The sequence below is a fragment of the Brevibacillus porteri genome, from assembly GCF_003013475.1.
GTDB lineage: Bacteria > Bacillota > Bacilli > Brevibacillales > Brevibacillaceae > Brevibacillus > Brevibacillus porteri.
The window spans coordinates 1-56,345 of record NZ_PXZO01000065.1 but is presented as its reverse complement, the minus strand read 5'-3'; the positions used below and the strand labels follow the sequence as shown (position 1 = coordinate 56,345).

General features: G+C 47.0%; 61 protein-coding genes, 3 pseudogenes, 1 riboswitch and 3 other annotated features (1 of these 68 running past the window's edge). Of the genes and pseudogenes, 22 read left to right on the top strand and 42 right to left on the bottom strand.

Annotated elements, in window-relative coordinates:
* The 5 genes from C7R92_RS28860 to C7R92_RS28845 all read left to right on the top strand — a co-directional run.
* Positions 1–1,104: the 3' portion of a glutamate-1-semialdehyde 2,1-aminomutase gene (locus C7R92_RS28860; RefSeq protein WP_106836541.1), read on the top strand. The gene continues 183 nt to the left of window position 1, outside the view; the window shows 1,104 of its 1,287 coding nt (coding positions 184–1,287); its start codon lies off the left edge, out of view; the stop codon is at positions 1,102–1,104.
* Between the two features lie 79 nt (positions 1,105–1,183).
* The gene (locus C7R92_RS32485) at positions 1,184–1,324 is read left to right on the top strand and encodes a hypothetical protein (RefSeq protein ID WP_007729817.1); all 141 of its coding nucleotides are present in this window, start codon (positions 1,184–1,186) and stop codon (positions 1,322–1,324) included.
* Positions 1,325–1,548: 224 nt separating this feature from the next.
* Positions 1,549–2,229, top strand: coding sequence for a zinc metallopeptidase (locus C7R92_RS28855; RefSeq protein WP_047073720.1), 681 nt, complete (start codon positions 1,549–1,551; stop codon positions 2,227–2,229).
* Positions 2,230–2,325: 96 nt separating this feature from the next.
* On the top strand, positions 2,326–3,141 hold the full coding sequence (locus C7R92_RS28850; RefSeq protein WP_106836540.1) for a pyrroline-5-carboxylate reductase family protein: 816 nt from the start codon (positions 2,326–2,328) through the stop codon (positions 3,139–3,141).
* A gap of 23 nt (positions 3,142–3,164) precedes the next feature.
* Complete coding sequence (locus C7R92_RS28845) at positions 3,165–4,016, top strand: NAD(P)-dependent oxidoreductase (RefSeq protein ID WP_106836539.1); 852 nt, start codon at positions 3,165–3,167, stop codon at positions 4,014–4,016.
* Between the two features lie 81 nt (positions 4,017–4,097).
* Here C7R92_RS28845 and C7R92_RS33470 read toward each other — a convergent pair.
* The 11 genes and pseudogenes from C7R92_RS33470 to C7R92_RS28790 all read right to left on the bottom strand — a co-directional run.
* A pseudogene (locus C7R92_RS33470) lies at positions 4,098–4,187 on the bottom strand (helix-turn-helix domain-containing protein); the annotation flags it as partial.
* Positions 4,188–4,644: 457 nt separating this feature from the next.
* Positions 4,645–5,196 (bottom strand): hypothetical protein, encoded by a 552-nt coding sequence (locus C7R92_RS28835; RefSeq protein WP_106836553.1) that lies wholly within the window; start codon positions 5,194–5,196, stop codon positions 4,645–4,647.
* 4 nt (positions 5,197–5,200) lie between these two features.
* Positions 5,201–5,371, bottom strand: a complete 171-nt coding sequence (locus C7R92_RS33015; RefSeq protein WP_244195861.1) for a colicin E3/pyocin S6 family cytotoxin — start codon at positions 5,369–5,371, stop codon at positions 5,201–5,203.
* Positions 5,302–5,607 (bottom strand): hypothetical protein, encoded by a 306-nt coding sequence (locus C7R92_RS33010; protein WP_244195859.1) that lies wholly within the window; start codon positions 5,605–5,607, stop codon positions 5,302–5,304. The genes C7R92_RS33015 and C7R92_RS33010 overlap by 70 nt, the downstream gene beginning before the upstream one ends.
* Positions 5,608–6,117: 510 nt before the next feature.
* On the bottom strand, positions 6,118–6,510 hold the full coding sequence (gene cdiI, locus C7R92_RS28820; protein WP_106836538.1) for a ribonuclease toxin immunity protein CdiI: 393 nt from the start codon (positions 6,508–6,510) through the stop codon (positions 6,118–6,120).
* 21 nt (positions 6,511–6,531) lie between these two features.
* Entirely contained in the window at positions 6,532–9,402 is a 2,871-nt protein-coding gene (locus C7R92_RS28815) for a CdiA family toxin C-terminal domain-containing protein (RefSeq protein WP_106836537.1), read from the bottom strand.
* A gap of 22 nt (positions 9,403–9,424) precedes the next feature.
* Positions 9,425–9,793 (bottom strand): DUF4280 domain-containing protein, encoded by a 369-nt coding sequence (locus C7R92_RS28810; RefSeq protein ID WP_017250156.1) that lies wholly within the window; start codon positions 9,791–9,793, stop codon positions 9,425–9,427.
* Between the two features lie 38 nt (positions 9,794–9,831).
* Positions 9,832–10,455, bottom strand: a complete 624-nt coding sequence (locus C7R92_RS28805) for a hypothetical protein (protein ID WP_106836536.1) — start codon at positions 10,453–10,455, stop codon at positions 9,832–9,834.
* 11 nt (positions 10,456–10,466) lie between these two features.
* The gene (locus C7R92_RS28800; protein WP_106836535.1) at positions 10,467–10,967 is read right to left on the bottom strand and encodes an imm11 family protein; all 501 of its coding nucleotides are present in this window, start codon (positions 10,965–10,967) and stop codon (positions 10,467–10,469) included.
* Between the two features lies 1 nt (position 10,968).
* Complete coding sequence (locus C7R92_RS28795) at positions 10,969–11,586, bottom strand: hypothetical protein (RefSeq protein ID WP_106836534.1); 618 nt, start codon at positions 11,584–11,586, stop codon at positions 10,969–10,971.
* 18 nt (positions 11,587–11,604) lie between these two features.
* Entirely contained in the window at positions 11,605–13,077 is a 1,473-nt protein-coding gene (locus C7R92_RS28790; RefSeq protein ID WP_106836533.1) for a contractile injection system protein, VgrG/Pvc8 family, read from the bottom strand.
* Positions 13,078–13,327: 250 nt separating this feature from the next.
* Between C7R92_RS28790 and C7R92_RS28785 the strand changes: the two are divergent.
* Positions 13,328–13,504 (top strand): annotated as a pseudogene (locus C7R92_RS28785) (YoaP domain-containing protein); the annotation flags it as partial.
* On the opposite strand, the gene C7R92_RS28780 reads toward C7R92_RS28785, so the two are convergent.
* From C7R92_RS28780 to fabL, 7 genes are all read right to left on the bottom strand, one after another.
* Entirely contained in the window at positions 13,476–14,021 is a 546-nt protein-coding gene (locus tag C7R92_RS28780) for a flavodoxin family protein (protein WP_106836531.1), read from the bottom strand. The pseudogene C7R92_RS28785 and the gene C7R92_RS28780 overlap by 29 nt on opposite strands.
* Positions 14,022–14,190: 169 nt before the next feature.
* Positions 14,191–15,420 (bottom strand): MFS transporter, encoded by a 1,230-nt coding sequence (locus C7R92_RS28775; protein ID WP_106836530.1) that lies wholly within the window; start codon positions 15,418–15,420, stop codon positions 14,191–14,193.
* Positions 15,421–15,536: 116 nt separating this feature from the next.
* Positions 15,537–16,757, bottom strand: coding sequence for an MFS transporter (locus C7R92_RS28770; RefSeq protein WP_106836529.1), 1,221 nt, complete (start codon positions 16,755–16,757; stop codon positions 15,537–15,539).
* Positions 16,758–16,781: 24 nt separating this feature from the next.
* Positions 16,782–18,563 carry an ABC transporter ATP-binding protein gene (locus C7R92_RS28765; protein WP_106836528.1) on the bottom strand — a complete coding sequence of 594 codons (1,782 nt, stop codon included), beginning with the start codon at positions 18,561–18,563 and terminating at the stop codon, positions 16,782–16,784.
* 57 nt (positions 18,564–18,620) lie between these two features.
* Entirely contained in the window at positions 18,621–19,157 is a 537-nt protein-coding gene (locus C7R92_RS28760) for a DUF402 domain-containing protein (protein WP_007729805.1), read from the bottom strand.
* 48 nt (positions 19,158–19,205) lie between these two features.
* Entirely contained in the window at positions 19,206–19,619 is a 414-nt protein-coding gene (locus tag C7R92_RS28755; protein ID WP_017250148.1) for a GNAT family N-acetyltransferase, read from the bottom strand.
* Between the two features lie 111 nt (positions 19,620–19,730).
* Positions 19,731–20,489: an enoyl-[acyl-carrier-protein] reductase FabL gene (gene fabL, locus C7R92_RS28750; protein ID WP_017250147.1), complete on the bottom strand. Its 759-nt coding sequence runs from the start codon at positions 20,487–20,489 to the stop codon at positions 19,731–19,733.
* Between the two features lie 196 nt (positions 20,490–20,685).
* Between fabL and C7R92_RS28745 the strand changes: the two genes are divergently transcribed.
* Complete coding sequence (locus C7R92_RS28745; RefSeq protein ID WP_106836527.1) at positions 20,686–20,910, top strand: hypothetical protein; 225 nt, start codon at positions 20,686–20,688, stop codon at positions 20,908–20,910.
* 49 nt (positions 20,911–20,959) lie between these two features.
* Here the strand turns inward: C7R92_RS28745 and C7R92_RS28740 are convergent, their stop codons facing one another.
* A complete protein-coding gene (locus tag C7R92_RS28740) occupies positions 20,960–22,927 on the bottom strand; it encodes a methyl-accepting chemotaxis protein (protein WP_106836526.1) in 1,968 nt (655 codons plus the stop codon).
* A 525-nt stretch (positions 22,928–23,452) separates the two neighbouring features.
* Between C7R92_RS28740 and C7R92_RS32480 the strand changes: the two genes are divergently transcribed.
* From C7R92_RS32480 to C7R92_RS28730, 3 genes are all read left to right on the top strand, one after another.
* Positions 23,453–23,605 (top strand): hypothetical protein, encoded by a 153-nt coding sequence (locus C7R92_RS32480; RefSeq protein WP_017250143.1) that lies wholly within the window; start codon positions 23,453–23,455, stop codon positions 23,603–23,605.
* Between the two features lie 142 nt (positions 23,606–23,747).
* On the top strand, positions 23,748–23,906 hold the full coding sequence (locus C7R92_RS28735) for a hypothetical protein (protein ID WP_007729792.1): 159 nt from the start codon (positions 23,748–23,750) through the stop codon (positions 23,904–23,906).
* Between the two features lie 119 nt (positions 23,907–24,025).
* Positions 24,026–24,802: a Cof-type HAD-IIB family hydrolase gene (locus C7R92_RS28730; RefSeq protein ID WP_106836525.1), complete on the top strand. Its 777-nt coding sequence runs from the start codon at positions 24,026–24,028 to the stop codon at positions 24,800–24,802.
* 37 nt (positions 24,803–24,839) lie between these two features.
* Here the strand turns inward: C7R92_RS28730 and mutY are convergent, their stop codons facing one another.
* Together mutY and C7R92_RS28720 are read right to left on the bottom strand one after the other, a co-directional pair.
* The gene (gene mutY / locus C7R92_RS28725; RefSeq protein ID WP_106836524.1) at positions 24,840–25,946 is read right to left on the bottom strand and encodes an A/G-specific adenine glycosylase; all 1,107 of its coding nucleotides are present in this window, start codon (positions 25,944–25,946) and stop codon (positions 24,840–24,842) included.
* 21 nt (positions 25,947–25,967) lie between these two features.
* The gene (locus C7R92_RS28720; protein WP_106836523.1) at positions 25,968–26,258 is read right to left on the bottom strand and encodes a hypothetical protein; all 291 of its coding nucleotides are present in this window, start codon (positions 26,256–26,258) and stop codon (positions 25,968–25,970) included.
* Between the two features lie 159 nt (positions 26,259–26,417).
* Here C7R92_RS28720 and C7R92_RS28715 point away from each other — a divergent pair, with 159 nt between their 5' ends.
* Both C7R92_RS28715 and C7R92_RS28710 read left to right on the top strand, forming a co-directional pair.
* On the top strand, positions 26,418–27,407 hold the full coding sequence (locus C7R92_RS28715) for a metal-dependent hydrolase (protein WP_017250139.1): 990 nt from the start codon (positions 26,418–26,420) through the stop codon (positions 27,405–27,407).
* Positions 27,408–27,549: 142 nt separating this feature from the next.
* Entirely contained in the window at positions 27,550–28,095 is a 546-nt protein-coding gene (locus tag C7R92_RS28710; protein ID WP_106836522.1) for a pyridoxamine 5'-phosphate oxidase family protein, read from the top strand.
* A 54-nt stretch (positions 28,096–28,149) separates the two neighbouring features.
* Here C7R92_RS28710 and C7R92_RS28705 read toward each other — a convergent pair whose 3' ends face one another.
* The 4 genes from C7R92_RS28705 to C7R92_RS28690 form a co-directional block, all read right to left on the bottom strand.
* A complete protein-coding gene (locus C7R92_RS28705) occupies positions 28,150–28,596 on the bottom strand; it encodes a carboxymuconolactone decarboxylase family protein (RefSeq protein WP_167403240.1) in 447 nt (148 codons plus the stop codon).
* A 72-nt stretch (positions 28,597–28,668) separates the two neighbouring features.
* Positions 28,669–29,556 carry an RNA polymerase sigma factor SigJ gene (sigJ, locus tag C7R92_RS28700; protein WP_106836520.1) on the bottom strand — a complete coding sequence of 296 codons (888 nt, stop codon included), beginning with the start codon at positions 29,554–29,556 and terminating at the stop codon, positions 28,669–28,671.
* Positions 29,556–30,350, bottom strand: a complete 795-nt coding sequence (locus C7R92_RS28695; protein ID WP_106836519.1) for a dioxygenase family protein — start codon at positions 30,348–30,350, stop codon at positions 29,556–29,558. The genes sigJ and C7R92_RS28695 overlap by 1 nt, the downstream gene beginning before the upstream one ends.
* 173 nt (positions 30,351–30,523) lie before the next feature.
* Positions 30,524–31,132 (bottom strand): superoxide dismutase, encoded by a 609-nt coding sequence (locus tag C7R92_RS28690; RefSeq protein ID WP_106836518.1) that lies wholly within the window; start codon positions 31,130–31,132, stop codon positions 30,524–30,526.
* Between the two features lie 191 nt (positions 31,133–31,323).
* Here C7R92_RS28690 and C7R92_RS28685 point away from each other — a divergent pair, with 191 nt between their 5' ends.
* Positions 31,324–32,094: a sulfite exporter TauE/SafE family protein gene (locus tag C7R92_RS28685; RefSeq protein WP_106836517.1), complete on the top strand. Its 771-nt coding sequence runs from the start codon at positions 31,324–31,326 to the stop codon at positions 32,092–32,094.
* A gap of 566 nt (positions 32,095–32,660) precedes the next feature.
* Here the strand turns inward: C7R92_RS28685 and C7R92_RS28680 are convergent.
* Together C7R92_RS28680 and C7R92_RS28675 are read right to left on the bottom strand one after the other, a co-directional pair.
* Positions 32,661–34,205, bottom strand: a complete 1,545-nt coding sequence (locus C7R92_RS28680) for a 2-isopropylmalate synthase (protein WP_106836516.1) — start codon at positions 34,203–34,205, stop codon at positions 32,661–32,663.
* A 61-nt stretch (positions 34,206–34,266) separates the two neighbouring features.
* Positions 34,267–34,501 (bottom strand) — a binding site (T-box leader).
* A gap of 41 nt (positions 34,502–34,542) precedes the next feature.
* Positions 34,543–34,811 (bottom strand) — a binding site (T-box leader).
* A gap of 81 nt (positions 34,812–34,892) precedes the next feature.
* Entirely contained in the window at positions 34,893–36,260 is a 1,368-nt protein-coding gene (locus tag C7R92_RS28675) for an MFS transporter (RefSeq protein WP_106836515.1), read from the bottom strand.
* 149 nt (positions 36,261–36,409) lie between these two features.
* Here C7R92_RS28675 and C7R92_RS28670 point away from each other — a divergent pair, with 149 nt between their 5' ends.
* Positions 36,410–37,291 (top strand): LysR family transcriptional regulator, encoded by an 882-nt coding sequence (locus C7R92_RS28670; protein ID WP_106836514.1) that lies wholly within the window; start codon positions 36,410–36,412, stop codon positions 37,289–37,291.
* Between the two features lie 49 nt (positions 37,292–37,340).
* On the opposite strand, the gene C7R92_RS28665 is transcribed toward C7R92_RS28670, so the two are convergent.
* Both C7R92_RS28665 and C7R92_RS28660 read right to left on the bottom strand, forming a co-directional pair.
* Positions 37,341–37,520 carry a hypothetical protein gene (locus C7R92_RS28665; RefSeq protein ID WP_017250129.1) on the bottom strand — a complete coding sequence of 60 codons (180 nt, stop codon included), beginning with the start codon at positions 37,518–37,520 and terminating at the stop codon, positions 37,341–37,343.
* A gap of 21 nt (positions 37,521–37,541) precedes the next feature.
* Complete coding sequence (locus tag C7R92_RS28660) at positions 37,542–37,772, bottom strand: YneF family protein (RefSeq protein ID WP_007721554.1); 231 nt, start codon at positions 37,770–37,772, stop codon at positions 37,542–37,544.
* Between the two features lie 161 nt (positions 37,773–37,933).
* Between C7R92_RS28660 and C7R92_RS28655 the strand changes: the two genes are divergently transcribed.
* Positions 37,934–38,716, top strand: a complete 783-nt coding sequence (locus C7R92_RS28655) for an N-acetylmuramoyl-L-alanine amidase family protein (protein ID WP_069846689.1) — start codon at positions 37,934–37,936, stop codon at positions 38,714–38,716.
* A gap of 9 nt (positions 38,717–38,725) precedes the next feature.
* On the opposite strand, the gene prpE is transcribed toward C7R92_RS28655, so the two are convergent.
* The 7 genes from prpE to C7R92_RS28620 form a co-directional block, all read right to left on the bottom strand.
* On the bottom strand, positions 38,726–39,550 hold the full coding sequence (gene prpE / locus C7R92_RS28650; protein WP_017250127.1) for a bis(5'-nucleosyl)-tetraphosphatase PrpE: 825 nt from the start codon (positions 39,548–39,550) through the stop codon (positions 38,726–38,728).
* Between the two features lie 174 nt (positions 39,551–39,724).
* Positions 39,725–40,354, bottom strand: coding sequence for a response regulator (locus C7R92_RS28645; RefSeq protein ID WP_007721557.1), 630 nt, complete (start codon positions 40,352–40,354; stop codon positions 39,725–39,727).
* Positions 40,355–40,361: 7 nt separating this feature from the next.
* A complete protein-coding gene (locus tag C7R92_RS28640) occupies positions 40,362–41,510 on the bottom strand; it encodes a HAMP domain-containing sensor histidine kinase (protein ID WP_106836513.1) in 1,149 nt (382 codons plus the stop codon).
* 13 nt (positions 41,511–41,523) lie between these two features.
* A complete protein-coding gene (gene liaF / locus C7R92_RS28635) occupies positions 41,524–42,414 on the bottom strand; it encodes a cell wall-active antibiotics response protein LiaF (protein WP_069846691.1) in 891 nt (296 codons plus the stop codon).
* A gap of 14 nt (positions 42,415–42,428) precedes the next feature.
* Positions 42,429–43,007 (bottom strand): class I SAM-dependent methyltransferase, encoded by a 579-nt coding sequence (locus tag C7R92_RS28630; protein WP_069846693.1) that lies wholly within the window; start codon positions 43,005–43,007, stop codon positions 42,429–42,431.
* A 94-nt stretch (positions 43,008–43,101) separates the two neighbouring features.
* Positions 43,102–43,797 (bottom strand): PspA/IM30 family protein, encoded by a 696-nt coding sequence (locus C7R92_RS28625; RefSeq protein ID WP_017250122.1) that lies wholly within the window; start codon positions 43,795–43,797, stop codon positions 43,102–43,104.
* Between the two features lie 63 nt (positions 43,798–43,860).
* A complete protein-coding gene (locus C7R92_RS28620) occupies positions 43,861–44,265 on the bottom strand; it encodes a LiaF transmembrane domain-containing protein (protein WP_017250121.1) in 405 nt (134 codons plus the stop codon).
* Positions 44,266–44,584: 319 nt separating this feature from the next.
* Positions 44,585–44,724, top strand: a riboswitch (cyclic di-AMP (ydaO/yuaA leader).
* Positions 44,725–44,728: 4 nt separating this feature from the next.
* Here C7R92_RS28620 and C7R92_RS28615 point away from each other — a divergent pair.
* The 3 genes from C7R92_RS28615 (at position 44,729) to C7R92_RS28605 (ending at position 47,571) form a co-directional block, all read left to right on the top strand.
* Entirely contained in the window at positions 44,729–45,250 is a 522-nt protein-coding gene (locus C7R92_RS28615) for a C40 family peptidase (protein WP_106836512.1), read from the top strand.
* A gap of 215 nt (positions 45,251–45,465) precedes the next feature.
* Complete coding sequence (locus C7R92_RS28610) at positions 45,466–46,185, top strand: response regulator transcription factor (protein ID WP_007721564.1); 720 nt, start codon at positions 45,466–45,468, stop codon at positions 46,183–46,185.
* Entirely contained in the window at positions 46,186–47,571 is a 1,386-nt protein-coding gene (locus tag C7R92_RS28605) for a sensor histidine kinase (protein WP_069846697.1), read from the top strand.
* A 190-nt stretch (positions 47,572–47,761) separates the two neighbouring features.
* On the opposite strand, the gene C7R92_RS28600 is transcribed toward C7R92_RS28605, so the two are convergent.
* From C7R92_RS28600 to C7R92_RS28590, 3 genes are all read right to left on the bottom strand, one after another.
* The gene (locus tag C7R92_RS28600) at positions 47,762–49,102 is read right to left on the bottom strand and encodes a cytochrome P450 (protein ID WP_017250116.1); all 1,341 of its coding nucleotides are present in this window, start codon (positions 49,100–49,102) and stop codon (positions 47,762–47,764) included.
* Positions 49,103–49,212: 110 nt separating this feature from the next.
* Complete coding sequence (locus tag C7R92_RS28595; RefSeq protein WP_106836511.1) at positions 49,213–49,776, bottom strand: biotin transporter BioY; 564 nt, start codon at positions 49,774–49,776, stop codon at positions 49,213–49,215.
* 94 nt (positions 49,777–49,870) lie between these two features.
* Entirely contained in the window at positions 49,871–50,443 is a 573-nt protein-coding gene (locus tag C7R92_RS28590; RefSeq protein WP_106836510.1) for a hypothetical protein, read from the bottom strand.
* Between the two features lie 96 nt (positions 50,444–50,539).
* Between C7R92_RS28590 and C7R92_RS28585 the strand changes: the two genes are divergently transcribed.
* Positions 50,540–50,905, top strand: coding sequence for a hypothetical protein (locus C7R92_RS28585; protein WP_244195858.1), 366 nt, complete (start codon positions 50,540–50,542; stop codon positions 50,903–50,905).
* A 117-nt stretch (positions 50,906–51,022) separates the two neighbouring features.
* On the opposite strand, the gene yhfH is transcribed toward C7R92_RS28585, so the two are convergent.
* From yhfH to C7R92_RS28570, 3 genes are all read right to left on the bottom strand, one after another.
* Positions 51,023–51,184, bottom strand: coding sequence for a protein YhfH (gene yhfH / locus C7R92_RS28580; RefSeq protein WP_017250112.1), 162 nt, complete (start codon positions 51,182–51,184; stop codon positions 51,023–51,025).
* A gap of 181 nt (positions 51,185–51,365) precedes the next feature.
* Positions 51,366–52,613, bottom strand: a complete 1,248-nt coding sequence (gene ilvA / locus C7R92_RS28575) for a threonine ammonia-lyase IlvA (RefSeq protein WP_106836508.1) — start codon at positions 52,611–52,613, stop codon at positions 51,366–51,368.
* Between the two features lie 99 nt (positions 52,614–52,712).
* Positions 52,713–52,972 (bottom strand) — a binding site (T-box leader).
* A 152-nt stretch (positions 52,973–53,124) separates the two neighbouring features.
* The gene (locus C7R92_RS28570) at positions 53,125–53,466 is read right to left on the bottom strand and encodes a hypothetical protein (RefSeq protein WP_069846705.1); all 342 of its coding nucleotides are present in this window, start codon (positions 53,464–53,466) and stop codon (positions 53,125–53,127) included.
* A gap of 345 nt (positions 53,467–53,811) precedes the next feature.
* Between C7R92_RS28570 and rlmD the strand changes: the two genes are divergently transcribed.
* From rlmD to C7R92_RS28555, 3 genes and pseudogenes are all read left to right on the top strand, one after another.
* Positions 53,812–55,197: a 23S rRNA (uracil(1939)-C(5))-methyltransferase RlmD gene (gene rlmD, locus C7R92_RS28565; protein WP_106836507.1), complete on the top strand. Its 1,386-nt coding sequence runs from the start codon at positions 53,812–53,814 to the stop codon at positions 55,195–55,197.
* A 168-nt stretch (positions 55,198–55,365) separates the two neighbouring features.
* Positions 55,366–55,598, top strand: a pseudogene (locus C7R92_RS33300) (hypothetical protein); the annotation flags it as partial.
* A gap of 94 nt (positions 55,599–55,692) precedes the next feature.
* Complete coding sequence (locus C7R92_RS28555; protein ID WP_106836506.1) at positions 55,693–56,262, top strand: SF0329 family protein; 570 nt, start codon at positions 55,693–55,695, stop codon at positions 56,260–56,262.
* Positions 56,263–56,345: the final 83 nt, after the last annotated feature.

The window sequence follows — 56,345 nt, the reverse complement described above, 5'->3', positions numbered from 1 at the left end:
TATGGCCCCATCATTACTGGCCATGCACATCCACATGTGACCGAAGCGATTTGCGAAGCAGCTGCCAACGGAACCCTGTACGGTACTCCTACTCCATGGGAAATTACCTTCGCAAACATGATCCGCGAAGCAATCCCTTCGATGGAGCGCATTCGTTTTAACAACTCCGGTACAGAAGCAGTCATGACCTGCATTCGTGTAGCACGTGCCTATACCGGACGTGTCAAAATCATCAAATTCGCAGGCTGCTACCACGGTCACTCTGATTTGGTGCTGGTTGCAGCTGGCTCTGGACCATCAACCTTGGGGATTCCAGACAGTGCGGGTATTCCACAAAGCATCGCCAGCGAAGTCATTACGGTACCTTTTAATAATGTCCAAGCATTTGCAGAAGCTATGAACAAATGGGGCAGCGAAACGGCTTGCGTCCTCGTGGAGCCGATTGTCGGCAACTTCGGTATCGTGGCACCTGAGCCTGGCTTCTTGGAAGAGGTTAACCGCATCACGCATGAAGCAGGCGCACTTGTCGTCTACGATGAAGTGATTACGGCCTTCCGCTTCTGCTACGGCGGAGCACAAAACCTCCTCGGAGTCGAGCCTGATCTGACTGCATTGGGCAAAATTATCGGTGGCGGTCTGCCAATCGGTGCTTATGGCGGTCGTCGGGAAATCATGGAACAAGTCGCCCCACTCGGACCTGCGTATCAAGCAGGAACAATGGCTGGTAATCCTGCTTCCATCCGTGCGGGAATCGCCTGCCTGGAAGTATTGAAGCAGCCGGGCGTGTACGATGAATTCGAACGACTGGGCTCCATGCTTGCGAACGGAATCACCGAGGCAGCCAACAAACACGGCGTAACCATCCAGCTCAATCGTGTAAAAGGGGCATTGGCTGTTTACTTTACGGACGAGCCTGTTCATGATTATGATGCAGCTCAGAAAGCGAATGGAGAAATTTTTGCCCGCTTCTTCCAGCTGATGCTGAATGAAGGTGTATGTCTGGCACCATCTAAATATGAAGCTTGGTTCGTGACCACAGCTCATACAAAAGAAGACATTCAATTCACCATCGCAGCTGTAGACCGCGCCTTTTCTCAGCTGTAAACCATTCCCACGTCCTTTCGCATCCGTCCAAGGAAATAATAAGCCTGTTCGCGATTATGTTTTCGAGGAGGATATTTCGGTGTCCAAAGGTGAAAAATCATATCCGCAGGCTCCTGAAAAGACGTTGGATTCCAAAATGAGCAGTAAAATGCTCGAAGTGACCGGCTTTCAAAACCCGCGAAAAACCGAGCATCACAAAACTCAAAATCACGACAGATAATCAAGAAAACAGACACATTCCCCATCATGATGACGAGGAATGTGTCTTGTTTTTTCGCATGTGGCAACATTGTCAATAATGGTCAGAGATTGTACAATAAAATAGTGAAACTGTCATAGGACTTATTCGTATACATGAATATGGGACAGAATGAAGTAGTAAGGTTACACGTATGGCTTAGCAACATTTCGTTTTCATAGATTACAGCGAGGAGTGAGTGTGGAATGTTTTTCCATCCTATGGATTTCCTGATTCTGATTGCATTCGGACTGTCGCTCTGGGCACAGTTTCGTGTGAAAGGAACTTTTAACAAATTCGCCGAAGTTCCTACCTCCTCCGGTCTTACCGGTGCAGAGGCCGCCCGCCGCATGCTTGATGCGAACGGCTTGACGAACGTTCCTGTTCAACATATCCCAGGTACATTGACTGACCACTACGACCCGACTGATCGTGTCGTACGCCTGTCTGATCCTGTATACTTCGGCAACTCGATTGCCTCTCTGTCCGTTGCTTGTCACGAGGTCGGCCATGCGATTCAACACAAGGTCTCGTACCCGATGCTGGTAGCACGCCATCGCATTTTCCCGGTAGTCAACCTGGTGTCCGGTGTAGCGCCATTGCTGCTGTTGGCTGGTTTCTTCTTTAAAATGGCTGGACTTTTGCTCATCGGGATTATCTTCTTCTCCGGAGCGGTTGCCTTCCAGCTCGTCACACTACCTGTCGAGTTTAACGCAAGTAGCCGTGCGAAAGATCTGATGCTCAAAATGGGCTTCATCCGCAATGAAGAAGAGCGTGGCGCAAGCAAAGTACTGGGCGCAGCCGCTCTGACGTACGTAGCTGCCGCTCTGATCTCTGTTCTGGAGTTGGCGAAATACATCATGATTTTCCGTAGCTCTGACGACTAATCCGTTTAACGAAACGGCAAAGGTACAGCTCCCTCACAGGGGAGGCTGTACCTTTTTTCATAAGGCTACGTTACAATTAGGCGGGGGGTTTTGCACATGCGAATTGGAATCATTGGATTAGGCAGTATGGGACAAATGCTGGTGAAATCGCTCTGTAAAAGCGGTGTGATCCAGCCCGAGCATATCACCGTCTTCAATCGAACAAGAGAAAAGGCTGAACATCTGCAGGCATCACATGGTATTCTCATAGCCGAAAGTGCGCAAGAGGTGTGCAACCAAGCAAATCTGGTCTTCCTCTGCACAAAGCCACTGGATATCCTGCCTGTATTGCGAAAGTTGTCTATCCCTGAAAGTGTACATATCGTTTCTGTGGCAGCAGGTGTTAGCATCGATGATTTGGAAACCGTCCATGCTGGTGCCGTAAGCAAGGTAATTCCTACCGTTACTTCGCAAGAGTTGCATGGTGTATCTCTATTTACATCCAGCCGTCGAACAAGTGCAGAGGATCGCAATGAGCTTCTCACTCTCCTGTCTTCCATTAGTCAATCACAGGAAGTATCCGAGGTCGAGATTGAAACAGCGACGATCCTCACCAGCAGCGCACCTGGACTGATCGCAGGGATTCTTGATTCGTTCGCGCAGGCAGCCGTTCGCAAAACACCAGAGCTAGACCTGGATACGGCGAGAAGCATGCTGGTGGAAACGATGCTGGGAACCGCTCTTTTGCTCAAAAACGAACAGCTTAGCTTCGACCAGCTGATCGAACGTGTGGCTACCAAAGGTGGCATTACCGAGGAAGGCTTGCGTGTTCTTGACAAGACGCTTCCTTCTGGGTTTGACGAGTTGTTTGCGATGACTGAATCCAAGCACGCTGCTTTGAAGATACTTGTCCAACAACAAATAAAAGCATAAACCGCGGATAGGAGAACAAGAAAATGATCATCGGTTGGATTGGTTTGGGAAACATGGGCATACCAATGGCTAGCAATCTGCTGGCTGCTGGCTACGACGTATGTGTCTGGAATCGTACGCCGGGAAAAGCTGCACCATTAGTGGCTCTGGGAGCGAAGGAGACAGCCACTCTGTCAGATTTGGTAGCACAATGCGATGTACTGTTCACGATGGTAAGCGATGATGATGCAGTAAAAGCAATCTATACTGGCACAGACGGTCTCTTGAGCCTGTCCATCCAAGGCAAGCTTGCAGTAGATATGAGCACGATTTCACCGGGTACATCCCGTTATATCGCAGAGCAAGCCCAGGAAGTTGGACTGCGCTTTCTCGATGCACCTGTGTCCGGTAGCGTAGGGCCTGCCAAAGAAGGCAAGCTCGTCATCATGGTAGGCGGAGAGCAGGCTGATTTTAAGGTAGCCAAGCCTATGCTGGACAAGCTGGGCAAAGCCGCGTTTTATTTGGGACCAAACGGAGCGGGTACATCTGCGAAGCTGGCGATCAACCTGCTGCTCGGCATTACAGTACAAGGTGTGTCTGAAACATTACTATTCGCACGATCCCTCGGCATTGGTACGGAGCAAATGCTGGACATCATTTCCGAGAGCGCCGTAGGAACACCACTCATTCGCGGAAAAGCGGCTTCCATCCTCGCTGACAACTATCCGGCTGCCTTTGCCCTAAAGCATATGGCCAAGGACCTTCGACTTGCGAATGAAGCAGGCGTCTCTACCCCATTGGCTGAATCCGTAAATGCGACCTATCGTCATGCATTGGAAGAAGGCTTGGGCGAGCTGGATTTGATGGCGATCCTGCGTCATCTCGAAGGAAAATGAATACTCCCGCCACTTACCTACCGGTTGGGGTGGGGGGTTCTTATGTGTCGTCGTTACCGGACTCTTCTTGCCTGCCAATTCCTTGATATGGCGTTCTACTGACTTAGAACTATACCCGATGTTTCTAACCATCATTTCAATGGTCGGATAGCACTGACTCTTGTCGCTCAGCTTGATCCCAATTAGTTACGGTGAATATTTCTCTGACCGCCCCTTCACATTATCTATCGTTCCATGTACGTACATTGTTGCAATTATTTTTGAAAAAACCGCAAAAAAGCGAAGATAACAAAAAACAGGTCAATCATGGTGGCATCTGACCATAATCGACCTGTAATCCGCAACACATTGATGGTAATAAGGGTATAAAATTTAAGCTTCATGTGCGTACAACCAAAATGAAATTACATGGGTTAAGTATGTAATTGGTTGGATGATGGGTTCATTCCGCACTGGGAGGGGGGCTATAAGATCAATCGCCGCCATCTATCTAGACAAGTGAAAAGACCACAACACGGGCGGGTAGCTCGTATTGTGGTTTGTTGGTTCTATTGAACGATCTTGTTATTGGGGTTGAAACGGGTTTACACAAAATTTTTGACAGATCGAAATGATCGACTACTCAGAGCTAACATAGTTCTAACACATCAGTGAATAAAGCATCGCCTAAAGTTAATCTCCTATTGAAAGGTTTAATACTAGGTAAAGCATCCCACTCATAAACCGTATCATAGAAATCATATAGATGACTAAGCTCAGAATACCCTTTTAAAGTCATGATCCTATTAATTTGATTCATTCCTTGTATCATTTCTAAAGATTCTGCTGTACCAATTATCTCCAAAGGACCATTAATCAAGTTATGCCTTAATGAATAACTAAAATCCAAAATATAAATTGGGACTAACTTTGAAACTTTTATATTTATTTGTTGAGAAAGTTGAAAACCTTCCTTACCTGATATATCCTGCAGATGTATTAAAATATCTGCTGAAGGGCTGATCATATTTCTACATTCAATTTCCTTCAGATTTCCAATATCATTAAGTTCAATTGGTACATCTAGTTTTTCAGCACATTTCTTTTTATACCATTCGTCTAATTCTCTTTTAACCAATAACCGTTCAACTAACTCTCCAACCTCAGGAAATTCTTCAACAAAACGCTGTCCATGTTCCATGATATTAACCATCCCATCTTCTTTTAGGTTCACCATCTTTAGTTTGCTTTCCTGTCACAGGATCAAACTCTCCTAAATGTTCTGTCCTTCGTTTATTCCACTTATCTAACTTGCCATGTTGTGAATCCCACTGCCAATTAAACCCATTATTATCTGACCAAGATTTTCTTTTAATTTTTCTTTAATCTGAGTCATTCCCATCTGTTCCATCCACTTTGTTGGTTCTATAAGTCTGTAACCATTTGTATCGTCTCCAACAATTTTTTGCTTATCAGCTATATTGGAATTATACTCTTCTGTTCTCTGCTGCTTACGTTTGAAATATCCCCCATAAGCATCATTACCCGTCCCCTCATTACCATTATCACTACGACGATGATTCCCACCACCACCGCATCCATTACCAGACAAATCATCGTTCTGAACCTATTCCCCGTGAGTATATCTCCCGCGTAATTCAAGGCATTGGTAGCACGATCCGCGACTCCTTTTGCCATGATATGTCGCTCTGTAAGTGATCCTATGTCTTCCCCGCTCATCCATTCATAAATTTCTTTTGAGCCATCGAACTGTGGTAAACGCAATATGTGCTGTATCAACCACAGCACCTTACAATGCAATTCAATTTTTTTAACGATGGCACACGGCGTGTACAACTATGTCATCTCCCTCTTCTAAGCTCGGGAAATACATATAGTTACTTCCTCTGCATACACAAAAGGCTCATTCCTCCCCTCATTCGAGTTGGAATAAGCCTTTAAAAGTTTATTGAGTTCGGTTGTCAAGTTTTTAGTGTTTAGTTTGTTGGTTGTATTGTACAATCTTGTTGTTTGCTTGTACTCTTATTTACACAACATTCCTAGCACACCTGTTCATCACTCTATGTACCAATCAATATCTCATTTTATATCTGTATTATCATTATTTATACAGATTTAGATTGTCTCTAATTTGTGCCAAATATCTCTTAACCTCGTCATCAAATTGAGAATGTCGAGTCAAAAAGTCGTTACAAGCAATCTCTAAATACATCACATATGAATGATTGTCAATTATTGTTTGATTAGTCTCACCTCCCGGTCCATAAGTAATAAAGAACTCAACCCCCTCTTCAAAATATCCATCTTCTTCGGGATGATACGAATCAGGAAAATTAAAGCCTCTATAATTTGCAGAGAAACCATATCCTTCTGCCATGGATTCTAAAGCTTCCATAAAATCGTGATCAGAAAGCAAAAAGAAATATTCAATCACCGTACTAAAATTCCCTTCTTTATTTGGAAACATTTGCGCATACTCTTCAAAATTTCGCATATTTATTACACTCCTTCAAATTTATAAACTTCTATATTGATTCCAATTTACAACTGGGTAAAAATTATTAATCTCCGTTTCGTCTGGATATACCCATCCCTCAAATTTCAATCCGCGTGCTTCACCTTGTAATATTCTTTGCCCCCCTGGTGTCGTAATAATTCTTCCATTCTCCAATGCTTCACGCATTGCTTCTTCTCCCCATTTAATCATTTCATTGTCTGAAATAATATCTGGATCATATACAGTCTTTTTATAATTTCCTTTTTTCCATACATCTGGAGAATATTGACCTCTTATTTCAGCTCCCATGTTATATCTTATATCGAATACTCCCTCAATGGTTGGATGGTTTTCTCTATCAGCAAACTCTCTAATTGGTCTGCCTGTTCTATCAAAAATACCAAAAAATTCCTTTATGTTGTGACCACCTGAAACACCACCTGAACCAAAGCCTTCTGCTTCTACTAAATGTTTATCATATCCTGGTTTAAATTTAGGTTCAATTTTCGGAGCTTGTGGCGTCCCCTCATTATCTCGCTTATTATTTCTATTATTCCCATGATTATTGTTATGCCCGCCACCACCATTCCCGTCCAACGAAAAGAACATCGGCCTACCTGTATTAGGAACCAGCTTGGAATATCCTTGCATAGCAGCTAGAAAACCATTAACCATCTCTTGCATTTCTTTCAACGCATCTTCAACAGTCTTCGCCTTCGTTTTGAACTTCCCATCCAGCGTTTCCATATCTTTTTTAATAGAGTCAAAAAGTCCGAATAATGGAGTTTCATTTCCGTCGGTTCTATTGCTTCCGTTACTTCCATCTCTGCCGTTACCATCTGGCGTACGATCCCTATTTGGTCCATCTGGCGTCAGTTTGGCTGCTGTAGTCACTGTCTTCATAGCGGCTCCACCCATTCCACCTGACAGTCCACTCACGATTACCTCAGCACCTATGACATTTACTCTTCCCGTATTCCTACCTCGTTGGTAGCTTTCCTCCAGTGTTCTTTTTAGCTTTGCTTCTTTACCTCCATACTTGTCTTCGAACTGGTGTAGCCAATTCATCCCGACTGGAATAACGTAGTCCTGCATGACGCTCTCTTCGACTTTTGCACCAGCCGCTTGTATATCTTGACAGATTTCAACAAACCCCTTCTCGCCCTGAAACACATCTCCTACATAATTTACCGCACTCGTAGCTTTTTGTTCTGTTTCTTTTGCTAAGTTGTTCCCCTCGGTTAACGACTTAACCTCCGTTCCCCTGATGTTGGTGACCGTCTCACCCTCATCACTCGCTAACAATTGTACGCCTGTGTAGGCAACATCGGCAACATCTACGGCAAAGTTCCATAGCGACGACAGGGTCTCTTCAACGACTTCCCCTTGCCCTTTGGATTCTGCCGCATCGTGATCTGCGAGTCGTTTATCTACCGCGCCCTGCCAGCCTAGACTCTTCATATCTTTTTCAAACGGACTCAAGATAGGATCAAACGTCTGGCTCTTCTCCGCATCCAGAAGAATCTGGTCGCTACTCGTGCCGTTCTCTTCTACTAATGCGATCGTATCCGTAGCTGTATCGAGATACATCCCTTCCGAACCCACCATGTAGACAGCGGCACCATTTACATTCAGTTCTCCTGACGCGTGAATGTTTACATTCGTGGTACTGTTCAGACTCACACCCCAGAGGCTACTCAGCGAGATTTCCAACGCACCTTCTTTGGCGGTCATCCTCAGTTCGGTGTCTCCCATGGTGAATTCTTTCCCTTGTGGGTTGCCAAACGATTTGACTCCCGGGTCCACCATTCGCTTATCGTTCTTCTCGACAAAGCTTCCCTGTGGCGCATGACGGACGGAGTTGATAACCATCGCATCGTCCTCATCGGCACCTGGGAAATACAATTTTACTTTAGAGCCGATCTCCGGCATGAGGTATAGGATTTGGTTGCCTTCCGCCCCATAAGGGAACCACTGTGCCTTGCTCTTATCTTGCGTTTTATCGATAGCTAGATGGATTTTGACTTGGTTTCGTCCGATTTGAATGATTTCTCCATCTATAGCGGCACCGATGATGGCTTTGTTATAGATCTTCTTTTGTTTCACACTTTTGCGAGTTGCGCAAACATACGTCCATCTGAATAGACCATCTACCATGCTTGCTATTCGCTTGGTAATAGCGAAGGTCTGCCCCTCTCGCAACACTTCATCCCCAAGCTCTAAAACATCGTCGTGTTCAAACGTGTAGGTTCTATATGGTGCGATGGACTGGTTAACCTCGTATGGCCTGTCTTTCAGCTTGATCTGCTTTCTTCCCTCTGGTAGACCGACCCAGAAGCGCACCTTATTCGCACTCACATCTGGTACGAGGACAGCCCCTACGTGAGAGGCAATTCGTTTTAAAAACACCCAGTCTGTCTCTTCGTATTGCATGATGTATTTGCCCTGTTTGAGATCATCGAAGGCGTTATCGATCATATCTCCACCAGGATACTTCGACACGAGCTCATCTACAATACTTGAGTACAATCGGCTCTCGTCTTGAAATGAACACATCTTCACGCTCATATCCATGGCATAGGTATGCGATACAGCTTCCACCGTCAAATAGTGGACATCACGGACAACCTTGATCTCCACATGATGTAGTCGTCCGATAAATATCGACTTCTTCTGCTTTCCTACCTTCTGACACAGCTCAATTACGTCGTGGCTACCCGCTCTATGTATAATCTCATCTTCTTTTTCTTCGGGAACAATACCTGTAAAGCGTAATTTTGCGTGTTCGCCAGTTTGATGGACAAATTCCAACCGATCAAGTCGGATCGTTCCATAGGACCAGACAATCTGTATATCCTGGTAGGTCATGACTCCATCAGTTTCTTGCATAAACTTCTCTCCTTCAATCACATCAATCCTGCCCATCCTTTTCAATCGTAATAATCCCTTTGACAGTACAAATCAGCTCCGACTTACTGAGTAATGCTGGCTCGTTTTCTACGAGTACATCGTGCTTTCCATCCGTCCACTTGTTAGCTATCATTGGTTTACATACGGTTCCTGTGTCCCTGCAAATACCAAAACATCCAATATTGGCATCGACAACGTTATCGGCAATATTCATGACCGGTTTACCACGCGCGTATACTCCGTGGCATTGCGGCAAATTTAAAAAGCTGGTGTCTGTTCCCTCACTGCATTTTACGGTTGCCCCACGTACAACATAGGAATACTCACCGTGTGCCTTCGGAGCCAGAAGTTGAAGCAAAGGCAAAAGCATCTCCCTACTCCCCTTTCGTTACATAACGTTGCAATAAATCATACCAGTCGCATCGTTCGAATCAAGGCTCTAGCTAATGGCTGCCATACAATCACTTCGTCAGCTGCGAAATGGAAGCTACCGAGCAGCAATCTACCCTCTAGTGCAGTAACAAACAAGATTTGATAATACTTCCCGTTCTTTAGCGGTATGACGAATTCGCTACTCGCCACCTTCATTTCACTGAGCTCAATCACTTCGTTATGTACGACTTGCAAGCCCGCTTGCTTTTTTTTCAACTGAATCGTCATTGTACTCAAAAATTGCTCTACATCGTCCATCTGTATGAGGTGCGTCATATGTGTCAGACCAAACATGACTGTGCCTTTTTCATTTTTGTAAGTCATCTGATCATGCTGGTGAGTTGTATTTCCTTTTGATTCGATCCCTCTAGGAATCAGCCACATAGACGTTGGGAGATGAATCGCCATCTGCTCGTCGAAAAATAGCTTCTCTTCACAAGAAATCGTTTGCCCTTCGTACTCAATGACACCAAGCTGCACTCCTGCCAGCCATTCTTCAGGTGACATTTGTGCCATCTTCTCTTCTACTTCCTTGATTTCACGTCGTTTCTGGATGTCATTCCAGGCATCCAAGATCTTCTCATCCCAGTAGACGGTCATGACTCCCTCCGTTACGCCTGCTCTACTTTTTGTAAAACGAAGCCCGTATAGCTTCTACGCAGTAAGCTTTCTGCTGCATCGAGACTCACCACGATATACGGCTCCAAAATTCCTTCAATGGCAAAAAAATGATGCGGCTTTACCTTTTCGTGGTCTAACACAAGTCTCTTTACGGTTCCATTTAGATGAAACTCGCTATCCTGTGAAAGACAATCCAAGGTAGGTATTTGCATGACCCAGTACACGTTTTGTGAGCCAGATCGCTTGTCTATCAAATGGACACATTTCCACTGAATTCTCGGATTGTATTTCTCGATAATCGACTTCATCTGTTGTGACATCATAGGCAAAGGCTTTTCCAGCCAGTCTGTGTACTCATTGAAGCTATGTTCAGCGACATCTAAAATCGAGACAGGCGGGAGCTGTGTGAAGCTGTCTTCATATCGTAGACCCTGCGGTTTCACCTTTTGAGCGATTCGACTGTCATCCATGAGTTGGTAGTAATCTCTCATGTCATCCCGCCCCCTTGATTTGATCTCGTGTGGAACCATCATCGATATGCACATCTTCGCTAAAGTCTTTAAACTCCCCGACTCTGATGCGCAAACATTTCGCCTTATTTATCTCCGAATACTCTGGGAGTTTTATGGCTTCTTGGATCGCTATCCGGATCAGATCCGTCACCATTTGACTAAAACAATCCAAACGCTTCCATACCATATGCTCCACATCCGCTGTGTGTAGAACACCGATGTACTTTTTACGATGCTCATCTAGAAGACGAATCAACGATGAAATCTCTTGAAAAGCCCAATTGGCGTCGTATCTGGCATAGCATTCGACAGGTTCCCAATACCACTGATCTGTATAAGCCTCGATGAGGTAGGTATAAGTACCTTCCAGAATAGATGTCCTCAGCATGGAGTAATGAATAAATCCAACTGGTGCTAGCTCCCCACGATCCTGCATGACTTTGATCCGACTTGCGATCTGTCGAAACGACTCCACAAACTCATCGACGAGCTGGGCTTGATGTTGATGAAAAAATAGCTGGACTGCCGCCACCCGTTCTGCCAAAGCAGGTAAAAACACCTGGTCGTGCAGATGCTGGAGTGCTTCATCTTTCATCATGACCGTGTGTTCCTCCCATTAGTTCATTTTTATCTCTGTTCCCTTGATCTCGATCTTTTCATTTAATGAAATGGTGTTTCCTTTTCCAATCAGCTCGATCTTATCGGCTTTGACGCGTAGCGTTTGGCCGATCAGATACGCCTCTTTACTAGCACTAATGCTCACATTTTTATCACTCACGATCTCGATTCCGGTATCATCGCTGATTGTGATAGACATACCGCCTGCTGATATCACAATCTTATCTGGCGCCAGCATGATCTCCTTGCCGTATTTCGTGCGGAAGGTCTTCACAGCCGGATCTTTCATCCGATCGGGACCCGCGCCCGCGCTCGGTCTTGAGCTACTTGGAGCGGAGGACTTTTGGGGAGCCGGAGATTTGGCATCTGGGTTATCTCGGAGCACCGAACTGATGGCAATACCGTCCTCTTCCTTTTTGCTCGGGAAGTAGATTCGTATCTGGTCGCCTATTTCCGGCATGACATACCAACCTGTATTGTTCTCGGACGTATAGATCGTCGAATAAGGGAACCAGTAAGCGGTACTCTCATCCTGTTGATCATCCATGTCTAGCTTGGCTCTGATATTATCTTTTTGAATCTGAAGAACGCGCCCTTGGATAGAGGCACCGATGATCGCGTTGTTATACATTTTCTTGCGCGAGAGTCCCTTATGTGGAAAGAGCTTGTAGGTATGCGTCAGTATTCCTTCCTTCATTTCAGTGACGGCTTCTCCGACGACAAGCTTCTTGGACTTGAAGCTCACTTCATCACCGACTTCGAGGATCTGCGGGCTTTCCACTTCATATACTGTAAAATCTTGATCATCAATTCCTGGCACTCGGTTTTCCGCAGCGCTCTGATATTCCCCCACCCTCTTTTGTACCGTATAATGCGCGACCTCTAGCTTGCCTTTATCCTTCCCTTTGGGCAGACCGAAATAAAATTTGGGTAGATCAAAAGCCGTTGCAGGCACCAAGCCTGTATAGAATCGCGAAGCCATCCGCTTGAGAAACTGCCAGTCGGTTTCTTCATATTGCATCACAAACGTATTGATCGCCTTACCGTTCGTGACCGAATCAATAAAATCGGCTTTCCCATATGAGGACAGCACCATTTTGACTAGCGCCGCATAAGTCATCCCTGGATTTTGGAATGAGCGTTTTCTCGGTTTGACATCCAATAAGTAGCTATGTGAAACAGCCTTCACTGTTAGGTAATAAATGCCCCTGACAGAATGGATATTTACATTCGTCACGATGCCTTGAAACCATGGCTTCGGCTGCCCCTTCTCGTCCGTCAAAGCTATTTTGATATGCGTTTGTTCATTTGTTAGATTCACATAACTGTCTTTCAGCTCATCTGGAATAATGCCCGTGATCGTTACCTTCGCGTGTTCGTTCATCTTTTTAACCACTTTTAGTGATTGCAAATGCGTGAATTTGTAAGGTGTCACTTGAATATTTCCATAGGTTAAAACCCGATTACTCACGTAGACTCATCCCTCCGTAGATATATCCAATGTTCTATCTTCTATACCAAAATAGACCATTATTGATAGATAAATTAATGGTAGTAGTTGTTTCGATTACCATAAATAAGCATAAAGTCCTTTTTTTATTTTCAACCTAGTGCTTTTTACCCTGTTTTTTGGAAATATCTAATTGCCCTACCTTCTTGTTGACCATATCCTGTAACTACTAACACCTAGGTAGCTGGGCTACAAGAAGAAGCACAAAACGCCAACTATATGGACAACCTTTGGGGTGTTTTATAATGGAGAATTCATTACGCACGAAATATTGAACTCAAACAAATTTGACAAATTACTAACAGAGCTTTTATTAGATGAAAAAAAAGAAAGACCGGAATTCTCTCCGGTCTTTCAGGCTATTGCTTGGCCTTCAGCCACGCATTAAAAATCTTTGCTTCCTCTACTGCCCGTTGATCTGACCATACATCACCGGGTTTGTTGCCTTCCCCGATCATATAGCCTGCAAATAGCATTCCGACGAAAGAAAAAACATACTGAAACTGCTGGATTAGTGGCAGCCCCTTCAATCTGGGCTGGTCTCCACCAGTCGTAATGACATATGCCTGCTTTTGTCCGAGAGATTCTTTGAAGGAATAACGCTTGTCACGCATGCTCTGCGACCAGCGATCCACATAGTTTTTCATATGCCCTGACATGCCGTACCAATAGATGGGCGTAGAGAAAATCAGAAAATCATGGGCGAGTACCGCTTCTGTCACTTCATCGTAATCATCCGCGACTGCATCGAAGCCTCCCTCGTCATGCCTTTGGTCGTGAATCGGGCGAATGCTTTTTTCTCGCAAACGGATACTGGTGTGCGGCACGCCTTCCAATGCTAGATTTGTCAATTGTTCCGTATTCCCTGCGTCTCTTGAGCTTCCATGCAATACGAGAATGTTCATGTGCTCACCCATCCTTACATCTTTGTTTGCTCTTTTTATTGTATGGGGAAAGAAGGGCTTTCTCAAACCTTAAAGGGCCTAACCGATTCTTTAAACTGTCGGACGACCACCTCCAAACAAAAAAGCTGCCTTCCCGAGAAAAGTCTACGGAAAGACAGCCTATTCTGTTTTAATTTACGGAAACCCCACTCGAATGCTCCGTCTGCTTTTTTTGCAAGCGCAACGCAAAAAGGAAAGCAACGAGTAACAATCCAGCAGATACATAATAAACAGCCCGGACTCCCTGCCATTCAGCGATAGCCCCCATCACCAAGGCAGAAGCGCCAAAGACAAGTAAATCAATCGTCCCCTTCGCTGACATGACATAGGGCAGTGCTGATTCCTCAGTCTCTTGCTGCAAAAGTGTCTGCTTGCTTACATGCACCATTTCCAAAAATGGGCCCAGTGCAAAGGAAAACAACAGTGCCACAAGAGCGTTCGTACTGCTGCCAAAACAAAAGGTAAAGAATCCGACGCCAATCGTACCGCAAATGATCCAGCGAAATAAATGGCGACGCATCCGCTCCGCATACATCAATAGCAGCGTCCCACCTGCAATGGCTCCAAGCATGTAACCGGCATTGATGTAGCCCCACCATTCTTCGCCTTGTCCAAGCACATCGAGGACAAATGGCAGCATAATCGCAGCGATCCACACACCCCCGGACAAGCCGATCACGACATCCATCGCGACCAGCAGTCGCAGTACAGGTACATCGCGAATTGTCTTCCATCCAGTGAGCCAATTTGTTGTCGCCTTAGCTGCCTGTTCTTCACGCAGCTTTTCGCTTGCTGGTGCAATGCCTGTCATCGCGATCGTTGCCACAACATAGGCACCAACCGTTCCCCACAGAACAACACCTGCTCCCAGCCAAGAAACGAGTAATCCCCCTGCTGCCCAGCCAGCAAAATGAACGGTTTGATCCGATGTGGCAAGCAACCCATTCGCTCGCATGAGATCTTCTCGTCCAACCAACTGCGGCACCATGGCATTGCGCGCAGGGTTTGCCCAGCCATCCATGAAGGCGATGGTTGACCCCAATCCGAACAACAGCCAGATCCACTCTCCCTGCTCTCCTACACCGCTGCAGACAGCTAATGAGGCTGCAGCCAAAAGTATCGTCTTCAAGCCTTGCGACAGCACGAGCATGCCCGTCAACGACAATCGCTGAAACACCAACGGAGCCAACAAGCTGCTCACAGACTGCGACGCTACGATGACAACCGGAATAAACGCCGTGTACATGACAGAGCCAGTTGCAGCGTAGATGATCGAAATAAACGCGACAATATAAAATACATCCCCAAGGTTGGCCAATGTCTGACCCGCCCAGAGGCAAATAAAGCGTCGATGCCACATAAAGCACACCCTCCTGTCGGTTCAGGACCAGCCTATACGTCCTGATGGAATATGAAGTTATTCACACCGACTCGCCATCACAATGGAGGTGCACCTCTTTTCGCGAAAATTACCTTTTATTCTATTCCAGAATCAGAATGCTGTACAGATTTGTTTCGGAAAAAGCTGTAGTACACCCAGCCTGCGTTAATAAACAAGAAAGCACTCGTCATGTAAAAGACTCCGCTAATACTCACATAGCCTGCCAAAAAGCCACCAATCATCGGTCCAAGCATGCTGCCGATACTGACGAAGCTGTTGTTATAGCCGTAGACGCGACTGACCATATGTACAGGTGTTGCTCGTCGCAGCAAAGCATTGACGGATGGAAGCAATCCTCCCAGCGATAATCCTAACAAAAACCGGAGCGCGACCAATTGCCATACCGTATGTACCAGACCTTGTGGAATGAAGATGATTGCGGCAGCCAAAAGCGAGAACAAGAGCACCTTTTGCGAACCGAACCGATCTCCTAAACGCCCCAGCTGTGGAGAGGCAAAGACGTTTGCTACCCCCATGCATGCCTGGACAATACCGGCCCACAGTGCTACCTTTGCCCCTTCTGATCCAACCAATTGCGAAATGTAGATCGGCAACACAGGGATAATGCTAAACAACGCAAACTGGATCATTACGGTTACAAAAAAGAGCGCCGGGAGTTCTTTGGAAGAGAAGATCATCTGAAAATCTTCCCGTAGACTCGACCGTTCCTTTTTTTCAGGTGGAACAAAATTCTCTTTCACCATAAACGTAATGACCAAGGTCGCCAGTAATAATACGCAACCGGTAATCACAAAAATCATCCGAAAGCCGATCTTCTCCGCGAGAACACCGCCAAACAGCGGTCCCATAATGGTTCCTGCCGTAATAAAAGACTGAAGCAACCCAGTTGCCCAGCCAATTCGTTCTTTTGGTACAGAGGATGCTACCAATGCGGTACTGGCAGGGATGATTCCCCCTACAAGTCCATTGAGTAGCCGAAGGGCCAAAAGCTGCCACAGACTTCCCGCAAAACCGGTCAGTGCCATGGTAATGGACATGAAAAATCCCGAGCGCAAAATCATGATCTTGCGCCCGTGCTTATCGGCCAAATTTCCCCAAATAGGTGAGACGAGGCCCGCCGTCAAAAAGTTGGCTCCAAAAATAATCCCCGCCCAAGCCGTTACTTGATGAGGGTCTTCAATTCCGAAATCCTGCTGAATGTAAAGCGGTAAAAAAGGCATGATCATGCTCATCGCCACCATGACGAAAAACAAGGATCCGCAGAGTACATATAAATTACGGCGCCATATCTCCATCGGATTTCCTCCAATCCCATCTGCTTATCCCAGTTGCGGGTCGGATGTACTTCCTAGATCTTGCACACTCCACAGGCCATAATATACTCCCTTTCTCGCAAGCAATTGCTCATGCGTGCCTTCCTCAACGATTTGGCCCTCTTTCATGACAATGATTTTGTCCGCATGGGTAATCGTCGAAAGTCGATGGGCCACGATGAGCGTGGTTCTTCCTTTTGCCAACCTAGACAAAGACTCCTGAATCGTGTGCTCTGATTCCAAGTCGAGTGCAGACGTCGCCTCATCCAGGATCAGAATACCCGGGTCACGCAGGAAAACACGCGCAATCGCGATTCGCTGCTTTTGTCCGCCCGAGAGCTTCACGCCACGCTCTCCCAGCTCCGTATGGTACCCATTCGGTAATTCGCTAATAAAGTCATGGGCATTTGCCGCCTTCGCAGCTTCTTGTACAGCATTGTCATCCGCATCAGGATTGCCCATTAAAATATTCACTTTTGCTGATTCACTAAACAAAATATTATCTTGCTGCACCATCCCGATGTGGTAACGCAAATTTTGCTGCTTCACATCGCGGATATCGATGCCATCAATCGTAATTTTCCCTTCTGTCACGTCCCAAAAACGCGGCAGCAAGCTAATCAGAGAAGATTTTCCGCCGCCTGACATCCCGACAATTGCAACCGTTTCGCCAGAAGAGATGTTCAGATTCACATTGTTCAAGACGAGAGGGCCTTCCTCCCGATAGCGGAAGGACACGTTCTCAAAGCGGATTTCTCCGCGAATTCGTTTGGTTGCAGGGTCTACAGGCAGATCCCCTGCATTTGGCTTGTCAACGATATCGTATGATTCATCGATAAACTCGAACATCCGGTCCATCGAGGCAATTGCCTGAGTCAGTACCGTACTCGAATTGACCAGACGTCGCAGCGGCGTGTACAAGCGCTCCAAATAAGCATAAAACGCAACGAGCGTCCCTACGCTCATACTCCCGCCAATGACTTGGTAGCCAGCATAGGCAATGACCAGGAGCGGTGCGATATCCGTCACCGTATTGACCACGGCGAAGGTTCGGGCATTCCACCGCGTATGTGCCAGTGCCTTATCCAAAAACTGATTGTTCTCCTTGGCAAATTCCTTGCTCTCCTGCTTTTCTAATGCAAAGCTGCGGATGAGCGACATGCCGTTCACGCGTTCGTACAAATGACCTTGCAAATGCGCCAGTGCAGCAGAACGATCCTTTGTCAATTGACGCAAGCGCTTGTAGAAAAACTTGACGGAGATACTGTACAAAGGGAAAACGATAATCGCGACAATCGTCAGCTCCACGTCCATATAGAGCATGATCCCCATCGTCAGCGTAATCGTAATCAGGTCCAACCAAAGATTCATCAATCCCGTTTCCACGAAGCTTTTGGTTGATTCCACGTCGTTAATGACGCGAGAGATGATCTCACCCGTTTTTGTATTGTTGTAGTAGCGCATCGACAGTCGTTGTAAATGAGAAAACAATTGATTGCGGATGTCAAACAAGATACGACTGGATACCCACTGTGCATAGTATTGCCGGATGTACTCAACAGGGGCGCGAACGAGGGTAAATAACAAAAAGGCCCCCAGCATCAGCCAAAATAACTGTTTCAGTTTTTCCTCTTGAGGAAGCGGACTTGGCAGCAGGTCATCAATGACGTATTTGATAAGAAGCGGCAGAGCAAGTGGGATCGCAAACTTAATCATTCCAATAAATATAGTGCCCAATATTTGTTTCCAATAGGGCAGGACATAAGCCAAATAGCGGCGTATGCTCAACCATCATACCTCCTTTGCAAACAAGGAAATCCCTCCCCCGGTCATTCGGGAAAGGGATTATTCCTCATCATCTCGCACTAAAAGATAACGCTCGTACCAACGTTGGACGAAACCGTTTTGAAAAGGGCCACGTCGCGCGCTTACCCAATCCAGCACCTCTCGCAATGCTGTCTGCACTCTTTCCACAACAAATGGAGGATAGTTCATCTGTTTGCTATGTAAAAGAAACTCCTCTTCGTCGAGAATCGAGTACGTCATATCGGGAAACACTTTTACGTCGAGATCATAGTCTATGTAGCTAAGCAATTGTCCCTTCATGCTGAAGGGCGAACCAATGTTGCAATAATAATAAATACCGTCATCACGAATCATGGCAATGGTATTGAACCACTGGCCTCTACCAAATGTACAAATGGCCGGTTCACGCGTACGCCATTCCCGCCCGTCTGCTTCTGTCACCTTGACCCGATCATTTCCCCCAATCACCACCGCATCACTGGTATGAATCAACGTAGATTTGTCCCATATGCGGTGCAACGAATGGTCATGTTTATAACTTTCTATGCGGATATTGGAGCCCGGAGTTGGTGACATGACTCTCCCCTTTCTTCTCTTCTCTATTTGAATGGGGACAAGCCTCCTTTAAGAAGAGAGCTTTTTGGAAAGTGTAACATATTTTTGTACTTCATAGCCAAGTGAAAGGTAAAACGGAAGGACTTCCGGATTTGATTGATTGACCATGATCAAGACGTTATTGACACCTCGTTGCTTGAAACGCTTTTCAATTGCTTCAACGAGTTCGCGACCAATACCTGAGCCTTGCATCTCTGGAAGTACAGCCAATCGGTAGAAATAGGCACGTGCACCGTCGATCGTGCCAACCACGACCCCTACAACTCTGCCTTCCATTTCTGCAACCATTACCAGATCGCTGTCCCAAGCCAAATGCTGGGCCAAATCGTTCAATGACTCTTTGTCCGATTGGTCCAACCCCGTCTCCTGCCAAATACGTGTGATAGCCGAATAGTCACCGAGTCGAAACGGACGAATCAGCATGTGTTGCCTCCTTCGTAACCTTCTTCCTCTATTGTACAACACATGGACAACTTTGTCTTGTGTCGCAACACCACAAAGTCTCCAACTCCATACTCCATCTTCAATAAATCATTATGTCAAAAGAGAAATACCGCCGTCTACAATCAATGTTTGTCCGCGAACCATCCACGCTTTGTCAGAGAGCAAGAATATCACCGCATTAGCCAAATCTTCCGGCTCCACAATACGTCCTGCTGGCGTACGCTCTGCTGAGCTACCGAGCAATTCTTCACGATTCGGGAAATGTTTGAGTGCATCCGTATCCACCGCTCCGCCAGAAACAGCGTTTACTACAATATTATGCGGTGCGAGCTCGACTGCCAAATAACGAGTAATCGCTTCTACAGCTGCCTTCGATACGCCAACCGCTGTATAGTTGTCGAGAACGCGAATGGACCCAAGGCTGGACAAGCTCACGATTTTTCCGCCGTTGCCGCCCTTGATCATTAGTTTTGCCGCTTCTTGCGCACAGAACAACAGCGCCTTGCTGTTAATTTCCATGGTCCAGTCCCAATGGCTTTCTTCCAGCTCCATCAGCGGACGCAGTACACCCGATGCCGCATTGTTCACAAATACATCCAAGCGACCGAATTCCTGGTCAATTTCTGCGAACAACTCTTTGATTTTTGCTACATCCCCTACATTGGCTTTGATCAGATGGACACGAGCGCCCTTTGCTTCCAGCTCTGCTGCTGCTTCTCTTGCCGCAGTGCGGTTACGCAAATAGTTCAGCACCAGGTCATAGCCCTGTTCAGCCAATTGAAGCGCAATCGCTTTTCCGATTCCTCGCGTTCCGCCAGTAACCAGTGCTACTTTTTTCGTTGTATTCATAAAAAGATTACCTCCCGATCTGACCAACTATTAATAGCAGGTACTAATAAATAAAAATCACTCATTCATTATACAACTCCACCTGCGCTTTTTCTACCTGCGGAAAAAATCCCGGCATGACTTGATCCTCTCGACTATAGCCATACTAAGCTCGCAGTATCAGGCAAACCACTACCACATAAGGAGGAATGGCAGGGTGTACATAGGTCGGGAATTGTCTGAATTAACCATAGTGCCACTGGCTGATTGGGAAATGAATGAGCTGCTTTATTACCATCACAGCTTTTCACAACTGGCAGCTTACCTCAGTGCAGAAGGAGCCTCTCTTCACGTCAAAGTCATCCATGAGCTTGAATCCCGTGGGCCTGTGAATGGAGACAGCGGGGGATGGGATCATTCCTCGTCACCTATTTACGATTAAGTAAAAAACCCGGCTGCTCGTGTATGTAAACACGGCGCCGGGCTTATTTTTAGATACGGAATTTGCCGATCTGGTTTTGCAATTCCTCCGCGAGGTGTTCGAGAGAAACGGCTGAGGAAGCGATCTCTTCCATAGAGGCTAGCTGTTCCTGGGCAGCTGCGGATACACTTTGTGTTCCATCAGATGCTTGCAGTGTCACTTCGGAAATATGGCCAATGATCTCAACCACTTGCTGTGCCCTTGTAGAGAAATCACGCGTCGCTTCAGATACCTGACCGATTTTCTCTGCCACTTCATTGACGGCTGATTGAATTTGTTCGAAGGACTGGCCAGCTTCGTTCACTTTTTCAATACCTTCCGTTACTTCACGCTTGCTCTGATCCATAACGATCACAGCATGGTTTGTCTCCGCTTGAATCGCGGTGATCAGTTGACTAATTTGTTGTGCCGAGCTTGCGGATTGCTCTGCCAGCTTGCGTACCTCATCAGCCACCACAGCAAAGCCTCGTCCATACTCCCCTGCTCGAGCCGCTTCGATTGCCGCATTTAGTGCGAGCAGGTTGGTTTGATTAGCGATGGCAGTAATCACATCCACGATGTTTCCGATTTCTTGGGAACGCGTCCCCAGATTATCCACAACTTTTGCCAGACCGTGAATCGATTCGCTGGATGCGTTCATTTGCAACACAGCCGATTGAATGGCTTTGTTTCCGGCCACTGCCAAGTCCGACGAATCCTGGGCTGCGGTGAATACATTTTGTGTATGCTCTACAATCTGACCGATTCTTGCCGACATTTGTTCGACTGCTGCGTTCCCCTCCTGCGTATGGGAGACTTGCTGCTCGGTTCCCTCCGCCATTTCTTGCATGGTCTCTGCGATCTGTTCTGTGGCTTTGCTTGTCTGATCCGCACTGGCCGCGAGCTGCTCTGCCGAAGAAGCCAGCTGCTGAACAGAATCATTCACAGAATGAAGCAAGGAACGAAGAGATTCCGCCATATGATTGAAGGCTTTGCCCAACGTACCCAACTCGTCGTCACTTCGTATATCTACTTGTTGTGTCACATCGCCTTGGCTCATTTTTTCCGCTGCTTCTGTCAACATGCGCAAAGGACGGAGTAAGGAGCGCAAAATCAGGTAAATGACTCCGCCAGCTGCCACCAGCGCTGCAATTATAATCACGACCATGGTGTGAAAAATTGGATTTGCTGCTTCTGCTGCTTCACTTTCATACATCACGCCTACAAGCTTCCAGCCCGTATTTTCATTCGTAGTAAACACGGCTTGGACGGGATTTCCCTCGTGATTAAATTGTAAACGTCCGGACTCTTCCGCATAAACAGTATCTGCCCAAGACTCTGCAACTTCAACGCCCGACTCTCCATTTGGATTGACAAGCATCTTGCGGTTTTTATCCAAAATAGCCATATATCCTTGCGTACCAATCTTCGCCTGCTTAACGGTTGTGTCCAGCGCAGTCAGTTGAATATCAATCCCAAAGACACCGGACTGATCAGGCAATGCCATGGCTATTCCCACGACGACTTTGCCCGTAATGGCATCAATGTATGGGTCCACAATGATACCCTTGCCAGGTTGCTTCATGGCTGCTATGTACCAATCTCTCTTTCGCGGGTCGAATCCGTCCGGGAGCTTGGAGCCGGTTGCGGTCATCATGCCGCCATTCTCGTCCCCGATATACGCTTCACTCACTTCCGGATTCATAGCGAGAAAGCGCTGTAATTTTTTTTGCGTATTTGTTCTGGTCTCTTCCATGATATCGTTGCGTACAATATCAGCAGCGACCCATTCCACATTCCTTGATTGTTCCAAAAGTGTACGATTCAAAAGCGCGTCTACTAAACGGACATTTTCAGAGGCAGTCGTAAGCAATTCATCTGACAACTCGGCCTTGGCACTCTGATACGAGAGCCATCCAAGTGTCAGCATGGGGATGACTAATATCGTGGAAAATGTAGCGATCAGCTTGGATTTAACAGTGAGTCTAGGTGTTTTCATTCACTGCATCACCTTTCTGCGTGTTATCATTGTCCTATATTAATACCCGGCATATGCATGAGTAAACCTAAAATTGCCAACCAAACGCACAAAAGTTTATTATTTATTATTTTTTATTATATTCAGAATATACTTTCTTCTAGAAATAGGTAAAAAATCGCTTTACAACAAGAAAAAAATGCCATATTCTAAGAGTACGTTCCACACACTACTACTACGGAAAGAAAGGAGGCAGCACAATGATGATGATAGCTATGAATCTAAAACCAGCTTTTATTGATCGTCTTGTGGATGTTCCAACTGAATATAGCAGCGCCTCCTGGGTCGACGAATTCCAGTAGTATTCGTACTCTTCAACATTTCTATTTCGTCTATTACCGACCACAGGTGTTGTTGCTTGTGGTCTTTCTATGTCCTTCAAAACGGCATGTCCGTTTTTGTTGCCAGAAGACCGCAGGCTTTCGCCCGTGGTCTTTTTCTTTCTCATCAATTAACATTTTCCACCTTGAAAGGGGGTGATTGGTAATGGTACTGAACTTTTTGCTTTTCACAGTCAAGATTGAACGCAATAAGGAACAAGCGGAGACACTTTTCGCAGAATCTGCTCGCTGTCGCTATCTCGAAGAACGCGCCGAAGAACATGCTTTTCAAGCAGCACAATTTGTGAGCCGCATTTAATGGACGAAACACAATTACTTGACTACAGGAGGGATTTTAGTATGAAAAACAAACAACGGCGTCAGATGATGAGGTTTACGGGAGTCAAAGCGATAGATGGTAGCTGACTGCACCAAACTAACGGGATGGGAGGGATACACTCATGTACATTCCAATGATTTTCTTCACAATCATCATTGAGAAACGGAAATTGACACCGAAGCAAATTGAAGCAAAATACATGCAACAGCAAGCGCTGAAACGCATCGAAGAACAAAAGCATCAGATCGTCACACAATTTCCAGAGTTTTTGATTCGCTAAAAAGAAACGGTTTTACAAAGATCATGTCTGCGGGGGCATGATCTTTTTATTTTCCACTGCTCTTCCCCTCTCTCGAAGCTTTATAATGGATTCAAAAGAGAACAGTGGGGAGTGAAATCATGGAGTATCAAATCGTCTTTTTAGACATTGATGGAACACTCGTCAACGAAGAGAAAATCATACCACCGGATACTCTCGAAGCCATTCAAGAGCTGCAAAGAAACAAGATCGAGGTCGTCCTAGCAACAGGCAGAGCTCATTATTATTTTGACGAGCTTGCCCAGCAGTGCGGCATCGATTCGTATGTCAGTTGCAATGGCGCATATGTCGTCTATCAAGGAAAAACCATTTATGATCGCCCCATCCCGACCACAACACTAGATCAATTGCAGCAGATCGCAGACCAGCACGACCATCCCATCGTGTTTCAAGGCAGTACGGCGGGCTTTTCTACCCATAAGCAGCATCCTTATTTGGATTGGACCTTTCAGCAATTGAAGCTTGATTCCCCTGATCACAATGCAAACTTCGCCCATTCTGAAAATATTTATCAGGCGCTGTTGTTTACACCAGAAGCGCACGAACAACAGTACAGAGAAGAGATTCCCGCTCTCTCGTTTATACGCTGGCATGAGTATTGTATGGATGTTTTTGCGAAAGGCGGTTCAAAAGCCCTCGGTATTGAAGCTCTCCTCTCGCATATCGGGCTTGCGCCAAGTAAGGCAGTTGCTTTTGGAGACGGTCTGAATGACAAAGAAATGCTGTCTTATGTCGGGATGGGAATCGCGATGGGCAATGCGCATGAAGCTTTGTTGCCGCATGCCAATTACGTAACACGGAACGTCGATGATGGCGGGATATCTCACGGCTTGCGTCACATCGGTCTAATGAAATAAAAGCTGCCGAAAAATGCTCGACAGCTTTGCCTAATCGTTATTTTTGTCCCAACAGCTCGCGAATTTTTTGATGCGCCATCGGGATGGTGTAAGCATCTAATTCCTCCCAAGCTGCGTATCTTGCATGAGCGGGGAGCTCTTCCCCTTCGATCCAGTCACAGGACCATACTTGCATGTTCCACTGCAAATGGGAGAAGACGTGCTGAACCGTACCAAGTGGCTGCATGACTTCTACATCGATTCCGAATCGTTCACGCAAACCAACTGCAAGTGCCTCCTGCTTGGCAGCATCACTTTCCTGTTCGGTTTCAACAGTAGGGAATTCCCACATGCCGGCGAGAAGCCCCTGATCGGGACGCTTGTTCATCAATACTTTGCCGTCGCGAATGATAATGCCTACTTGCAGATCAACAGGACGTGGAGGTTTGGCTTTGCCTTTGACCGGCAGCTCTTCTGCCACTCCCTCCTGACGGGCCATACAGTAGTCAAACACCGGACAGGTCAAGCATTGCGGAGTGCGCGGCACACAGACCATCGCTCCCAGCTCCATTAAAGCCTGATTGAAATCACCAGCTCTCCCCGCTGGAATGACCTGGCGTACGAGATGCTCGATTTTGATTCTCGTGGCAGGCTTGGCGATGTCGTCCGTTAAATACAGCAGACGTGAAAAGACACGCATAACATTTCCATCCACAGCCGGCTCTGCCTTTTCATAGGCAATGCTAAGAATGGCACCTGCTGTATACGGACCGACACCTTTTAGTGTAGCGATCTCTTCTGGTGTATCCGGCACAACTCCTCCATAGCGAACCGTTACCTCGCGGGCTGCGGCTTGAAGATTGCGCGCGCGGGAATAATAACCGAGCCCTTCCCACGCTTTTAAGACATCATCCTCGGGCGCTTTCGCTAAATCACTCACCGTCGGAAATTTCTCCATGAAATTCGCATAATAAGGTTTAACGGTCTCTACGCGTGTTTGCTGAAGCATGATCTCCGATACCCAGATTCGATATGGGTCTTTGTTGATCCGCCAAGGCAAATCCCGCTTTTGTGAGTCGTACCAGGCCAGCAAATCTTGGGCAAAGCCAAACACATGAAATTGTTCAGGAAGGGTATATTTCAAGCTTTCTTGTTTTCTTGCCATTTCCGTTTATTCTACTCCTTTTCATCCCAGTTCCGCGGGACGAAACGCCCACACATGCAGTTTCGCAGCTCCGCCGGAAATACAGTCGCAAAAGTCTTGATCTGCCAATCGGTTTGCCTTGATTTCTTCGTATAGTTGAACAGTCTCGACCTCAAACATTTCAACAAACAGACCGGGCTGATCCAAGCCCTCCATTGAACGATACTGACGTGCACCCATCGCTTCCATTCGCTCAGACATCGAGGAGAGCAATCGCAGAGCGTGACTCCGTTTTTCAGTATCCAACTTGTATTCAATGAAAACCGTTAGCATGCGACATGTTCCTCCTTTAACGATTCAACGCTTTCATCATACCCTTCCCACCCCGTGCGAACAAGCACACAAATATTTTCAGAACGGGCGGGAATTAAGCTTAGGCAAACGCTATAATAAACAATAAAAGTGGAAGGAAGGGAGGAAGACAACGATTCCATGGATACAGCCACACATTTTGCCATGGGCTTTGGGTTGGCCGGGCTCGCCTATCTTGATCCTGTCGTAGCTTCTACTCCGTCACTTGCAGTGGCCGTCATGATTGGTACGGTCATTGGCTCGCAGGCACCTGATTTGGATGGCTTAGTCCGCCTTCGTGGTACCGCTGCCTACATTCGCAACCACCGAGGTGTTTCTCACTCGGTTCCGGCTTTATTTCTCTGGACGGGAGCCATTTTCGTTCTCATCCAGGCCATGATGCCACAGCCCCATTGGCTGCATTTGCTCGGCTGGATATTCCTAGCCGTCTGTTTACACGTCTTCGTTGACTTGTTCAACTCCTATGGCACAAAGGGCCTGTACCCGTTTCGCGACAAATGGGTGGCTCTCAACGCCATTTTCATTTTCGATCCGTTCATTTTCGCTGCTCATCTCGTCGGCTTTATGCTATGGGCAGCAGGTGCGCATCCAGGACACGTCTTTTTATGGATTTACGTGATCATTGCCGGATACTATTACTGGCGTTGTCAGGCGCAAAGACGAACGACCGAGTTGGTTCGTCAGCGAATCGGCAAAGCTGGTACCTTCACCATCATCCCTACGCTTTCCTGGACGTATTGGACCTTCGTCGCCAAGACAGACCAGCATTGGTATGTAGGTGAAGTCATTTCAGGCGATGTCGTCATCCTGGACACCTTCTCCATCAAACCGGAAAATGAGCGGATTGCGGCAGCCAAGAAAAGCTACAAAGTCCAGTCCTTCCTCGCTTTTACCCATCATGTGCATGTAGAAACAAAGGAGCGCTCCTTTGGCTATGAGGTCAAATGGATTGATCTGCGCTACCGCTCCCGTTTTCAAGGGAAAAGTCACTACATGTTCGTCGCCGTGGTCTACCTCAATTTTGATCTGACCATCCGCGATTCCTTCGTCGGTTGGATCCACCACGGAGAAGAACAGCTTACCAAAAAATTGGATTCAAAACGCTCATAATCGACGAGACTGCCGCCCCTGCCAGTAGAGGGCGGTTATTTTTTTGTCATCTGACCTGTTCATTTTTACCAAAATTGCACCTGTTCTCCTAGTCAAATACCCATTACGATCAAAATAACAACGACAGACTGGGGGACTCGACATGATACCAATTCGTTATTCCAAGCGTACCATTACTGATCAGGAGCAAATTGACCAGTTTTTGCAAGTGGCTAAGGTCGGCCATCTCGGCTTGTCCAATGAAATCGAGCCGTACATCCTCCCATTGAATTTTGCATGGTGGAATGGATGTATTTATTTTCACGGCGCGGATTCTGGCAGAAAAATCGAGATGATGAATGGCAACAACCGTGTATGTTTCAGTGTTTGCGAGGAATACGGCACAATCGCCTCACCTGTGCCTGCCCATATCGATACGGCTTACATGAGTGTGTTTATCGCTGGGACAATCGAGCGTGTTTCTGAACCTGAGGAGATGCGCGATGCGATGCAATCCATGATCGACAAGTACGTACCCGGCTACTATTCAGAAGCGTTGCCTTTGCAGCATGTCATCAAGTATCGTTCTTCGATGGGAAGTACGACCGCCATCTTCCGGATTACGCCTACCGTGCTGACCGCCAAAGGCAATCCACTTTCTGAAGAGAAACAGTACTATCCAGGCAGAAAAGTCGAGATGGATGTATAGCCGAAAAAGACACGCTCCCTTTTCCTAAGAGCGTGTCTTTTTCTTGACTGATCTTTACTTATTATACGGAGCACTCATTCCTGTCGAAATCGCGATTCGGTTCCAGCTGTTGATCGTATTGATCGCCATAATCAAGGCAACGTACTGATTCTCGTCAAAATGCTCGCGGACCTGCTGATAGAGCTCTTCCGAAACTCCGTTAGCCGTAATGACAGTGACAGCTTCTGTCAGTGCAAGGACGGTCCGCTCTGCCTCTGTGTAAACCGCGGATTCTCTCCATAGGCTGAGTAAATAAATGCGTTGCTCTGTTTCACCGAGTTTGCGTGCATCCTGTGTATGCATATCCATGCAAAAAGCGCAGCCGTTGATTTGGGAAGCACGAATTTTGATCAGCTCAATCAGTTTTTTGTCCAAGCCGCTCTCATTCACGAAATTTTCCAGCTTGAGCATGGTTTGATACGCCTCAGGATTTGCTGCACGATGATTGAATCTAGCTTGCATCATTCATCTTTCCTCTCCACTCGAATTTGCTTTCAACCTCAAAGACGAGTGAAGCGTCCTTCTTGTGACGAATCATCCATTTTCTTTTTGCAAATGGGCAAGCTTATCTGGATTGACCATCATGTACAATCGTGAAATGCGATCTTCTTCATTCATTGTGATCTGGATGATCATTTTCAGCTGACCTTCGGAGTAGACGGCAATCCCATCTTGGCCATTGATCGAGCGAATCTGCATCGTAGCATGAGAAGCCCACCTCGGCCATACACCCATCCAGAAGGCAGTAATCCGCTCGTCTGAAAAGATGGGATGAATAGCCGCACGGACTTTCCCACCACCATCGCTGACAAACACAGCATCTTTTGTCAAAAGTCCGATCAACGACTTTGCATCTGATTGGGAAATGGCCTGCATCAGCTGTTCTACCAAGCTCGAAGTCTGATTCGACTGAGGGACGATCGCCTGATATCCTGCTTCAGCCAGCTTTTTTCTCGCAAGGCTAAACTTCTTACGACAGTTTACTTCGGTCATTTCGAGCATCGCTGCAATTTCGCTGTATTCGTAGTCGAGTGCCGTTCGGAGCACAAAAACGGCACGTAACGTCGACGGTAGATTCTCTAAGAGAACAAGCAAGCCATACGAGACTGTTTCTTCGGCAATCACTGTTTGCAAGGGATCATTGGTTTCCGAAGCGTCCAGCATCGGCTCCGGCAGCCATTCCCCTACATACTGCTCCCGCTTCCAACGGGCTGATTTTAATAAGTCCAGACAACGATTGGTCACAGCTTTGCACAGATAGCTTTTTACATGGTGAATGTCTTGGATGTCGGTACCTGCCAACGCAAGAAACGTATCCTGTACAATGTCCTCCGCCTCCGTTACCGAGCCAGTCATCCGGTACGCAAGGGAAAACAGTAATGATTTATACTCCCGATAAACATCCCCCATGTGCACTGTCATTATTTCGTATCACCAAACTGCCAAATGGTGTGACTGAGACTTCCATAGCGGATGCTCATATGCAGGCGCTTCGCTGTACGTTCATCGTCGGCAGCTCCCATGACATACACAAGCGGAACAAAATGCTCGGTTCCATACGCAGGAACAGCTTTTTCGGCATGTGGAGCAAGCTCGCGGTAGTTGGCAAGATCCTCGACATTCCAGTCAGTCAATGTTGTTTGCAGCCAGTCTTCGAATTGCTCCGCCCACTCAAAGGTAGCACTATCGGACTCTCTCAGGTTCATATAGGAAAAATTATGGACGGTTCCGCCACTGCCGAGGATCAGAACGTCTTTTTCCCGGAGCGGACTGAGTGCTTTACCGATCTGATATTGCTCTGTAACGGTCAGGTTCGGATTAACCGATAAGGCAACAACAGGAATATCTGCATCCGGATACATATGGCGCAGAATGACCCAATGTCCATGATCAAGTCCGCGTGTCGTGTTGAGAGCAACTGGCACGCCCGCTTCCTGAAGAAGGCGGACTGTTTCCTCCGCTATTTCTCGCTCTCCTTTTGCTGGATACTCAATCTCATACAACTCCTGCGGGAATCCGCCAAAATCGTGAATAGTCGGGAAGATATCCATCGTTCCCACCGTTTGCTCAAAAGCTTCCCAGTGAGCCGAAAACATGACGATTGCTCGCGGCTTGCGTGGGAGCAGGCTGGGCAATTGGTTCAGTGCTTCTGTATAGGCATTGTTTTCTATGGCAAGTAACGGGGCACCATGTGCAATGAAAAAAGACGGCATCATTTGCGTACACTCTCCTCTATACTTTTTAAACTTAGTTACTTTTAGTAAGTATTATATCTCATAATCACCACGGTTACAAGTGTATCCTAAATTGATGCCGTTTCTTTTCTCTGAACAAAAAAAGGCTTGCCGCTCTTAAAGAACGACAAGCCTTATGACAGGTAAAGTTACAATTACTTCGCTGCTGCGAAACGCTTGCTAACTTCATCCCAGTTTACAACATTCCAGAACGCGCCGATGTAGTCAGGGCGTTTGTTTTGGTAGTTCAGGTAGTAAGCATGCTCCCAAACGTCCAGACCAAGGATAGGTGTTTTACCTTCCATGATTGGGCTGTCTTGGTTAGGAGTAGAGCTAATTGCTACTTTTCCGCCTTCTGCAGTCAGCCAAGCCCATCCGGAACCGAAACGAGTAGTAGCTGCTTTTGCGAATTCTGCTTTGAAGTTGTCAAAGCTTCCGAAAGCCGCGCTGATTGCGTCAGCCAGTTCACCAGTTGGTGCGCCGCCGCCATTCGGGCTCATGATTTCCCAGAACAGTGTGTGGTTAGCATGGCCTCCACCGTTGTTGCGAACAGCAGTGCGGATGGACTCAGGCAGAGCATCCAGATTGCTGATCAGCTCTTCAATGCTTTTACCTTGCAGGTCAGCGTGTGCTTCCAGAGCTGCATTCAGGTTGTTAACATAAGTAGCATGGTGACGTCCGTGATGGATCTCCATGGTTTGCGCGTCGATATGTGGTTCCAAAGCGTTGTGTGCATAAGGCAATGCAGGAAGTTGATGTGCCATTGTAACATTCCTCCTCAAATTATGTAGGTCAAGCTTACGCCTTCATTATACTGTAAGCCAAACAGTTTTTCAACAAATCGGTATGCAAAGTATATTAATCTATTTATTATTTCAAAGATTTCTATCTTGAAAACAAAACCGAGCGTGCTAGACTTGGATTATTACAAACGAAGAAAATCAGGTGATATTTAGTGGAAATGGACTTATCAACGATCGTACTTCTCGCTGTCTTTGGATTCATTGCAGCATTCATCGACAGTACTGTTGGTGGAGGCGGACTCATCTCCCTCCCCGCTCTGCTCGGTCTAGGAATGCCACCGTACCTTGCTCTTGGCACGAACAAATTGGCTGGCACGATTTCATCAGCTACCAGTTCTTACACCTTTATCAAGAGCGGTAAATTTGACAAGAAGCTCATGCTGATCTTATTTCCCGTCTCCCTGATCGGCGCCTATTTCGGAGCGAAAACAGTTCTGTTCGTTCCCCAGGAGTTTTTGAAGTTCCTTGTCGTTATCATGATGGCACTCATTTTTGTTTACACCCTTTTCAACAAACGTTTCGGTCAAGATTCCAACTACAAGGGGCTGACCAAATTTACGCTCGGCATCGGGATTCCTTTTACCTTTTTAATCGGATTTTACGATGGATTTTTCGGGCCTGGAACTGGTTCGTTCTTTGTTTTTCTAATGGTGCTTTTGTTTGGCTATGATTTTGTAATTGCGGCCGGCAATGGCCGAATTTTGAATCTGGCCAGTAACATTTCAGCGCTTTTTGTCTTCACAATGGAGGGCAAGGTTGTCTTCATGACTGGTCTTATCATGGGTATCGCGATGCTGTTGGGCGCTAACCTCGGTGCCAAAATGGCCATCAAAACGGGGGTACGTTATGTTCGTCCATTGTTCTTGGTCGTATCCATTACCTTGATTGTGAAGATGGTATATGAGTTGATTTTTACTGGTTGATATAAAAAGACCTTCTTGCACGTTACTGTAGTGGTGGGGAGGAAACAGGAGAAAACGCTCAGCTTCTAGGGCCACCCGCTGTGGGATTGACTGCCCGACTCCATGCAAAAAGCGAAACCGCGTCCAAAGTAGTCCATTCAGGAAGTTTTTCAGAGGTGGACGCTAAAGAGCGTGTTTCGCTTTTTGCATTCCGTCTCGGTCGGCGTCCCTAAGATCTTCGCTTATTTCTCCTGTTTCCTCTACGAGCTTTCCATACTTAAACGGGTTTTAGAAGACTTTAAATCTTCAGCAACGACAGAGAAGAATATTTCCAGACGTAGCGACTTGTGGAGTCCTACCGAGCGGAGAAGGGATGAGCGGGCAAAAAGAAACGCAACCGTGCCCATGCGACGTAGCGGCTACCACTTTTGCGTTTCCCCGCGAATCCCTTCGGAGCGAGCAGTCTTAACCCCCAGCAGGACGGAGCCTTGAGCCTAGACTGGAAATATTCTTCTCCCCACTACAGCCATAAGCACGTGATGAGTCAGCCTGTAACCATCTACAGGCTGACTTTTTATGTTTAGCTCTTAGTTAGCCCCGGCTGCAACAACTTTGGCCTGATGATCACGCACCGCCTGATTGCTCGCCGCCATAAACGCCTGCGCGACCGCCATCAGTACATCTCGATGCTCGGCAACTCCTTTAAAATGACTTCCATTAGCGCTGACCGTCACGATCGCTTCGCCTGTCGCATGTTCTCCCGACGACAATGAATACAGCTCCATGTCCGTAAACTCTACGTCGAACGGTAGTGCCTGCTTGATGCCTGCCACCAATGCCTCGACAGGTCCTTCTCCGGTGCCCGAGTATGCTTGTTCTTCTCCTGTCACATTGTTCGTAATGGTGCAGGAAGCCATACGACTTCCGGATGTGCCAGTGAGCACTTGCGCATTGACCAGTGTGAACGGCTCCAGTACCGCGTTCACGGTATGTCCTACCAGCTCAAGCAACTGATGATCCTGGACCACTTTTTGCTTGTCAGCCAGCTCTTTAAATTGGACGTACAGTGTCTCCATCTGTTCGTCGGTCATCTGTATCCCGAATTCTTTTACACGGTGCTTGATGGCATGACGACCGGAGTGCTTTCCGAGAATGATCATGTTACGAGGTACGCCCAAGCTCTCCGGGTCCATGATTTCGTATGTGCTGCGCTCTTTCAAGAGACCGTCCTGATGAATTCCCGCTTCGTGCTGAAAGGCATTGCGACCGACAATTGGTTTGTTGAAAGCAATCGGGAAGCTCATGGCACGGCTCACCTTTTGTGAAGTGGTGTAAATGTGCTCTGGTCTGATGCCAGTCTCAGCATCCAATGCTTCTTTGCGCGTCTCAATTGCCATCACCAGCTCTTCCAAGGAGCAGTTCCCTGCTCGCTCACCGACCCCGTTGACCGTTACTTCGACTTGGGTGACCCCAGCACGAATTGCAGCCAAACTGTTTGCAACCGCGAGTCCCAGGTCATTGTGGCAGTGTGCACTGAACTCTACCTTGTCGCTGCCACGGACATTTTTCATGACACGAGTGAACATGGCTCCGTACTCTTCCGGTAGCGCATATCCGACCGTATCCGGGATGTTGATAATGGTTGCTCCTTCTTCGATCGCTGCCTCGATCATTTCAAACAGGAACTCATCTCCAGTACGGGTCGCATCCATTGGTGAAAATTCGATCCGGTCTACAAACTGTTTGCCGTACGCAATCATCTCGCGGGCGATTTTAATCACCTGCTCTCTCGACTTGCGCAGTTGGAAATCCAGATGAATGCTGGAGGATGACAGGAACATGTGGAGTCTGCGTCGCTCTGCCGCTTGTGTAGCCCGAACGGCAGCGTCGATGTCCTCTTTCACCGCACGAGCAAAGCCACAGATCTCCACGCCGTGCACCTCTTGCGAAATACGTTGCACCGCCATGAAGTCACCAGGACTGGAGATCGGGAAGCCCGGTTCAATGACATCCACTCCGAGGTCTGCCAAATGCTTCGCTATCACGATTTTTTGCTCAGGAGAAAGAGACGCTCCTGGTGCTTGCTCTCCGTCACGCAGTGTCGTATCGAAAATATGAATTCGTTTTGTCATGGGTATTGCCTCCTCAATTTTTCGTTATTTTCTCAATAAAAAAAGCCCGCCGTCTCCATATACAAGAGACGACAGGCTTTTGGCTGCCGCGGTACCACTCTCGTTGATCCCCTCTTTTTTCAAAAGAGAATCCACCTCGCTGTCCCGATGACGTGGGACGATCCGTCAAGGTCTACTGTATGTTTTCAACCTTGCCGCTCCCGGGTGAGATTCGAGCATTTCCTGACTGCGTCGCACCTACCCGCAGCTCTCTGGACAAGAAATTCGCTTTACTAGCTCCCGTTCTTCGCGTTTGCTCTATGTCGTTGTGAAAATCAAAAAGGCCTGCCGTCTCTATCGAAGAGACGACAGACCTTGTCTATCGCGGTACCACTCTCGTTGACCCCAGCTACTCGCCAGAAGTCCACCTCATGTACTGATCCTAGTCGATCAGCACAACCCGATCACGGAGGTTAACCGTCAGAACTTACTGCTCGATGCAGCGCTACATCTTGTTCAGTCCTGCCGCTCCCGGGCGAGCTTCACTGGCTTCTCTGACTGCGTTGCACCATCCCGCAGCTCTCTAAACAGATCAGACCACTTACTGTTCCCGTTCTTCGCGTTATTGTTATTATTGTTTGAAATTTTATTCGGTTTATTTCTGGTTGTCAATGGAGACTGGCAATAAAAATAATTTTATTAACCCAATCAATGGAGTTCTCTCACCGAGCTGCGGCCAAACTGTCTGTAATAAAGGCAAGCGAGCCCCAGTATCATGAGCACTAAAACGGAGTAAATATTGCTATAGACGGACGCTCCTGGATAGCTATTGAGCAGATTCCAGCTCACAGCAGCTCCTCCATCAATCGATTTGCCGTACAAGGTAGCTGCAAGTGCACCTGCAATAAAGTTCAGCATTGCCAACAGTCCCATACCGACGCCGATCTGTTCCTTTGGTAGAGTCTGCGAGATTGCGTTTGACATCGAAATCATCATAAACGATAGTCCGACATTGCCAAAAATCAGAAAAACAGCAATGAGAAACGGAGATACTCCCGCAAAGGAAGAGAAGAGGACAAAGCTGCTCAAAAGTAACCCAGACGCTGTGTAAAATAAATACGAATTCCCTTTCTTATCTGCAAGAATCCCGGCCTTTTTCCCCAAGAACGCGGTCACAATTGCTCCCGGTACCATGACAAAGCCGATGAGTCCTGTTGCCAGGTGATTCACATTGGCCAACAACTGTGGACTAAGGAAAGCGAACGAATAACCACTCCCTATCATCAAAAAGGCAATGACCAGCCCGAGCGAATAGCGTTTGCTCCGGAATAAGCCAGGGCGAACAAAAGGTTCTGCGGTCGTCCGAATTCTTACCAAGAACAGAACGAATGAGAAGATGCACCCCAGTGCGAGCAGCAAGCTCTGATTCGTAATAGCCAACAGAAGCAACGCAATCGTGATTGCGAGAAGCCCACCGCCGATCCAATCCATTTTGACGGCTTCCTGCTCCTCCTCCTCCAAATACTTACGGAAAAAAGGCACGGCAAAAAGCGTGAACAACGGCATGCAGAACAGCCATCTCCAATCGAGCAGACTGACCAGCAAAGAGGAAAGAACGGGACCTAATGCGCTACCGATTGCCATCCCGGTCATTGAGATCCCTAGAGCTCGCCCCCTACTCTCCGGGGGAAAATAGCGCACCGGAATAATGGAAGACGTCGCCGGAACAACCGCAGCTCCTGCTGCCTGCACAATTCTCCCAAAAAGCACCATGCCATAATTATGAGCGAAAAATCCGATAAGGGAGCCGATAGCAAACAGAATTAATCCGAATGTAAGCAAATGTTTGAGCTTGTAGGAATCGGCTAGCTTTCCGTACATCACGGTTCCAACCGCATAGATTAACAAAAAGGCAGACGTCACCCAGCTTACTTGGCTAAAAGATAAATGAAATTCTGTCCTGATTTGCGGTAACACGATATTGAACATCGTAGCACTCATTACCGTAATCATGAGGGTAAACACGAGTACGCGAAGTACTTTTTCAGCAGATTGTTGTTGCGGTTCGGTTTGCATATTGGAAAGACACCTCTCGTTATCACCGATTTCTTCCCGGGAAGGTGATTGTTTGCCTTGCTAGATGTAGTTTATAATGATTTTAAAATAAACGAAAATATATCTTTTGATATGCAGTTGATATACCTGAGTATATGGAGTTGAATCGAATGGAATTGTTGCAATTGCACTATTTCCGGACAGTGGCCAAGTGGCAGCATATGACGAAAGCCGCCCAAGAGCTGCGAATTGCTCAGCCTGCTCTCAGCAAAACCATTGCTCGGTTGGAAGAGGATGTCGGGGTTCCGTTATTCGACCGCGAGCGAGGACGTATTCGGCTGAATACATTTGGGAAGGCGTATCTGGAGCGTGTAGATAAAGCACTTAACTTGTTGGAGGAAGGTCAAAAAGTCGTATCGGATCTGGCCGGAATGGAACATGGTCGTATTCATCTGGCAACGTCAACCTTGGATTTGTTATCAGAACCGTTGGGTAAGTTTCTCGCCCTCCATCCCGATGTACACTTCCAGATCACGCAAGCCAGCATCGAAGAAATGGCAACCCTCCTGGAGTCAGGCGAAGTGGATATTTGCTTCACGCATTTGCCGATCAGGGTGCCGGATATTTTGACTACGCCCGTATTGAAAGAAGATATTCATGTAGCTGTCCCCCGCACACATCACTTAGCCAAGCAAAGCAGCATTCGACTAAGCGAGCTGGCTGAAGAGTCATTTATTGGCTACAGGGAGGACTTTCCCATCCAAATGCTGTACGATCAGTTCTTTCAAAAAGCAGGGATTACCCCCAAATTCGCTTGTCGGGTAGATGATCCCGGCTCTATACAAAAGCTGGTCCGCGCAGGTCTTGGCATCGCCCTCTATGGCTGTATCAGTCGAGAGGAAGACCCTCACCTTGTCATGGTTCCGATCGAACACCCGATCTGCCAGCGACATTTTCAAATGATTCGTCACGAAAAAAGATATCTCTCCCTGGCAGCACGCAAATTCTGTGATTTTATCGTCCAGTATTTTGCTGATTCTCTTGAAAAATAAGGCCCTTTCCAAAAGAAAAAAGCCTGGCATCATTCGCCAGGCTCTTCCCCTACTCTTGTTTTCTTTTTTTCATACGTAAAATAATGCCGTCAATGAGCAGTCCAATCCCCGCTCCGTAAAAAGGGGCCGCAAACCGAGTTCCTTCAGCAAGCGGCAGGTCTTTCAAATACACGATAAACACCCCGATTATAAAACCGATCATCGTGTAGCGCAGCCGGGTCGCCCCCATCAAACGACACTCCCTTTCACGCTACTTCCCGAATTTATTTGGCATTTTCATGTTTTTCATCGTACGGCTCATTTGTTTAAGCTGCTTTTGGTTGAGATTCATCCCCATTGAACGGGCCATGGCTTGAAGCTGCTTGTCGTCCATTTGCATATTGGACATTTGTTTTTTCAAAAAATAAGTCCCTCCATAAAATCCACCAGCGAGACCGATTAACAATGTAACAATTGGAATTACCCAGTTGTACCAAGCCATCAATACATTACCATCCTCTATACGTAATTATGAACTCTTTTATTGTACCATAGTTGAGCTATCTTCTGTAAATTGTGATTAGAAAACTTGGAAAATGAGAACACTGCCCTCAACAATATCTTTGTCTCAAGCATATTCTAATAGCAAGAGGTGAAGCAACTATGGCTCCAATTGTGATTCTGGACGCTGGACACGGTGGCAGCGATCCAGGTGGAGGAAACAACACGCAGTTTACCGAGAAAGATATGAATTTGCAAATATCGCTCTATCAATATAATCGCTTTTTGGCTCTAAATATTCCTGTCGCTATCACACGAACAACCGATGTGACTCTGACAAGCGAGGCTCGGACTGCTCTGGTTCGAAACAGCGGGGCTCGCTACTGTATAGCGAACCACATTAACTCAGGTGGCGGTCGAGGCTCTGAGGTCATTTACTCGATTTACGGCTCCCCAACCTTTCCCCAATTGATCCAGGATGCCCTAGCAGCGGAAGGCATGCCAAATCGACGCATTTTTACGCGGACACTGCCAGATAATCCGCGGCTCGATTACTACTTCATGCACCGGGAGACTGGCAGCGTAGAGACGGTTATCGTCGAGTACGGCTTTGCTGACAATGCTTTGGACGCCAATAAACTGCAACAGGATTGGCGAGATCTCGCAGAAGGGGTAGTCCGAGCATTTTGCACGTACGCCAAACTTCCCTACCAGCCCCCTACGACTCCTACTTCTACTCCAAAACCTACTGCAGCACCGACCCTTGCTCCCACCACTTCTCCTGGAAACGGGACAGTCCCTGACTGGAAGCAGGAAGCCGTCAACTGGCTGTATGATCAAGGCTTATTAACCGACGAACAATGGCGTAAGCAGCCTGACCAGCCTCTGCCGCTCTGGGCACAGGCTGTCATCCTAAAACGTTTATTCGAAAAGCTCAAAACGTAACGTCACCGTTTAATCGTCTGTCTTAAAACGGGTCAGCGGCGTATCCGTTAAGCCCGAATAATTTCTCTTTGCTGGCACACTCACCAATTCGTCCTCTGGGTAGCGGTAGGCGGTTAACATTCCGCCGAACACACATCCTTGGTCGATGTTGATGGTGCCATTTTTTCGTTTTGGTTCTGGATGCGGATCATGTCCCCATACGATGATGGGCGAGGTCACTTTTCTCTCTTTTGCCCATTCTCTGCGGATCGGGCGTCCATCCGGTCCCGTTCCTGCCACATCGCCATATCGGCAAAACGTATAGACCGCAGGTGAATCCATCCCTATGTAATCATCACGAATCCCCGCATGAACGGCGACCGCTACTATTTTTTCATTCCGTTTGATGATCATGTGCGAAGGAGAAGAAAATAACAATCTGCGACTCTGCTCTCGTAGCAAGGAGGCCTTCTTCGGCCCGTATTCTTGCTGATACAGCCGAATCTCCTCTTCTACCTTTTCATCTCCGTGTGCCAATGTCACTGGTCTGCCATCCAACCAGCGGGCTACTTTCCACCCATGATTACTATCCACCATCTCAGCTAGGCCTGCCGTGACATGATGGTGAAAAAATTGCAGCATTTTGATTGAGTAAGGTCCACGACTCGTGATATCACCGAGGGAAAGGAGCTTTCGGCCGTGGGGATGGCGATAGGTCCCGTCTGGGGTTTGTTCATATCCCAAGCGTTTGAGCAATTCTATAAATTCGTCGTAACAGCCGTGAACATCTCCAACGATATCCACACCATCGTCAGCCGAAAGCACCTTGGAGCGTGTTTGAGGTTTGTGCCTCATAACCCGTCCCTCCTTTCCGTAATCTCTCATTCGTTACTTACTATCTTTACCACATCTACGAAAAAAACTCACGGTTTGTATACAAGAAAACTGTTTAAACAAGTAGACGCGCGAAAGAGCCCCTGTTTACCGAGGAGCTTTTTGGCGCGTTTACTTATACATGATGCTATGTGATTAGCCTAAGCTATGCGTATGCACGTAAATGGCCGCTTGCGTGCGATCCTCCACATTCAGCTTGGCAAGAATGTTGCTCACATGAGTCTTGACCGTTTTGATCCCGATAATCAGCTCATCTGCAATCTCCTGGTTGGACTTGCCCTGACCGATCAGCTTCAAAACTTCCAACTCACGCGGCGTCAGTTGCTCATGGGGATGGGACTCTTGACCGTGACGGAAACGGGCCATGATTTTTCCTGCTACCCTCGATTCCAAAACTGGCTCACCCGCCGCAGCAGAGCGGATTGCCTTTGCAATCTCGGCTGCACGTGAAGTCTTCAGCAAGTAGCTGAATGCCCCCGCTTCAATGACCGGATATACCTTTTCGTCATCAATAAAGCTGGTCAAGACGATAACCTTACTGGATGGACAGCTTTCACGAATACGCCGAGTCGCTTCCACACCGCCGATGCCTTCCATAACTAAATCCATCAAAACGACATCCGGGCGCAGTTCTTGCGTCATCCGCACCCCTTCTTCTCCACTGCCTGCCTCTGCTACGACTTCAATATCGTCCTCTGTAGACAAATAAGCCGCCAGACCCATCCGAACCATTTCGTGATCATCTACCAGTAGTACCCGAATCACCGAGCCTTCACCCTTCCCGTTCCGTCTGTGACATTAGAGGAATACGGACCTCAATTTGCGTCCCCTTCCCAATTGCCGAGTAAATCTCCATGGAGCCTCCGACCTCTGCTACGCGCTCTTGCATGCTTCGCAAACCGTAGGACGTCATTTTCTCCCCATCCGGATCAAAACCAACACCGTCATCCGTTACTCGCAGGCGAACCTGCTCTTGCAGCGTAAACAGCTTCACTGTAATCTGGGTAGCTCTGGCATGCCGCAATGTATTGGACAAGGACTCCTGCAAAATGCGGAACAAATGATCCTCAATTCCACTCGGCAAGCCTTCGACGTCTTCGATCTCCCAAGACAGCTGCATGGTATTTTTACGCGTCAGCTCATCTAAAAGTTCCAGAATGGCTTCCTTCAATGACTTGTTTTGTAACGTAGCCGGGCGAAGATGCAAGAGCAATGCCCTCATCTCAGCTTGTGCTGCTGCTGCCATCTCTTCGACCAATTCAATCTGTTGTGCTGCACGTTGCGGATTTTTTTCTACAAGCCGTTTCATCGCCGCAGTCGTCATGGCGATGGCGAACAGCTGCTGACTGACTGCATCATGCAGTTCTCTCGCCAATCTCTGTCGCTCCTCTGTTACCGCTGCATGCTTCAATTGCTCTGCGAGAGCCGCATTGTGGTTCGACAGCCGCTGCAAAGATGCCACTTGCTCTTCCCATTGCGAAGCCAAGCGATTGATCTGCCATCCTAATTCGCCGACTTCATCGACGCCCAATTCTGGAACCCGATACGACAGCATCCCGCGCCCAAGCTTCATGGCAGCTTCCCACAGTACACTGAGTCTCTTTTTCAACAAATTGCCCATGATATAGGAAATGATCAATGCCACTAAGACACCTGCAGGCAAAGAGACAACAAAAGCAGCAAGCTGAATCAAGCCCTCTGGATCGGCAGGCAGATTGATTCCTATATATTCTTGAAGCCACCACATGAAGTTGCGGTCGCTGATCATTTCGTTGTACCACCGATGAATCCCGGGGTGATCTCTCCATAAAAAGTATAGCCAAAAGAAACAAATAAACGCGGCAGTAATTGCACTGACGGCCAGTAACATGCCATAGCGCACGTATTGCCACTGAATACTTGCCAATCGCTGTCGACGCATCCGCCAGTACCTCCTAGATGTACTTGACTTTTATATCGCCGACAAGCAGCGAGATATGCAAGTTTACTTTTTGCAATGCTTCATCATACTGATCTGAACGAATCTTAACACTGCGATTGATACCTCCCTGACGGTGGCTTAACACCTCCAGGTCACCAATACTCAACCCTGCTGTTACCGATACAGGAAGATCCACAGGGACATAAATCGTCACATCGCCTATCCAGCCCTCTACGACAAGAACTGCCTCATCCCGCATCAACACAGCCCGGGAAAGATCAATCACAACATCCCCGATCCCATGCCAGACATGCAAGTGATTCAGTTCAAAACGCCCCGAGGTCAGGTGATAATCTCCAATCAGAGAACTGCGGGAATCTTTTGGCAACGTGTCGTCAGGTGATGAAGACATTCTTTCGTGATGGGGAATTTTTCCACCAACATGCTTCCATTTGTTCCAGCTGTCTAGCCAAGGGCGCTCCTCTGTTGAAACCTTTACGTCACTCGGAATACTCGCATCACTTGTCAAAATCGTCTCCGCAGCAGATGGGGTCCCCGTATCACCCAATGGTTGATTCACACGGTGATCTCGTCTGCTGTTCTTGCCCCGAATCAACTGAAACCCGAAATAAATAAACACGATTGGCACTGCAATCTGGAACAAATCATCAACCCCGACACCAAACCACATATCCATCGCGATGATGGTCCCCAGGGAGAATAGAATCCCTCCGCCAATCCGATTTTTCTGCCCCCACAAACGAAGGCCGAAATAAATAAGCACCATCGGCCACAAATCAAACAGACCGAACGAAATGATACCCAAACTGTCTAATAAAAGGCCGATTCCCGTAAAAATAATCAGGATACCAGCCAACATTTTGTGCAAACGGGACAGTTTCACAAAAGTCTCCTCTCTCACGCCCCATGCTGATCGTTTTCACTTTGACCATTACGACATGTATAGATGAATGCAGGCGGAATGTTCAACAGGGTAAAGTCGATCTTGACCCAGGGAAAACGACCCTGCAACTCAGCTTGGAGTTGTAGCGAATATTGGAATGTAATAAACAGGCCCCCTGGCTTCAGTACAGATTGAACTTCGTCCAGAATTGCTGCCCGCAGCTCTTGTGGAAAATTGGCGAATGGCAGACCTGAGATAATAACATCTGCACCTGCAAGGTTCTGCTCCTCCAAGTAAGACCTAAGTTTAGTCGCTTCCTCCCTGATAGGAAGATCGGGAAAACGTGATTGAAGCATAGAGCGAAAATGGGAATCTCGTTCCACAAGCACGTAATGTGTGCCGGGACGCAAGCGCTGATAGATCGTTTGGGTAAATGCCCCTGTACCAGGTCCCAGCTCCAGGATCACATCGGTTGAAGCCCAATCGACGTTTTTCAACATTTGCTCACATAAAAAACGAGAGCTGGGGATTATACTACCGACGCGTCCAGGCTCAGCGATAAACCGCCGCAAAAAGACCAAGAAGTCCTGCAAGAATTGTACCTCCTAGGGGAAAAGCAGCCTGATGTACACAGGCTGCCGAATTGACACAATCTATTCTACACCTAGTCCCCCAGTTCCTGTCGAATTAGGATTGTACTGGTTTGGCTACCGGTGTTTTTACTTCATTAATGGATGCTTTGATGCTGGCAAGTTCTGCATCGAGATCATCCTTTTCCAGTTCAGACAAAGCGTTCTCCCAAGCGCGGTTCGTTTGGCTCCATTGTCCACTCATTTGCGCTTCTGCTTCCATGCGCATCACTTTTTCTTCCATGCGGGCGAAGCCACGGCCTGCGGACTGATTGCCGATACCGACAACTGCTTGATTGACTTGCTTTTGTGTACGAGCTACTTGTGCACGTGCCATCAGTGTGAACCTTTTCGCACGCATTTTATAGAACTCTTCCTTCAGCTCAGCCAGCTTTTCACGCATTTGCGAAGCTGCCTCGGATGCTGACAGGTAAAGACCTTCGTATTCCGCTGCACGGCCTTCGTACTGCTTCTTGTCAGCGAGTGCTCGACGAGCCAACTCGTCTTCTCCCTCAGTCAAGGCGAGCTTGACTTGACGATCGCGTTTTTCAATCAGAGCATTGGCTTCATCCAATTGCTGGCGGAATTTCTTTTCCAATGCAACCTGACGGGCAACCGCTACTTCAACTTGTCCGATTTCTACTTCCATGTCACGCATATATTGATTCAGCATTACTACCGGATCTTCCATCGAATCCAATGCATCATTCACCGAAGCTACTGTCAGGTCACGCAAACGTTTAAAGATACTCATTATTTTTTCCTCCTCATCATATCACATCATATTGTTCATCCAAAAGACTCTTGCGACGTAGCGTTATTGTTGTCTTCGTGTTACATGTTTCTCCCAAGTGTCTAGCGTATCTTCCTTTAATACTTTTTGGGCCCATTCACGCTCCCAAGTAGGTGGAGCTTGCTTTGGTTCTTGACTGGGACGCAGTAAGCGATATCCCAGATAAATTACCCCAATGGCCAGAAGCGCGTGAAACAGTAGGTCAAGCTTGCCAATCAGCATCAGGAACCCGAATAGAAAGACGAGGATTCCCCAAAAGCGTGAACCGGTTTGTCCCATAATCTTTTTGGCACCGTATATCATGATCACACCGGGAATGATGAACCCGAGCAAGTCTCCGATATCGATACCCACCAGATCTAGAAGAACCAACCCACCGACTAGCAGCAGAACCAGCCCGAGTAGAACTTTGCCAGACCGTTCGCTCATTACTCGCTTACCTCCATTCGTTTTGCATGTGGTGCTTGTGGAACGTTATGCCCTTATTGTAGCCCTCGGTATAGGCTTCCCATAACGGGCGTGCGGTTGGTTTTTCCCTCCGCCCTTGGACGGAGACAATTTCCTGCCCTAATCGGACGAGCTGTCGCGCAAGGCAGAACAAGCCTGCGTCGAAAGGCGGCTTGCTCTGTCGAACGAAAACGTTACAGCATTTGACGGTAATTTTGTGACGAATATGTGAACTAACGGATGAAAAAGAAGGAAAAAAAGGACTGGCGTAGAATCTTCGTAAGAGTGCGTGTAAAAAAACATCGAAAAATAGCCGAATTCCGCTTGGCGGAAACGGGGGAACCACGTTTTTGGGGTGAATGGTTGCTACTCCTAGCAGCCTAGGGCGTCCTTTCGACCGAACCCTTCAGCTAACCTCGTAGGCTCACGAAGGGAGCAGTTTCTTTTGCGCAAGGTGGTTTTATCTTTATTTATGGCTGGAATGCTTGCTATGGGGGCAGGCGCTGCACAGGCTGCTGAGGAGAATTCTCTGGGTGAAGTAGTCAGCAACTTGTACGGTACCCCTTACAAATCTTCCGGCTCGTCCAAAAAGGGCTTTGACTGCTCCGGTTTCACGCGCTACGTATTTGATGCGTTAGGTGTAGACCTGCCTCACAATTCTGCTTCCCAGTACGAATTAGGTACAGAGGTAGCCAGAAAAGATTTGCAGCCAGGCGATCTCGTGTTCTTTAATACGAACGGTCGCAGCATTTCTCACGTGGGTATCTACATTGGAGACGGCACATTCGTGCACTCGGAATCTGGTCGTGGAGTCGTCAACACCAAGTTGAACGATCCATACTACTGGAGCAAGCGTTATGTAGGCGCTAAGCGTCTCAGTGCTCCTGTTCTAGCGAAAGCAGAAACTCCGAAAAAGGAAAAAGCGGTGCAAGCTGCATCGTTGCCGGAAAAACCAGCTCAAAAATAGTCGTTCGGCAAAATAATAAAAAGCCAGGGACACAATGTCTCTGGCTTTTTCTGACGAAATTTAGTACCTGGTCTAAAGAGGTACCCTTACATATTAGAACAACTTAATAACTTACGGGGTTTCTTTCCCTGATGAGGTCAAAGCATGTTATGATAGACAAGACCCATTCTTTGAATGGTATTCCTTATTAATAGAAGTAACTGGGGGTTGTTCCGGTGAAAGATCACATTTTAATTGTCGATGACAATCTGGAGATTATTGAACTGCTAGAAGACATTTTGGAGAACGAAGGCTTCACCGTTTCCTCCGCAGAGAGCGGAGAAGATGCTCTCTCCCTGCTCAGCCAAGGAGAGCGACCTAACCTGATCCTTTTGGATATTATGATGCCCAACATGAGTGGCTACGAGCTCTGCTCTCAGATTCGCCGTGAGTGGGATTTGCCTATACTGTTTCTCAGTGCAAAAGGAAAAGCGGTAGATAAGGTAGTCGGCTTCGAAATCGGCGCAGACGATTACATCACGAAGCCTTTTGATACAGAAGAACTGCTCGCTCGCATTCGAGCCCACCTGCGTCGCTATGAGCGCATTCGCAAGCATACGGAAGAGCAGCCTGAGAAGGAAACAGCCTCTTCTCCGATTACCGTTTTGAAATTCAAGGACCTAGAAATTCATAAAGAAACGTATTCCGTTTATGTATGTAATCAAAAGATTGAGCTCTCTACAAAAGAATTTCAACTGCTCACATTCCTCGCAGAAAATGCGGGCATCGTCTTTACAAGAGAGCAAATCTATGACCGTGTCTGGGGATATGGTTATGGCTCGCTCAATACAGTGACCGTCCATATCAAAAACCTCCGGGAAAAGCTGGAAACAGAGCGTCAGTTTATTAAAACACAATGGGGGACAGGCTACGTATTTATCGGGGAGAAGCTTTAAATGAGCTTACGTAATAAAATTTTTCTCTCCTTCATTGCCTTGATCACACTCAACATCTTGTTGTTTAAATTTGTTTTTCAAGACATTATTGTCGCTCAACTCAAAAATGATCGGCATAATCAGTATCAGGCTGAGAAGGAAGCCGCAGAGAAGGTCATGCTCAATCAACTGCTTCTCGTCAGTAATTTCAAGGACCCAATCGAACGTTTGGAGCTTGAAAAGCAGTTGCCAGACGACGTGATGTACCGCATGCTCGTGAAGGATGCCAATGGAAACACCATCTACAGCAAAACATCACGCGCCTATAATTTGAAAATGCCTTCTCCCTCCTCATCAAACCGTGGCGATTCTTCCAAGCAAAATGACCTCAAAGTGGTAGCTGAGTACCACTTTCAGCAGGAGCCACCGCGTACAGGGGAGATCGTTGTTTATTTCTACACAGATGATTATGACATGATGGCTACGACAGGGGTTTCCATGATGCTTTGGTTTATTTACGGAAGCATTAGTCTGGTGGGATTAGTTCTGCTCGCTTTGTTCGTTCGCTGGATACTACGGCCCGTGAACGAATTATCGCGCGTCACCCAAGAAATCCAGGAAGGGAAACGGTTAGTGACATTTACGTATCGCTCACATGATGAATTTGGGCAACTCTTTCGATATTTCGGGGATATGGTTGATGAGCTTCGCTTAGCGGAAGAAAGACAGGCCGAAATGATTGCTTCGATCGCCCACGACTTCCGCACACCTCTCACCACGATCAAAGGGTATGCGTCATATATCGGCTCCGGTCGTGTGACGGATATGACCAAAATACAGAAACAGATGAGCAAAATCGAGCTAAAAACGACGGACTTGGAAAAGCTGCTGGATGAGTTGCAGGACTTCACCGCCCAAAGCTCCGAAGTCCGACTCAACATTAATCGTATTCATGTCAAAAGCTTCTTGAGAGGAATCATTGAGGACTATTTGCCGAGGATTAAAGAGACAGGCCTCACCTTTCATTGGAAGCTGCGTATCTCCAATGAACTACACATCGAAGCGGATGAGACCAAGCTACGACGTGTCATGGAAAACTTGTTGAACAACGCCATTCACTACAACAAACCAGATGGCTCCATTTACCTTACTTGTGATCAGCGAGAAGGGCATGTCCTTTTTACTGTGATCGACAAAGGAGAAGGAATCGCCTCTGAAGACTTACCGAAGATTTTCACCAAGTTTTATCGGGCGGAAAAATCACGAAATCGCAACAGTGGCGGTACGGGCTTAGGCTTGACGATTTGCAAAAGCATCGTCCGGCTTCACGGCGGAGATTTGATGGTAAACAGTGAACTGGGAATGGGAAGCAGTTTCTCCTTCACCATCCCCTTCTTCCACGGGTAGCTTTCACAAGCTACCCTTACTTTATATAGATTTATTCTCAGTTAATTATTTCTTTATATTTTACTAGTAAAATAATTTTTGTAAGCATGTTGCTTTCAGTGATAAATAACCCCCAGTTCGGTATCTGACACAATCGGCGAAACCGTAGTGACAAGATGCCTCTTTTTTTGCCCTCTATTTCCATTTTTTTCTATCTCTTCTCCAAACGCATCGGCAATCCGTTCTTTGGACGCAAGGTGACCAACGGCTCGGGTTCCACTTCCTGATTCGGTTCAGCCAGTCGTAGTCGATATCGCTGCGCGATGGTTGCCAATAGCAAAGCTGCCTCCATCAAAGCAAAGTTGTTCCCGATACAAACACGCGGCCCACCGCCAAACGGGAAATAAGCATAAGCTGGATTTCTTTTTAAAAGGTCGCTGTCAAAACGCTCTGGAATGAATTGTTCAGGCTGCTCATAATAGCGTGGGTTACGGTGCATGACATATTGGCTCATCATCAGTGTTTCACCTGGCTTGTACGTTTGACCGCCGATCTCCACCTCTTCTACCACTTCCCGGTTGATCGTCCAGGCTGCTGGATAGAGCCTCAGTGTTTCCTGTACAATGAGATTCGTATACTTCAGCTGGGGTAGGTCCTCTACTGTCGGCAGCTTTTCACACAGTACGGTTGACAGCTCGTCATGCAGTTTTTTCTCCACCTCGGGATAGGTAGCCAGCAAATAAAAAATCCACGACATCGTATTCGCAGTCGTCTCATGACCAGCTACAAAAATGGTCATGACCTCGTCGCGCACCTGCTCATCTGTCATTCCTTCCCCATCATCTTCATCACGCGCAGCCAAAAGCATCCCCAACAAGTCCTTGTGCTCTTCTCCTTCGCTATTACGACGAGCTTCGATCAAGGAGTAGATCGTTTTGTCCAGCAGCTCACTCGACTCCAGGAACTCCCGATTGCTTTTAGTAGGTACGGACAAAGGAATGTCGATAAAAGAGGAACCTTTATTGGCCACGTATTTCAAACCGACATCGATGGCATGCCCAATCTGATCCGCACCTTCCTTGACGGTTTTGCCAAACATAGTCTCCGTAATGATAGCAAGGGTTACTTTCATCATGTCCGAGTGAATATCGCGCAGCTCCCCGGTTTTCCAATCCGACATAAGATCAACTGCTTGCCGGACCATCACCTCTCCGTAGCTGGCGATACGTTCTCGATGAAAAGCTGGCTGCATAAGCCGTCGTTGTCGTAGATGCTTTTTTCCTTCACTGGTGAGAATTCCATCCCCTACGACAGGTCGTGCGGACTGCAATGCTTTTCCTTTTCGAAAATGCGCCTGCTTGCTGACCAAAACCTCTTTGATATGATCCGGATTCGTTAACAGGTAAACATGGCGGGAAGGACCAAAGCGAAAATGGACGACTTCTCCATGCTCTTCTACAGCGTCGCGGATGAACTGAAGCGGCGATCGGCGAAATGCCATCAAGTTCCCTGAGATCGGAAGGCCTTTTGGGCCAGTGATCGTGATATTCATGTGTCTCCTCCTTTTTACATGCAAAATCCTACCGATAGTATCCGGCACGATAAGGAGATTATGCGAAAAAAAGCCACCCGAACTTCGGATGGCTTACGAAATCATTTTGTTTATCGTGTAACAGGTTGATCTGTACGCAACAGACGAGAAGCAATCAGTCGCTCGCGTACCTTGATGCCAATCAGAGAAGCCAGAACTGCTTTGACAACGCCTACAATGAGGAAAGGTGTTGCACCAAATGCGACAGCTTTATCCCATGGAATGTCCATGACGTATTTGAGTTGTACTGTACCAAAAGCGAGTGTGACAAACATGCCAAGGATATTGGCGATAATGGCGTTTTTCAGGTTGAATCTTGTTTTCTCCAGGTAGAGTCCGGTCACATAAGCGGTTGCAATAAACCCAAATATGTACCCGCCGGATTTGCCGACTAATATTTGCAATCCACCTTTTGCCTCGCTGAATACAGGCAATCCGACTGCACCGAGCAAAACGTAAATAACCAAAGCCAGTGTCCCGTATCGTCTTCCCAAAATGGTCGCCGTCAGCCCTACTGCTAACGTCTGCGCGGTAATCGGAATCAACGGCAAGGGAATAGTCACCTGCGACAATACCGCTGTCATTGCAGCAAAGATGGCAGAGAGCAACAGCCATCTCAAGCGTTCGTTTCTCATGCGTACTAGCCTCCGTTTTGTTAACTAAAAATATTATAAGGTTAACAAAATAATAATACGCATCTGCCCTTTTGTAAATCCCCGTTCTGTCCGCTTACCTTTTTGCTTGTTGATCCATGTATAGCTGCAGCTTTTGAAGGGACTGAACCGTATAATCGATTAATTCGTTCAGGTCATCGATATTACCTTCATCAATTTTCCGATGAAAGTCCAGCGTCACCTGGTTGGTTATTTGCTTCGGTGGCCAATCGATTCGATGCTCCTCTAGCTTAGCCGATACTTTCTGTGTAATATACGGACGCTGCCCCCAGATGTCATTGAGAATCGATGTGATTTCTCTCGCTTCTGCGGGCACATCTCTGTAATTTTCCATCTGCAAGTAAAAATGGATGCAAATCGTACATCCGATATGATCTGTCAACGGCTGTTCTAGCTGCTCGGCTGCAATATCAGCTAACTGAGTACGAAGCTGCATCTCAGCACGGACAGCTGCGGTATGATCAGGTTGATCAGCCAGCTTGAACTGGATCTGAAACTGTCGATGGAATGTAGCCATATCCATGACATCCGAACGGTTCGTAATCGTAATTGCCCCTTCGAAGTCCCGGTCGTATACCGCACCTTCCAACACAACTCTGATATTGTCAAAAACAAGCGGATGAAACATCTCGCGCCCTCCTTATCCCAAGCAATCGGGCCCTTTCTATTTACAGTATATAGCATGCCTGCTTTCTACTTGTTTTGCAAGCAGACCGACTTCCCCATGGCGGCGTCTCCAGGAGAGTGGTACCATGAGAATGATCCAACCTTTGAGGTGACAGCCATGTTTTTAATCGGAATTCTAATCGTTGTTGCAATCCTTGGTGAAATTATTCATCGTTTGAATCCATGGAAAAAGCCGGAACCAGCCTATGAGGATCTCGTCGCCCAAATCAAACAGACAGACTGGTACCAGGAGTTGTCTCGTGATCAGGCGTGTCGTTACGTTTTGGACAACGATCCGCATGTCCAAGCCTACTATCCGAGTACGTATGAAGCCAAACGACTCCTTACACAGGAAGGCTTTCAATTGGGGCTGATTGATTACGTCAAGCAGGAAGCTGCAAAACAGGCCGAGAAACCGCGCTGACATGCGAAAAAGCCGTTGTTATGGAACAGCGGCTTTTTCTTTGAATCAAAAAAAAGGTATACCTGCCATGGCTCATGCCCTGTGGTACACCTGTTTTATCCAGTATTCATGATCGACTTAGCGTTTTTGATGATAGTACTTGTAAGCGTCAAAGGATGCTTGCTCTTGGCATGGTGTGCATTCAGTTGCATACGATTCTGCTTGTTCGTGGATCATCTGACCGCAAGCAGCACAGCATTTTGCTTCGAGATTGCGAAAGAAAGTAGTGATCGGCGTCATGATTAAAACCCCCCGTGTGTTATTATCTGTATTGTATTACAACAGCATCTGTTTTATAAAAGTTTGTTATAATACATTACGCCGATTTATCTTTCTCTCTCGCTCATTCTCTCTTCATTGCTCCTTTTTTCGCTGTATTCATACATTTTTGCAAATTCCGCATCTGTTGTAAAACAAGGACCTAAATCAGCAGATTGAACAAATACGGATCATGTGTAATCTCTACATAGCGGATACCGTGCTGCTTCATCCGGCTGATTAATGGCTGATAGTCATCTTTACATTTCATTTCAATCCCAACCAGCGCAGGACCATTTTCTTTGTTGTTCTTTTTCGTATACTCAAAGCGTGTGATATCATCGTGCGGCCCCAGTACTTTTTCCATAAACTCTCGCAAGGCTCCGGCACGCTGTGGGAAATTGATCACAAAATAATGCTTCAAGCCCTCATGCAGCAGGGAGCGTTCCTTGATCTCTTGCATCCGGTCAATGTCGTTGTTTCCACCGCTGATGACACACACTACGTTTTTCCCAGCGATTTGATCCCGGTAGTAATCGAGAGCCGCAATCGACAGGGCACCTGCAGGTTCTACGACGATGGCATTGCTGTTATACAGCTCCAAAATGGTTGTGCACACCTTGCCTTCTGGCACCAGCACGATGTCATCCAGCAGCTCCTGACAAATACTCATCGTTAGCTGCCCCACTTGCTTGACAGCTGCACCATCGACAAACTTGTCAATTTCATCTAAGGTGACAACGTCGCGTTGTTCCAAAGCGGCTTGCATCGAAGCTGCTCCGGCTGGTTCCACACCAATGATCTGTGTGTTTGGGCTGATGCCTTTTACGTACGTTCCCACACCCGCTGCCAATCCACCTCCACCGATACTCATAAAGACGAAATCAGCTGGTTCTTCCATGTCATTCATAATCTCGAGTCCGACTGTTCCTTGTCCGGCTACCACCAATGGATCGTCAAACGGGTGGACAAAGGTCCGATCTTCCTGAATGCAATACTTCATCGCCTCTGCGAATGAATCATCGAAGGTGTCACCGATCAATACAACTTCTACATAGGAGCCACCAAACAGCTTGACCTGCGATATTTTTTGACGTGGGGTGGTCGCTGGCATAAAGATCGTGCCTTTGATTTGCAAATGGTTACACGAGTAGGCTACACCCTGCGCATGATTGCCCGCACTTGCACAAACGACACCACGCTCTCGCTCCATTGTCGAAAGATTCCGCATAAAATGATAAGCACCGCGAATTTTGAAGGAACGAACCACCTGCAAATCTTCTCTTTTCAAATACACGTTGCAGCCGTAGCGCTCAGACAGAACTTTGTTTTTTTGCAAGGGAGTCTTCTCCACCACGTCTTTCAATGCATGATTGGCTACTACGATGTCTTCCACTCTGACTGTATGCATATATATGTTCCTCCTAAGTACCTTCTCTTTTGTAGTAGGGACCAGACCAAATCAAAAAGCCCCCGCCCCAAACCAGCAACGCACAATTTGCGCACGGCTGGCTGAGGCGAGGGCATCGCGGTACCACTCAGCATCTCTGTCTTCCTCACGAAAAACAGACTTAGGAAGTTCACTATGAAACTCCCGTCCGATAACGAGGACGAATTCGTTGTCCTATACTCACTGGCTAAACAAGCTGTTTTTCCAGGACAATGCTCCAAGGTGATTTTCAAAACAGGCTGGCGGCCATTCTTTCAGCACGGGGAACGGCTCTCTGCACGCTGCTTACTGTTTCTACTCTTCCTTTTCAACGCTCATACATACGAACTATTCGAATTAGTTAAACATTCTACGCCGAAACCCACAAGTTGTCAATCTTCTTGTTATTTGGCAGGAAAGCCATGACAAAAAAACGGGTTCCCTTTCGAGCTATTACACTCAAAACGGTACCCGTTTTTCTATTCGCTACATCCTATACTGCTTCGTAAATCGCTTCGTAACGCTTGCCGATTTCTTCATCCGTCAAACCAGCTTCACGCAGACGGCCGATCAGTGCATTTGCCCAAATCTCAGTGCGTTGCGCCATTTTTGCGTATTTTTTCGCTTCCTTGATTTTGCGCTTGGAACGTTCTTCACCGTTCGACTTGAGGTTGTCGAGGATGAACAGCATGAGCATGGTATCTTCCTCGTTCAACGTCTCCCAGCTATCGTTTAGAAACGCGGTTACCTTTTTGTAGTAGCCATCAAACTCGTCAAAAGAAATCTCAGTATCCATGTTGAGATATTCTTTCATTTTTTCAAATAGATCTTGCATCTAGCGTCACAACTCCCTCATTATTCTCCGCACTATTTAATACGAGTTCAAAAAGTCGTCTTTTCAGCACCGAGAAAGTGGCGAGAACCTGAAGAAGGAGGAGCGGAGTGTAGGGGAACCTACATGAGCACCGGACTTCGAAGGTGAACGCCTCTTTCGATGTCGCATTAGCCCTCAGAACTACTTCGTGATCAAAAGACGACTTTTTGAACAACCTCTATTATAACAAAAACAAAGCTGGACAGGAAGTTGCCATTATCTGTGAGACCTTCTCGCATACATGCAACGTCTCTCGTAATGCTCTATAATAGGGAAATACTGAATTGCTTGAGGAGAACGGAACAGATGACAATGCAAAAAAAAGAACAAGACGCCAGCATCCGTGTCGGCCAGCAAATGACGCTCACGATCAAGAGCTTGGGCATTAATGGCGAAGGGATCGGCTATTTTAAAAGAAAAATCGTTTTTGTAGAGGGTGCTCTCCCTGGTGAGGTCGTCCATGCAGAGGTGACCGAGGCAAGAGAAAAATACGCGACCGCGCGTCTTTTACGCGTCGTTGAAAAATCAGCATCTCGCACGAAGCCCCCCTGTCCAGTCTATGCGGAGTGTGGAGGATGCAGCTTGCAGCACATGGATTATGCCGCACAGCTGGCGAGCAAGCAGGAAATCGTCATCGAGTCACTGCGCAAATACGCTCGACTGAATCAGCCACCAGTCTCCCCTACGATTGGTATGGATAATCCGTGGTCGTATCGAAATAAAGCACAGTTTCAGGTGGGCAAGGAAAATGGCAAGCTCATCGCTGGACTGTATCAAACAGGTAGCCACAAGCTCGTCAATTTGGAAGGCTGTCAGGTGCAGCATGAAGCGACAACGAAAATCGTCCAAACCGCGAAACAAATCATCGAAGAGCTCGGGATTCCGATCTACGACGAGAAAAAACGGACGGGCGTCATCCGCACGATCGTCGCTCGTGTCGCTTTTGCTACGGGTGAAACGCAATTAACGCTTGTAACGGCTACCCCAGAAATACCACGAGTGAAGGAGCTGCTTTTGGAGCTCCGTACGAGACTGCCTGAGCTGGTAGGAATCGCGCAAAACGTAAACACGCAAAAAACATCGCTTGTTTTCGGTGACAAGACATTATCCTTATGGGGCAGGGCTTCCATTGCTGAAAAGCTGGGTGAGCTATCCTTCGACTTGTCTGCTCGTGCCTTCTTCCAATTGAATCCCGAGCAGACGCAAAAGCTGTACAATCAGGTGAAAACGGCTGCTGGACTGACCGGAAAAGAGCTCGTGCTCGATTTGTATTGTGGTACAGGGACGATTGGCTTGTGGCTCGCTCCTTATGCCCGTGAGGTTCGCGGGATCGAGCTGATTCCTGAGGCTGTCGAGGATGCCAATCGCAATGCAGAGCGTAACCAAGCGGCGAATGCCAGCTTTCACGTGGGTCGTGCCGAGGTCTTGATGCCGAAATGGGCCAAGCAAGGGACTCGACCGGATGTTGTCGTAGTTGACCCACCGCGAACTGGCCTGGATGATGCGCTGATTCGTTCCCTGTTGGATGTGCAGCCGAAGAAGATCGTGTATGTGTCTTGTAATCCTTCTACGCTGGCGAAGGATGTTGGGAAGCTGATGCAGCGGTATGAGTTGAAGAGCGTGCAGCCGGTGGATATGTTCCCGCATACGGCGCATGTGGAGAGTGTGGCTCTTCTTGTGAAGACAGTGTAGTTAAAGAAAAAACCATTCGTGGACATAAATAATTGAGATTTATTGTAGCAGAGGCCTCCCTCTGCTTTTTTTATGAGACTATAATCATATTATGGATGAAACTACCTTGATTTCGTATATAGACCAATAGCACGACGAATCTCAGTTTTATGAGTATGGGAGGACATTATGATAAAAATAGATAGAGATGGTGAAGCTTACTGGAGTTTAACCGTAGATTTAGGTGTTTTAGGGCAACGGATGATATGTCCCAAGACGAGAGGCTAGAAAAAGCAACAATATATTATGGTAATAGATTTAAGGAGTTAGAAGAGCATGCGGATTTTATAAGTGAGCAATTTAGAATGTGGATTATAACGCACTTATGTGATATAGAATATCCACTTTGGGAAAATGGTGATCATTAGGAGTAGCTATCAACATTAATGTTTAACAGAGCCATAGGCCTAACTGCCGCAAATACTCGTAGAAGGCCTTGAGAACTTAGGAGGATACATGTCCTGGAGCAAAGTGAAGAAACAACTGGAGAGCTTTCTCTGTCCTGCGTTAGATGGAAGGGTCGAATACCGTGCAACCGGTTACCGTTATTTACCTGATAAATCCGGAATTTGTTATATTGCCGTAGATAAAAAGAACGTACTTAATATGAGTGATATAACTAGCTCAATCAGATGGTATCAGACAGAGCAGGAAATTAAGAATGATTCAGATATCCAAATTCCTATCAACAATGAAGAAATTGAAGCGGTCAGAAAAGATACCAAGGGGATCGTTCCGGAGGATCGTCTAATAGTAATTGCAAGAAGTAGAAAAATATCAGAATATGCAAAGGAGCTTTTGTCAGCACAGGCATCATTAAGTAAATCAAATTTTATGGTTGTGGCTAATAGATTTTTATCTATTTCTATAGAGGAAAGCATAGAGAGCAATGATATCTTATTGAATATTCTAGCCTTGGTGGACAGAAGAGTTGGAAAAAAGAGGATTTTAAATATGGCCGAGAAGATGACGTTCAAGCATCCAATTGTGCAGTATTTTTATGAATTACGGCTTAGTACATTATGAAAATAAATATCGTGTAAATGAGTATCTGAATAAAATAGGAAAGCACCCAAGCGTGTATGCTTTGGGTCTGTCAAAAGTTTTGT

Bases quoted from the DNA above. Each gene is read 5' to 3' on its own strand.
- C7R92_RS28795 (WP_106836534.1), bottom strand. From the start codon at position 11,586: ATGATGAAAGATGAAGCACTCCAGCATCTGCACGACCAGGTGTTTTTA.
- C7R92_RS28620 (WP_017250121.1), bottom strand. From the start codon at position 44,265: ATGAGCGAACGGTCTGGCAAAGTTCTACTCGGGCTGGTTCTGCTGCTA.
- C7R92_RS28590 (WP_106836510.1), bottom strand. From the start codon at position 50,443: ATGTTTCATCCGCTTGTTTTTGACAATATCAGAGTTGTGTTGGAAGGT.
- C7R92_RS28730 (WP_106836525.1), top strand. From the start codon at position 24,026: ATGGAGTATCAAATCGTCTTTTTAGACATTGATGGAACACTCGTCAAC.
- C7R92_RS28605 (WP_069846697.1), top strand. From the start codon at position 46,186: ATGAGCTTACGTAATAAAATTTTTCTCTCCTTCATTGCCTTGATCACA.
- C7R92_RS28690 (WP_106836518.1), bottom strand. From the start codon at position 31,132: ATGGCACATCAACTTCCTGCATTGCCTTATGCACACAACGCTTTGGAA.
- yhfH (WP_017250112.1), bottom strand. From the start codon at position 51,184: ATGACGCCGATCACTACTTTCTTTCGCAATCTCGAAGCAAAATGCTGT.
- ilvA (WP_106836508.1), bottom strand. From the start codon at position 52,613: ATGCATACAGTCAGAGTGGAAGACATCGTAGTAGCCAATCATGCATTG.
- C7R92_RS28595 (WP_106836511.1), bottom strand. From the start codon at position 49,776: ATGAGAAACGAACGCTTGAGATGGCTGTTGCTCTCTGCCATCTTTGCT.
- C7R92_RS28570 (WP_069846705.1), bottom strand. From the start codon at position 53,466: ATGCAAGATCTATTTGAAAAAATGAAAGAATATCTCAACATGGATACT.
- C7R92_RS28585 (WP_244195858.1), top strand. From the start codon at position 50,540: ATGGCGGCGTCTCCAGGAGAGTGGTACCATGAGAATGATCCAACCTTT.
- C7R92_RS28720 (WP_106836523.1), bottom strand. From the start codon at position 26,258: ATGCTAACGGTTTTCATTGAATACAAGTTGGATACTGAAAAACGGAGT.
- fabL (WP_017250147.1), bottom strand. From the start codon at position 20,489: ATGAATACAACGAAAAAAGTAGCACTGGTTACTGGCGGAACGCGAGGA.
- C7R92_RS28600 (WP_017250116.1), bottom strand. From the start codon at position 49,102: ATGAATATCACGATCACTGGCCCAAAAGGCCTTCCGATCTCAGGGAAC.
- mutY (WP_106836524.1), bottom strand. From the start codon at position 25,946: ATGGCAAGAAAACAAGAAAGCTTGAAATATACCCTTCCTGAACAATTT.
- sigJ (WP_106836520.1), bottom strand. From the start codon at position 29,556: ATGACAGTGCACATGGGGGATGTTTATCGGGAGTATAAATCATTACTG.
- C7R92_RS28695 (WP_106836519.1), bottom strand. From the start codon at position 30,350: ATGATGCCGTCTTTTTTCATTGCACATGGTGCCCCGTTACTTGCCATA.
- C7R92_RS28770 (WP_106836529.1), bottom strand. From the start codon at position 16,757: ATGGAGATATGGCGCCGTAATTTATATGTACTCTGCGGATCCTTGTTT.
- C7R92_RS28555 (WP_106836506.1), top strand. From the start codon at position 55,693: ATGTCCTGGAGCAAAGTGAAGAAACAACTGGAGAGCTTTCTCTGTCCT.
- C7R92_RS28675 (WP_106836515.1), bottom strand. From the start codon at position 36,260: ATGCAAACCGAACCGCAACAACAATCTGCTGAAAAAGTACTTCGCGTA.
- C7R92_RS28665 (WP_017250129.1), bottom strand. From the start codon at position 37,520: ATGGGGGCGACCCGGCTGCGCTACACGATGATCGGTTTTATAATCGGG.
- C7R92_RS28680 (WP_106836516.1), bottom strand. From the start codon at position 34,205: ATGACAAAACGAATTCATATTTTCGATACGACACTGCGTGACGGAGAG.
- C7R92_RS28805 (WP_106836536.1), bottom strand. From the start codon at position 10,455: ATGACCGTCTACTGGGATGAGAAGATCTTGGATGCCTGGAATGACATC.
- C7R92_RS28855 (WP_047073720.1), top strand. From the start codon at position 1,549: ATGTTTTTCCATCCTATGGATTTCCTGATTCTGATTGCATTCGGACTG.
- C7R92_RS32480 (WP_017250143.1), top strand. From the start codon at position 23,453: ATGGTACTGAACTTTTTGCTTTTCACAGTCAAGATTGAACGCAATAAG.
- C7R92_RS28755 (WP_017250148.1), bottom strand. From the start codon at position 19,619: ATGCTGATTCGTCCGTTTCGACTCGGTGACTATTCGGCTATCACACGT.
- C7R92_RS28735 (WP_007729792.1), top strand. From the start codon at position 23,748: ATGTACATTCCAATGATTTTCTTCACAATCATCATTGAGAAACGGAAA.
- rlmD (WP_106836507.1), top strand. From the start codon at position 53,812: ATGACAATGCAAAAAAAAGAACAAGACGCCAGCATCCGTGTCGGCCAG.
- C7R92_RS28845 (WP_106836539.1), top strand. From the start codon at position 3,165: ATGATCATCGGTTGGATTGGTTTGGGAAACATGGGCATACCAATGGCT.
- C7R92_RS28670 (WP_106836514.1), top strand. From the start codon at position 36,410: ATGGAATTGTTGCAATTGCACTATTTCCGGACAGTGGCCAAGTGGCAG.
- C7R92_RS28835 (WP_106836553.1), bottom strand. From the start codon at position 5,196: ATGGAACATGGACAGCGTTTTGTTGAAGAATTTCCTGAGGTTGGAGAG.
- C7R92_RS28815 (WP_106836537.1), bottom strand. From the start codon at position 9,402: ATGCAAGAAACTGATGGAGTCATGACCTACCAGGATATACAGATTGTC.
- C7R92_RS28800 (WP_106836535.1), bottom strand. From the start codon at position 10,967: ATGAGAGATTACTACCAACTCATGGATGACAGTCGAATCGCTCAAAAG.
- C7R92_RS28715 (WP_017250139.1), top strand. From the start codon at position 26,418: ATGGATACAGCCACACATTTTGCCATGGGCTTTGGGTTGGCCGGGCTC.
- C7R92_RS28780 (WP_106836531.1), bottom strand. From the start codon at position 14,021: ATGAACATTCTCGTATTGCATGGAAGCTCAAGAGACGCAGGGAATACG.
- cdiI (WP_106836538.1), bottom strand. From the start codon at position 6,510: ATGCGAAATTTTGAAGAGTATGCGCAAATGTTTCCAAATAAAGAAGGG.
- C7R92_RS28640 (WP_106836513.1), bottom strand. From the start codon at position 41,510: ATGCGTCGACAGCGATTGGCAAGTATTCAGTGGCAATACGTGCGCTAT.
- prpE (WP_017250127.1), bottom strand. From the start codon at position 39,550: ATGAGGCACAAACCTCAAACACGCTCCAAGGTGCTTTCGGCTGACGAT.
- C7R92_RS28660 (WP_007721554.1), bottom strand. From the start codon at position 37,772: ATGGCTTGGTACAACTGGGTAATTCCAATTGTTACATTGTTAATCGGT.
- C7R92_RS28705 (WP_167403240.1), bottom strand. From the start codon at position 28,596: ATGCAAGCTAGATTCAATCATCGTGCAGCAAATCCTGAGGCGTATCAA.
- C7R92_RS28625 (WP_017250122.1), bottom strand. From the start codon at position 43,797: ATGAGTATCTTTAAACGTTTGCGTGACCTGACAGTAGCTTCGGTGAAT.
- C7R92_RS28740 (WP_106836526.1), bottom strand. From the start codon at position 22,927: ATGAAAACACCTAGACTCACTGTTAAATCCAAGCTGATCGCTACATTT.
- C7R92_RS28775 (WP_106836530.1), bottom strand. From the start codon at position 15,420: ATGTGGCATCGACGCTTTATTTGCCTCTGGGCGGGTCAGACATTGGCC.
- C7R92_RS28710 (WP_106836522.1), top strand. From the start codon at position 27,550: ATGATACCAATTCGTTATTCCAAGCGTACCATTACTGATCAGGAGCAA.
- C7R92_RS28810 (WP_017250156.1), bottom strand. From the start codon at position 9,793: ATGCTTTTGCCTTTGCTTCAACTTCTGGCTCCGAAGGCACACGGTGAG.
- C7R92_RS28850 (WP_106836540.1), top strand. From the start codon at position 2,326: ATGCGAATTGGAATCATTGGATTAGGCAGTATGGGACAAATGCTGGTG.
- C7R92_RS28760 (WP_007729805.1), bottom strand. From the start codon at position 19,157: ATGTCACCAACTCCGGGCTCCAATATCCGCATAGAAAGTTATAAACAT.
- C7R92_RS28655 (WP_069846689.1), top strand. From the start codon at position 37,934: ATGGCTCCAATTGTGATTCTGGACGCTGGACACGGTGGCAGCGATCCA.